At 68.0% G+C, this 46,320-nt stretch carries 29 protein-coding genes (1 of these 29 cut by a window edge); 22 read left to right on the forward strand and 7 right to left on the reverse strand.

What is annotated here, in order from left to right; all coding sequences use genetic code 11:
- The 13 genes from AC1DBX_RS12585 to AC1DBX_RS12645 all read left to right on the forward strand — a co-directional run.
- A protein-coding gene (locus AC1DBX_RS12585) for a 2,3-butanediol dehydrogenase (protein WP_476931876.1) crosses the window boundary here: on the forward strand, positions 1–143 show its 3' portion. The gene continues 913 nt to the left of window position 1, outside the view; 143 of the gene's 1,056 nt are visible here — the last part of the coding sequence; its start codon lies off the left edge, out of view; its stop codon occupies positions 141–143.
- A gap of 82 nt (positions 144–225) precedes the next feature.
- Positions 226–1,296, forward strand: coding sequence for an alkene reductase (locus tag AC1DBX_RS12590; RefSeq protein ID WP_476931877.1), 1,071 nt, complete (start codon positions 226–228; stop codon positions 1,294–1,296).
- Positions 1,297–1,890: 594 nt separating this feature from the next.
- The gene (locus tag AC1DBX_RS12595; protein WP_476872093.1) at positions 1,891–2,601 is read left to right on the forward strand and encodes a GntR family transcriptional regulator; all 711 of its coding nucleotides are present in this window, start codon (positions 1,891–1,893) and stop codon (positions 2,599–2,601) included.
- Positions 2,602–2,771: 170 nt separating this feature from the next.
- On the forward strand, positions 2,772–4,112 hold the full coding sequence (locus AC1DBX_RS12600; RefSeq protein ID WP_476857129.1) for an MFS transporter: 1,341 nt from the start codon (positions 2,772–2,774) through the stop codon (positions 4,110–4,112).
- Complete coding sequence (locus AC1DBX_RS12605) at positions 4,109–5,221, forward strand: 2-hydroxyacid dehydrogenase (protein ID WP_476887471.1); 1,113 nt, start codon at positions 4,109–4,111, stop codon at positions 5,219–5,221. Before AC1DBX_RS12600 ends, AC1DBX_RS12605 begins: the two co-directional genes overlap by 4 nt.
- A gap of 78 nt (positions 5,222–5,299) precedes the next feature.
- A complete protein-coding gene (locus AC1DBX_RS12610) occupies positions 5,300–6,304 on the forward strand; it encodes a sugar phosphate isomerase/epimerase family protein (protein ID WP_476887472.1) in 1,005 nt (334 codons plus the stop codon).
- 113 nt (positions 6,305–6,417) lie between these two features.
- A complete protein-coding gene (gene dhaL, locus AC1DBX_RS12615; protein WP_476931878.1) occupies positions 6,418–8,190 on the forward strand; it encodes a dihydroxyacetone kinase subunit DhaL in 1,773 nt (590 codons plus the stop codon).
- Positions 8,187–8,669, forward strand: a complete 483-nt coding sequence (locus AC1DBX_RS12620; RefSeq protein ID WP_018775886.1) for a ribose-5-phosphate isomerase — start codon at positions 8,187–8,189, stop codon at positions 8,667–8,669. The genes dhaL and AC1DBX_RS12620 overlap by 4 nt, the downstream gene beginning before the upstream one ends.
- Positions 8,670–8,671: 2 nt before the next feature.
- Positions 8,672–9,658 carry a 3-hydroxyacyl-CoA dehydrogenase family protein gene (locus AC1DBX_RS12625; protein ID WP_476851397.1) on the forward strand — a complete coding sequence of 329 codons (987 nt, stop codon included), beginning with the start codon at positions 8,672–8,674 and terminating at the stop codon, positions 9,656–9,658.
- A 31-nt stretch (positions 9,659–9,689) separates the two neighbouring features.
- Positions 9,690–10,457: an SDR family NAD(P)-dependent oxidoreductase gene (locus AC1DBX_RS12630; protein ID WP_476857133.1), complete on the forward strand. Its 768-nt coding sequence runs from the start codon at positions 9,690–9,692 to the stop codon at positions 10,455–10,457.
- A 12-nt stretch (positions 10,458–10,469) separates the two neighbouring features.
- Complete coding sequence (locus tag AC1DBX_RS12635; protein WP_476931879.1) at positions 10,470–10,595, forward strand: hypothetical protein; 126 nt, start codon at positions 10,470–10,472, stop codon at positions 10,593–10,595.
- 116 nt (positions 10,596–10,711) lie between these two features.
- Complete coding sequence (locus AC1DBX_RS12640) at positions 10,712–12,061, forward strand: MFS transporter (RefSeq protein ID WP_476851399.1); 1,350 nt, start codon at positions 10,712–10,714, stop codon at positions 12,059–12,061.
- A 70-nt stretch (positions 12,062–12,131) separates the two neighbouring features.
- The gene (locus AC1DBX_RS12645; protein ID WP_476931880.1) at positions 12,132–12,959 is read left to right on the forward strand and encodes a triose-phosphate isomerase family protein; all 828 of its coding nucleotides are present in this window, start codon (positions 12,132–12,134) and stop codon (positions 12,957–12,959) included.
- Positions 12,960–13,445: 486 nt separating this feature from the next.
- Here AC1DBX_RS12645 and AC1DBX_RS12650 read toward each other — a convergent pair whose 3' ends face one another.
- On the reverse strand, positions 13,446–17,075 hold the full coding sequence (locus tag AC1DBX_RS12650) for a TM0106 family RecB-like putative nuclease (RefSeq protein WP_476931881.1): 3,630 nt from the start codon (positions 17,073–17,075) through the stop codon (positions 13,446–13,448).
- Between the two features lie 139 nt (positions 17,076–17,214).
- Between AC1DBX_RS12650 and AC1DBX_RS12655 the strand changes: the two genes are divergently transcribed.
- The 5 genes from AC1DBX_RS12655 (at position 17,215) to AC1DBX_RS12675 (ending at position 23,987) form a co-directional block, all read left to right on the forward strand.
- Positions 17,215–17,820: an SOUL family heme-binding protein gene (locus AC1DBX_RS12655; protein WP_476931882.1), complete on the forward strand. Its 606-nt coding sequence runs from the start codon at positions 17,215–17,217 to the stop codon at positions 17,818–17,820.
- A 23-nt stretch (positions 17,821–17,843) separates the two neighbouring features.
- Entirely contained in the window at positions 17,844–20,402 is a 2,559-nt protein-coding gene (locus tag AC1DBX_RS12660; RefSeq protein ID WP_476931883.1) for a helix-hairpin-helix domain-containing protein, read from the forward strand.
- 199 nt (positions 20,403–20,601) lie between these two features.
- Positions 20,602–21,996, forward strand: coding sequence for an OFA family MFS transporter (locus AC1DBX_RS12665; protein ID WP_476931884.1), 1,395 nt, complete (start codon positions 20,602–20,604; stop codon positions 21,994–21,996).
- Between the two features lies 1 nt (position 21,997).
- Positions 21,998–22,126 (forward strand): MFS transporter small subunit, encoded by a 129-nt coding sequence (locus AC1DBX_RS12670; RefSeq protein WP_476931885.1) that lies wholly within the window; start codon positions 21,998–22,000, stop codon positions 22,124–22,126.
- 106 nt (positions 22,127–22,232) lie between these two features.
- On the forward strand, positions 22,233–23,987 hold the full coding sequence (locus AC1DBX_RS12675; RefSeq protein ID WP_476931894.1) for a gamma-glutamyltransferase family protein: 1,755 nt from the start codon (positions 22,233–22,235) through the stop codon (positions 23,985–23,987).
- Positions 23,988–24,030: 43 nt separating this feature from the next.
- On the opposite strand, the gene AC1DBX_RS12680 is transcribed toward AC1DBX_RS12675, so the two are convergent.
- From AC1DBX_RS12680 to AC1DBX_RS12705, 6 genes are all read right to left on the reverse strand, one after another.
- Positions 24,031–25,083: an alpha/beta hydrolase gene (locus AC1DBX_RS12680; protein ID WP_476931886.1), complete on the reverse strand. Its 1,053-nt coding sequence runs from the start codon at positions 25,081–25,083 to the stop codon at positions 24,031–24,033.
- A 71-nt stretch (positions 25,084–25,154) separates the two neighbouring features.
- Positions 25,155–26,864, reverse strand: coding sequence for an ABC1 kinase family protein (locus AC1DBX_RS12685; protein ID WP_476931895.1), 1,710 nt, complete (start codon positions 26,862–26,864; stop codon positions 25,155–25,157).
- A gap of 8 nt (positions 26,865–26,872) precedes the next feature.
- Positions 26,873–27,415 (reverse strand): PadR family transcriptional regulator, encoded by a 543-nt coding sequence (locus tag AC1DBX_RS12690; protein ID WP_223915556.1) that lies wholly within the window; start codon positions 27,413–27,415, stop codon positions 26,873–26,875.
- A 653-nt stretch (positions 27,416–28,068) separates the two neighbouring features.
- The gene (locus tag AC1DBX_RS12695; RefSeq protein WP_476931896.1) at positions 28,069–28,839 is read right to left on the reverse strand and encodes a hypothetical protein; all 771 of its coding nucleotides are present in this window, start codon (positions 28,837–28,839) and stop codon (positions 28,069–28,071) included.
- A 30-nt stretch (positions 28,840–28,869) separates the two neighbouring features.
- Complete coding sequence (locus AC1DBX_RS12700) at positions 28,870–34,473, reverse strand: DUF6531 domain-containing protein (RefSeq protein WP_476931887.1); 5,604 nt, start codon at positions 34,471–34,473, stop codon at positions 28,870–28,872.
- Positions 34,474–34,599: 126 nt separating this feature from the next.
- Positions 34,600–34,881 (reverse strand): hypothetical protein, encoded by a 282-nt coding sequence (locus tag AC1DBX_RS12705; protein WP_028275663.1) that lies wholly within the window; start codon positions 34,879–34,881, stop codon positions 34,600–34,602.
- Between the two features lie 231 nt (positions 34,882–35,112).
- Between AC1DBX_RS12705 and AC1DBX_RS12710 the strand changes: the two genes are divergently transcribed.
- The 4 genes from AC1DBX_RS12710 (at position 35,113) to AC1DBX_RS12725 (ending at position 45,752) form a co-directional block, all read left to right on the forward strand.
- Entirely contained in the window at positions 35,113–37,971 is a 2,859-nt protein-coding gene (locus AC1DBX_RS12710) for a hypothetical protein (protein WP_476931888.1), read from the forward strand.
- Positions 37,968–39,314, forward strand: coding sequence for a type 1 periplasmic-binding domain-containing protein (locus tag AC1DBX_RS12715; RefSeq protein WP_476931889.1), 1,347 nt, complete (start codon positions 37,968–37,970; stop codon positions 39,312–39,314). The genes AC1DBX_RS12710 and AC1DBX_RS12715 overlap by 4 nt, the downstream gene beginning before the upstream one ends.
- Before the next feature lie 62 nt (positions 39,315–39,376).
- Positions 39,377–43,696: an FtsK/SpoIIIE domain-containing protein gene (locus AC1DBX_RS12720; RefSeq protein ID WP_476931890.1), complete on the forward strand. Its 4,320-nt coding sequence runs from the start codon at positions 39,377–39,379 to the stop codon at positions 43,694–43,696.
- A gap of 82 nt (positions 43,697–43,778) precedes the next feature.
- A complete protein-coding gene (locus tag AC1DBX_RS12725; protein WP_476931891.1) occupies positions 43,779–45,752 on the forward strand; it encodes a serine/threonine-protein kinase in 1,974 nt (657 codons plus the stop codon).
- The last annotated feature ends 568 nt before the right edge of the window (positions 45,753–46,320 follow it).

Consider the following 46,320-nt stretch of genomic DNA (forward strand, 5'->3'; position numbering starts at 1 on the left):
CCATCAAGCTCGTCCAGGAAGGAAAAGTCGACCTGAAACCCTTCATCACGGGGCGGATCGCCTTGGACGACTTGGTGGACAAGGGGTTCGACACGCTGATCAACCACAACGACACCGCGGTGAAGATCATCGTCCACCCGTAGTGATCCGGGTCTCACGCGGGAATAGTTGCAGACGCCTCGCAGTTGCCGCCAGTGAACCAACCCCTTGCGAAAGGAACTGCGCATGCTGTTTTCCCCGATGACCCTCGGCGAGCTGGAACTACCCAACCGGCTCGTCATGGCGCCGCTTACCCGCGTCCGCTCCGGCAAAGAAGGAATCCCCGGCCCGTTGGTGGTCGAACACTACCGTCAGCGCGCCTCGCTCGGCCTGATCGTCAGTGAAGGCACATACCCCAGCCACACAGGCCGCGGCTTCCCGGGCCAGCCCGGCCTCGTGACCGACGAGCAGCTCGCGGGCTGGGCCAACGTCACAGCCGCCGTGCACGCCGAGGGCGGCCGCATTTTCGCCCAGGTCATGCACGCCGGCCGCGTCACTCACCAGGACACTACCGGTGGCTACGAAGTAGTCGCACCCAGCGCCGTTGCCATCGACGGCGAGACCCGCACGTACGAGGGCAAGCAGGCGTTCCCCGTCCCGCGCGCCCTGACCACAGAGGAACTGCCGGGCATTGTCGACGAATTCGTGACGGCATCCCGCAAGGCGGTTGAGGCAGGATTCGACGGCGTCGAACTTCACTCGGCCAACGGTTACCTGCTGCACGAGTTCCTCACTCCGGCCGCCAACCAGCGCGACGACGTCTACGGCGGCTCTCCGGAGAACCGGGCTCGTTTCGTGATTGAAGTTACCCAGGCAGTGGTGGACGCCGTCGGCGCGGACCGTGTTGGCATCCGCATCTCGCCGGAGCACAATGTCCAGGGTGCCCTCGAACTCGATGCGGCTGACGTCCGGGCCACCTACGCCCACCTCGTGGACGCGCTGGCTCCGCTGAAGCTGGCCTACCTCAGCATCCTGCACAAGGACCCCACCAGCGAGCTTGTCCAGGACCTGCGCGCACGGTTCAACGGGACATTCCTGATCAACACGGGCTTCGGCATCGTCACCACGCGCGACGAAGCCAAGGCGCTGGTCGCGGACGGCCACGCTGACGCCGTCGTCGTCGGACGCCCCGCCATCGCCAACCCGGACCTGGTCCGCCGCTGGCGCGAAGGCCTGCCGGTCAACGAGGCTAATCCGGCCACGTTCTACACCGACGGCGCCGAGGGCTACACCGACTACCCGGCCTACCAGAACTAGGGCCAACTGCGGGCGCGGTGACTCCCGCGGCGCCGCACGCGCCGCGCAGGACACGCTCGGTTGGACATGCTCAGCCGCAGCCACGATCAGTGGGCAGAATGCCATTCTGCCCACTGGTCGCATTTAACAATGAGCATGTCCCTCGCAGGGCAGGTCCGAGACTGAATGCGCGAGTCACAGGGCCGCACCCGCTGCCGGACATGTGCCGCGATGATCTGCACGAGAGAGCATGTTCCACGCGGCGCATCATGGCCATGGGACATGCCCAGCGGCCGCCACGACCAGTGAGCAGAATGCCATTCTGCCCACTGGTCGCATCTAACAATGAGCATGTCCCTCGTTGGTTGGGCCCAAGGCTGGACATGTCCCTCGCTGGAGTGTGCGGGTGGGCATGTCCCGTCCTGCACATCGGAGCCGCCGGGACATGTTCCCTCGACGAATTGGCCACTGGACATGTCCCGTGGCTGGCGCCGGGATTGGGCATGTCCCTCTTGGGCCCATGACGTGGAGCGAGGGGCATGTCCAGCGGTGGGGGCGGCAAATGGGCATGTCCCGGAGGGGGCCTCGCCGTGCCTAGTCCTATAGGATCTGAAGATGCAATTAGCTTCCACCGGCAGCCATTCTGAGGGGCGCCCCGCCGGCCGCGCAGTCAGCCGGCAGGTCCTGGCGGACCACGTTTATGAAGAACTTCTGGCGTCGCTGATGGATGGCCGGCTGGAACCCGGAACCGCGGTCAGCATCGACGGGACCGCCCGTGAACTCGACGTCTCGCCCACCCCCGTGCGGGAGGCGCTCGCCAGGCTGGAACACACCGGGATGGTGCGCCGCGTGGCCCTCAAGGGCTACCGGGTTGCTCCGGTGTTCACCCGGGAAGACTTCGCCGAGCTCATGGAAGCCCGGCTCGCGATCGAGCCCGTGAACGCCCGCCTGGCGTGTGCACGGCTGACGCCCGGCCACCTGGCCGAACTGGAACGGGCAGTCGCCGATCTCAAGGACGCGCCGCGCGGGCCTTCCTTCGCCGAGTTCCGCGGCTACCTCGAGGCCGACGAGCGGTTCCACCGGCTGATCGCGGAGCAGACAGGCAACCAGTTCATGGTGGCCGCTTATGCCGCCCTCGGCGGACAGATTCAGCGCTTCCGCCTGTTCGGGGGAGTGGGGATCACCGACGCCGATCACGCGATCGCCGAACATCAGGCCGTCCTGGATGCCTTGGCGACGGGCGACCCGGAGAAGGCCGCAGCCGCCATGGCCGAGCACGTGCAAAAGGTGCGCGGCCGCGCCATAGCGGACGCCCCCGCGGAATAAGGCTCACTTCCCAGGCTGACGCACGCGGGCCCAACACCACGTAACAGCGCGCCGCGCCCGGCTTCTGAGCCCTCTTTTTGTGACCCCCTTCACAGCTGATCGAAGACCCTATAGGATCTTCGATTGTGACGGCTACGGTGCCGGCATGGGGAGTCACAAGGGAGTGAAGAGTGCAAACAGAAACTTTGGCCGCAGGGCCCAAGGAGTCCGCAACACGCCGCACCATCAAGAATCTGCGGTGGTGGATTCTCGGCTGGGCGCTGGCCGCCGGCATCATCAACTACATGGACCGCAGTGCAATCTCCATCGCCGCGCCGCAACTGATCAAAGACTTCGGCATGACCCGGACGGACATTGGCCTCCTGGGCACCGTGTTCTCCTGGACCTACGCTTTTGCCCAGCTGCCCGCTGGCTGGCTCGTGGACAAGCTGGGCGCCCGACGGATGTACTTCCTCGCAATCGCGGGCTGGAGCATCGCGACCGCGCTGATGGCCGTCGGCACAAAGATGTGGCAATTCGTCACCTTCCGCTTCCTGCTCGGCATCACCGAGGCCCCCAACGGGCCGGCGTCGGCAAAGCTCACCGCCGACTGGTTCCCCCGGGCCGAGCGCGGACAGGCCACCGCCATCTGGGACAGCGGTTCCAAGTGGGGACCCGCCATCGCGCCGCCCGTCCTGACCGCCATCATGCTCGCGTTCGGCTGGCAGGCCATCTTCCTCTTCCTCGGCGTCGCAGGCATCGTGCTGGCATTGGCCTTCTTCCTTTACTACCGCGCTCCCGAAGAGCACAAGCGCATCAGCGCGAAGGAACTGGATTACATCGAAAGCCAGCGCACCACCCAGCTCCTGACTGCCAAGAAGGTATCGTGGCTCGGACTCTTTAAGCACCGCCAAATCTGGGGCATGATGGCCGGATTCTTCTGCGTCATCTGGATCTGGAACATCTTCATCGTCTTCCTGCCGCTCTACCTGCAGGAAGAACGCGGTGCCAGCATCGCCACCTCCGGCTGGCTTGCGGCTGTCCCGTACCTCGGCGCAGCCATCCTCGGCATCACCGGCGGCTGGGTCATGACGCGCTACGCGAAGAAGGCCGGCCGCGATCCGTTGCTGGCCAAGCGCCACGTGATGTCCATTGCAGCGATTGCCGCCGGCATCTTGATCTGCCTCATCCCGTTCGTAGATTCCCTCCCGCTCGCCATCGCTGTCATGACCGTGGCACTGGGCTTCGTCGCCACCATGCAGGCGGCCGCGTGGGCCATGCCCGGCGACATCGTGGACAACTCACAGGTTGCCTCCGTCGGTGCCATCCAGAACTTCGGCGGCTACTTCGGCGGCGCCTTTGCCCCTCTGCTGACCGGTGTGATCGCCGATGCCACCGGCTCCTACGCGCCGTCGTTCGTGATCGGCGGCGTCATCGCCGCCCTGGCCGCAGTGGCATACACCGTGCTGGTCCGCGAACCCATCAAGGACAAGGCCGCAGCAACGCAGACAGAAAGCCGAACCGACGCATGAGCACAGCAACAAATGCATTGACGACGACGGCGGCCGCCCCGGCGGCGGAAACCACCACTGCGGCGGGAACCTCCACTGCGGGCACCGCCCGCTCGCCGTTCACCGTGGCCGTCACCGCCGACGCCGCGCGGCCGGACGGAAGCTCCATTCACGGGGATCTGGGGCTGCAGCGGCTCAGCGAGCATGGCATCAGCTGGAGCGTCCTGCCCACTTACACAGACCCGGTTCCGCTGGCCGACCTCGCCGGGGTCCAGGCCGTGCTGTCCCTGGGGCACATCGCCTTCGATTCACGCACCGTGGACCACGCCCCGGACCTGAGGCTGATTGCCCGGTTCGGGGCCGGCTACGAAACCATCGACTTGGACGCCTGCACCCGCGCCGGCATCGTTGTCACCAACACCCCGGATGCCATCCGGCGGCCGTTGGCGGTGGCGGGACTGACGCTGCTCCTGGCGCTCTCGCACAAGCTCCTGGCCAAGGACAGGCTGACCCGGACCTCTGACTGGGCGCAGCGCGAGCATTACCGCGGCGCGCCGCTGGTGGGCCAGACGGTCGGCATCGTGGGCTTCGGCAGCGTGGGCGCTGAGCTCGCCCGCCTCCTGGCCCCGCTCGGGGTGAAGGTCGTGGGCAACAACCGCAGCGGCCGACACGCGGAGGCCGCCGGACTCGGCGTCAAGCTGCTGGGCCTGAACGAGCTCCTGGAGCGCTCGGATTACGTCGTGCTCTGCGCCGCGCTGACACCGGCGACCGAAAAACTGATCGGCGCGGCCGCGTTGGCGCGGATGAAGCCAAGCGCCTACTTGATCAATATCGGCCGCGGAAAGCTCGTGGACACGGATGCCCTCCGGGACGCCCTGCGGGACGCCCGGATCGCCGGCGCCGGCCTGGACGTCTTTGAGCCGGAACCCCTGCTTCCCGACGACGAGCTCCTGACCTTGGACAACGTGGTGCTTTCCCCGCATTCCCTGTGCTGGACCGAGGACTTCACGCGGGACGTCGCTGCCAGCGCCATTGGGTCAATCCTGGCGGTCGCGGCAGGGGAGCGCCCTGCCAACGTCCTGAATCCGGAGGTCTTCGCGACCGCGGCCTTCGCCGCGAAGCGCCCGTAACCCGGGGGTGTGACCTTGACAACATCCCTATAGATAGTAAATCCTATAGGAAACAGGATTCCACGAAGGAGTGAACCCATGGCCTATACAGCCGAAAACTGGCCCATCACCGCAGCGCTCCTGCAGTTCCCGGGGACCGACGCGCAGGGCAGCCACATCAACGACGCCGACGCCTCCGCCTGGGCCGAGGTCCTCAGCGAGGTCAAGGACGCCGGCTTTGCCAATGCCGACCTCACGGACAGCTGGGTCCGCCCCGGCGACCTGAGCTCTCCGCGGCTTGCCGAGTTCAAGCAGACCGCGGACAACGTCGGCATCGGCATCCCCGTCATCTCGGCCATCCGCCGCAGCGTGATCGAGGAAGGCAACTGGGAAGCCAACCTGGCGTACAGCCACCGCACCATCGACGCCGCCGCCGAGCTGGGCTGCGAGGTCGTCTCGTTCGGACTGCACCAGGCCATCACCGCTGAGCAGCAGAAGCAGCTCTGGTTCTGGACCGTCGAAGGGTACAAGGACCCTGCAGGGGACAAGGAAACGTGGGGCAAGGCTGTGAGCCGCCTGCGCGAACTCGGCCAGCACGCGGCCGAGGTCGGTGTCCTGCTCTCGCTCGAAATGTACGAGGACACGTACCTCGGCACCGCGGATTCCTCCGTTCAGCTGGTCCAGGACATCGGCCTGGCCAACGTCGGCATCAACCCGGACATCGGCAACCTCATCCGGCTGCACCGCCCGATCGAGGACTGGCGCGAGATGGTCGCCAAGACCCTCCCGTACTCCAACTACTGGCACATGAAGAACTACATCCGCGACGAGGACGTCGCCCGGGACACCTACGTGGCGATGCCGGCCCCGATGGAAAGCGGCCTCATCAACTACCGCGAGGCGTTCAAGACCGCGCTCTCCGTCGGCTTCCAGGGCATCCTGTGCACCGAGCACTACGGCGGCGACGGCCTCAGCGTCACGGCCAGCAACCAGGACTACCTCCGCCGCCAGGTCCTGCCGAAGACCGACGGCTACGCCCTCGGCAGGAGCCAGGTGGCCCAGGGCCGGCAGTTGCCGGCAGCCACGGCACTCGCCAGCGCCTGAACGGGCGCCGACACCGGGGCGTGGTGCGGCCGTCAAGCCACTTGGGGGCGGCCGCACCACCCCACCTCTCTACCCACAGCATTAGTTCTCCAACACGGATTCAATGAGGAACCATGACCCAGATCTTCGACAATCCCGCTGATTTCGCGGATGAGGCACTGGACGGCTTCGTTGCGGCCAACCGCGGCTACGTGGCCCGAGTCGACGGCGGCGTCGTCCGCTCCACCGAAGTCCCCTCCGGGCAGGTGGCCCTGGTGGTCGGCGGCGGCTCCGGGCACTACCCGGCCTTCGCCGGCCTCGTCGGGCCCGGACTGGCCACCGCCTCGGCCTGCGGCAACATGTTCGCCTCGCCCGCGGCCGGCCAGGTTTACCGCGTGGCCAAGACGGCCAACGCCGGCGGCGGCGTGCTGCTGAGCTACGGCAACTACGCCGGCGACGTCCTGCACTTCGGCCAGGCCCAGCTGCGCCTCAACGCCGAAGGCATCGAAACCCGCACTGTCCTGGTCACCGACGACATCGCCAGCGCCCCGCTGGAGCAGATCGAGAAGCGCCGCGGCATCGCCGGGGACCTGACGGTCTTCAAGATCGCCGGCGCCGCCGCAGAGGCGGGACTGAGCCTGGACGACGTCGAACGGCTGGCCATCCGGACCAACTACCGCACCCGGTCCCTCGGCGTGGCCTTCGACGGCTGCACGCTGCCCGGCGCGGAGGCCCCGCTGTTCTCTGTCCCCGCGGGGCACATGTCCCTGGGCCTGGGCATCCACGGCGAACCGGGCATCTCCGACCACCCCATGCCCACCGCCTCCGAACTGGCCGAACTCCTGGTCAGCCGGCTCCTGGCCGACAAACCGGACGACGCCGGCACCCGCGTGGTCGCAATCGTCAACGGCCTTGGCACGGTCAAGTACGACGAACTCTTCCTGCTGTTCGGCAAGATCGAGAAACTCCTCACCGCGGCCGGGCTCACCGTCGTCGAACCCGAATGCGGCGAGCTCGTCACGAGCCTGGACATGTCCGGGCTGTCCCTGACCCTGCTGTGGCTGGACGAGGAACTCGAACAGTACTGGGCCGCCCCGGCCGACACCCCGGCGTTCCGCAAGGGAAACCTGGCACCCCGTGCCCGCCGCGAACTCGCCGGTCCGGACGCCGAAGAGACCGCCGACGTCGAACGGCCCACCGCCGCGGCGGCAGCCCTCGGCCGGCTGGCCGCCGACTTCCTCGGCCAGGCGCGGGACGTGGTGGTCGAGCACGAGGAAGAACTGGGCCGTCTGGACGCCGTCGCCGGCGACGGCGACCACGGGATCGGCATGCGCCGCGGCGTGGACGCGGCAGTCACCGCGGCCGAACAGGCTGCCGCGAACGACGGGGGCGCCTCGCCGTCGCGGGTCCTGACCGCTGCGGGGGAGGCCTGGAGCGAACGCGCCGGCGGCACCTCGGGTGCGCTCTGGGGCTCGGCGATCATCGCCGCCGGACAGGCCCTGGGCAACCAGGACAGCTACAGCGGCGAGGACGCGGCCGCCGCGGTCACGGCCTTCGTGGATGCCATCACCGCGCTCGGCAAGGCCGAGCCGGGGGACAAGACCATGGTGGACGCCCTCTTGCCGTTCCAGGACGCTTTCCTCACCGCATTCGACGCCGGCACACCAGTGGCCGGTTCCCTCGCGGCGGCGGCGGCCGCCGCCACAGCCGCCGCAGAGCGGACCGCCGGGCTGCGTCCGCTCAAAGGCCGGGCCCGCCCGCTCGCCGAGAAGAGCCTCGGCCACCCCGACCCCGGAGCGGTGTCCTTCGCCCTCATCGCGACCCGGATATCCACCCACACCGACACCGCAGACACAGGATCCCGGCCCGGCACCCCCGAGCCGGCGGAACAAGGAGCACAAGCATGAGCACAGCAACAGGCTGGCGCGTGGTCATCGGCAACGATGAGGCCGGCGTCGAATACAAGAACGCGCTGAAGGCGCTCCTCGAAGCCGACCCCCGCGTGGCGTCCGTGCAGGACGTGGGAGTCGGCGCCAATGACTCCACCGCCTATCCGCACGTCGCCGTCGACGCGGCCCGCAAGATCGCCGACGGCGACGCCGACCGGGCGCTGCTGATCTGCGGCACCGGCCTGGGCGTGGCGATCGCGGCCAACAAGGTCCCCGGCATCCGCGCCGTCACGGCCCACGACAGCTACTCCGTGGAGCGGTCCGTCCTGAGCAACAACGCCCAGGTGCTCACGCTGGGGCAGCGCGTCATCGGGCTGGAACTGGCCAAGAAGCTCGTGGGCGAATGGCTGAGCCACCGCTTCGACGAAAACTCCTCCTCCGCCGCGAAGGTGGACGCCATCTGCTCGTACGAACCCGAATACACGAAGGCAGTCTGAACATGACCGAATCAACAGCAACCGCAGCCGCCATCAACGCCGCCCGCAAGATCGCCGTCGTCGGCTCCGGCTACATGGGTGGCGGGATCGCACAGGTCCTGGCACTCGGTGGCGCCCGGGTGGCGCTCGCGGATGTGTCCGCGGAAGTAGCCCAGAAGAATTACGAGCGGCTCCTGGCCGAATCCGACGAATTCGTTGCCGCCGGGCTCTTCCCGGAAGGCGCCACCGCAATCCTGAAGGAAAACCTCTGGCCCGCCAAGGACATCGAGGAGGCCGTGGCGGACGCCGACTTCATCGAAGAAGCCGTCCCCGAGGTCATCGAGATCAAGCACCAGACTCTCGCCCGCATCAGCGCGGCCGCCCGCCCGGACGCCATCATCGGGTCCAACACGTCCACGATTTCCATCGCGGACCTGTCCGAGCCGGTCACCAACCCGGAACGCTTCCTGGGCGTGCACTTCTCCAACCCGTCCCCGTTCATCCCGGGCGTGGAAATCATCCCCCATGCCGGCACCTCGGCCGCGACGGTCGGCACCGTCCGCGACCTCGTGCACGCGGCCAACAAGCAGACCGCCGTCGTCAAGGACGTCACCGGCTTCGTGCTCAACCGGCTCCAGTACGCGCTGTTCCACGAGGCCGCCCAGCTGGTGGAACAGGAGATCGCGACCGCGGAGGACGTCGACACCCTGGTCCGCACCACCTTCGGCTTCCGGCTGCCGTTCTTCGGGCCCTTCGCCATAGCCGACATGGCCGGGCTGGACGTCTACAACTTCTGCTACAAGTCCCTCCAGACCGATTTCCCGGAACGGTTCGCGACGCCGAAGATCCTCACCGACCTGGTGGAGGCCGGAAAGCTGGGCACCAAGACCGGCGCGGGCTTCCTGAACGTCCCGGCGGAGCGCACGCCGGAACTGATCGCCTACCGGAACAAGGCGTACGTGGCCATGCAGAAGCTCATCGACGAGCTCGGCCCCGCCCCCATCAGCTGATTCCCGTTCCCGTCTTCATCAAGGAGTACCCATGAGCACTTTTCCCACAGAACGCACCGCCATCATCACCGGCGCCGTGTCCGAGCGCGGCATCGGCCGCGCCACCGCCAGCTACCTGGCCGCACAGGGCTGGAACATCGGCATCATCGACCTCGATGACGCACTCTGCAAGGCGGCGGCCAAGGAACTGGCAGCCGAGCACGGCGTCAAGGCCTTCGGCGCCGGCGCCAACGTTTCCGACGAAGGCTCGGTCCGCGCGGCAATCGACGCCATCGAGGCGGAACTGCCGCAGATCGTTGCGCTCGCCAACGTGGCCGGCGTCAGCTCTCCGGTGCCCTACCTGGAACTCGACGCCGCCGAATGGGACCGGGTGCTGAACATCAACCTCAACGGCGTCCACTACGCCACCCGCCGCGTCGCGGAATCCATGGTGAACAACAGGATCGGGCGCATCGTGAACATCTCCTCTGTCTCCGCGCAGCGTGGCGGCGGCACCTTCTCCAAGACGCCGTACTCCGTGGCGAAAGCCGGCGTGATCGGCCTGACCCGGGCCACGGCCCGTGAACTGGGCGAATACGACATCACGGTCAACGCCATCTCACCCGGGCCCATCGACACCGACATCATGGGTGGCACCCTTAGCGAGGAACGCAAAGACGAACTCACCAAAGACCTCGTGGTCAACCGGGTCGGCTCCACCCGGGACATTGCAGCAGCCATCGCCTTCCTCATCAGCGAGGACGCCGGCTACATCTCCGGCCAGACGCTGAATGTGGATGGCGGACTCTACATGCACTAAGGAAGAAGCCTCGTGGCACAACACACCCAAACCCGCGCGTCCGGATTCGCAGCCTGGAGCAAAGGACGGAAGATCTACCTCGCCGTCGGGATCCTGGCCTGCGTGGCCGGCGTCCTGATGATGGTTTTTTCGCGCTAGTTTTCTCCGGCCGGAGCCGACCTGGCCTGCCTTGGCTCGGCCTCATCCGGCCACTTTCATGCAACTGATTCACCCCCCTGAGTTACACCACTGATTGCTCGACGAGGAGTTTTTTGATGACCGTAACAACAACGTCCACCCGGGACCTACTGGAGACACCGGTCCTAAAATCGGCCATCTCCAAGGCCTCCCGCCGGCTGATGCCCATGCTGGTGATCCTGTATGTGGTCGCCTTCCTGGACCGCACCAACGTCGGCTTCTCCGAAGCTGCCCTGGGCGTGGACAAGGGCATTAGCGCCGGCGCCTTCGCCCTGGGCGCCGGGATCTTCTTCATCGGCTACGCCCTGTTCGAGATCCCGAGCAACCTGCTCCTGACCAAGTTCGGCGCCAAGGTATGGCTGGCCCGCATCGCCATCACGTGGGGCATCGTCTCGGCCTGCTTCGCGTTCGTGCAGGGTGAGACGTCCTTCATCATCCTGCGGTTCCTGCTGGGTGTCACCGAAGCCGGGCTGTTCCCCGGCGTCATCATGTTCCTGGCCGCGTGGTTCCCCAACAAGGTCCGCGTCAAAATGTTCGCCATCTTCTACCTGGCCCAGCCGTTCTCCCAGATGCTGGGCGCCCCGCTCTCCGGCTGGCTGATCAACATCGGCGACCAGGTGCCCGGCGTCCAGGGCTGGCAGGTCATGTTCTTCGTCGAGGGAATGCTGGCGGTCGTCGCCGGCGTCGCCGCGTACTTCTTCCTGATCAACAGCCCGCAGGACGCCAAGTTCCTGGACAAGGACGAGAAGAACGCGCTCCTGGAGGTCATGGCGCTCGAGGACACCGTCAAGGAAGAGTCCGGGCCGCGCGGCGTCCTGGCGGCCATGAAGAACGGCAAGGTCTGGTACTTCACCGTCATCTACTTCTGCCTGCAGATCGCCGTCTACGGCGTCACCTTCTACCTCCCGCAGCAGGTCGCCCAGCTGACCGGCCAGAAGGTGGGCATCGCCGTCGGCCTGATGGCAGCCATCCCGTGGTTCTTCGGCATCTTCGCCTGCTACTTCATCGGCAAGGCCGCGAACACCGTGATCCGCCGCCGGGTCTGGGGCACCGGGCTGTTCATCTCCACCGGACTCTGCATCTTCGGCTCCGCGTGGGCCGGCGCCAACCACATTCCGGCGCTCGGCATCATCTTCATCACCCTCGCCGTGTGCTCGTTCCTCTCCATCGGCCCCATCGCGTGGTCCTACCCGACGGCGTTCCTCACCGGAACCGCCGCGGCCGCGGGGATCGGCCTGATCAACTCGCTCGGAAACCTCGGCGGCTTCGTCGCGCCGATCCTGCGCACCTCGGTCAACCAGATGACCGCCTCGGAGACCGGGACCATGGGCGTCTATGCCCTCGGCGTGCTCCCGTTCCTGGCAGCGGCCATGATGTTCGCGACCCGCCGCTTCAAGAACAAGGCCGACGAGCTGCTGGAGCAGTAAAGTCTCCCGGCCTCACTTCCAGCGCGACGTCCAGCGCCCATCCACTGGATCCAGCAGAAAGCACCAACACATGCAGCAGAACCCCGGCAGCCAGACCTCCAACACCCGCATCCTGGTGGGGGTCAGCACGAAGATGTACCTCGGCTACCGGGACAGCCTGGACTGGCTCGAGCGGCTGCAGCACGAAGTGGACACCCGCCCGGCCCTCGCGGCCGGGCGGGTTGTCCCGTTTGTCATCCCGTCCTTCCCCGTCCTGCCCGCGGCGGCCCGGCTCCTGGCGGGTTCGCCGCTGCTGCTCGGTGCGCAGAACTGCGGCTGGGCGGACGGGCCCTGGACCGGGGAAGTGGCCCCGTCCATGCTGGCGGAACTCGGCGTCCGGCTCGTGGAGATCGGCCATGCCGAACGCCGGCAGCACTTCGGCGAGGACGACGCCATGGTGGCCCTCAAGGTCCGGGCCGCGGACGACGCCGGGATCACCCCGCTGCTGTGCGTGGGGGAGCGCGACGGCGGGCAGCCGGCGGCCGCGGCGGACTTTGTGTTCCGCCAGATCGAGTCGGCCGTCGACGGCGACTGGGACCTCGCCGGCCGTCTGGTGGTGGCCTACGAACCGGTTTGGGCCATCGGCGCGGCCGAGCCGGCCGCCGCCGCGTACGTGTCCGACGTCGTCAGCCGGCTCCGGGACCAGCTCACCGCCGCCGGCGTGCCAGGGTTGCCGGTCATTTACGGCGGATCGGCGAAGCCCGGACTGCTGCCCACGCTTGAGGGTCTCTCGGGCCTGTTCCTGGGCCGGATTGCACACGACCCCGTGAATTTCGGCGCCGTGCTGGATGAGGCACTCCTGCTGGCCGAGGGCTTCACTGCACCGGAACCAACCCCCGTGGGACATGTCCAGCCTTGACCGCGTGCGACGGGCATGATGCCTAGATGTCCCTTGGTCGAGGGCAAGAATGAGCATGTCCCGTGGGGTGGCTGGCGAGGAATGGACATGTTCCGTTGGGTGGGTGGCGAAGAGTGGACATGTCCGGCCCTGGCCGCGTGCGACGGGCATGATGCCTAGATGTCCCTTGGTCGAGGGCAAGAATGAGCATGTTCCGTGGAGTGGTCAGCGAAGAGTGGACATGTCCGGCCTTGGCCGCGTGCGACGGGCATGATGTCTAGATGTCCCTTGGTCGAAGGCAAGAATGAGCATGTCCCATGCTGTGGCCATCGAAGAATGGGCATGTTCCGTGGAGTGGGCAGTGAAGAGTGGACATGTCCGGCCTTGGCCGCGTGCGATGGGCATGATGCCTAGATGTCCCTTGGTCGAGGGCAAGAATGAGCATGTCCCAGGCTGAGGCCACCGAAGAATGAGCATGTCCCTCGTCGGACGGTGCGGCAAAGACAGTTAGGCGCGGACTGACCTCTGGCACAGGCCGATGAAGCCGCCCAGCTGCTCCAGACCTTCGGGGTGGGCGGGGAGGTAGTTGGTTAGTTCGGGCGCGCGGACGATCACGGCACGCCGTTGGCCGCGGGACACCGCCACATTGATCCGGTTCCGCGAGAGCAGGAACTCCATGCCCCGCGGAGCCTCGGCCACCGCAGAACATGCCATGGACACAATCACGACCGCGGCCTCCTGGCCCTGGAACTTATCCACGGTCCCCACCCGCACGCCGGCGAGATTCGCGGCGTCCAGGGCATCGCGGATGACGTTGACCTGCGCGTTGTAGGCAGCCACCACCAGAATGTCGGCCGCCTCCAATGGCCGGGCTCCGTCTGCGGTGTGCCAGGAAAGGCCCAAATGGCGGCGCACCTGCGCGAGGACCTCGGCAGCCTCCTCGGCCGACGACGTCGTGTTCCCGCTGTGCGGCACCATCACCGTCTCAATCCCCGCGGGCACACCTTCCAGAAGGCGCAGATCCGCGGGCGGGGCGGAACGTAACCGGCCTTCGTAGGACAACTCCGAGACGGCCAGGCACAGCTCTGAGTTCATCCGCCACGAGTCGGCCAAGAAGTAGCCAAGCTCGGGCGGCAGCGTGGCGTGGCCTGCGGAAATCCAGCCCAGGGCAGACTCGTCGACCGGCTCGGGGTGCCTGCCCTGGCTGACCTGCGGCAGCTGCTGCGGGTCGCCGAGCAAGAGCAGCCGGCTGCTGGCCTGGGCCACGGCAAGGGTGTTGGCCAGCGAGAACTGGCCGGCCTCGTCAATCACCAAGAGGTTCAGGGAGCCGGCCGGGACGGTGGCGCCGGTCATGGTCCACGCCGTGCCACCGACGAGGGCGCCTCCAGGCGCACCCAACAGCTCCGCAACGTCCTTGCCGGTGCGCCGGGCCCACGGCAGGGCGTCGTTGTGCTTCACGTCTTTTGCCACCAGCGCCGGGTCGACCCCGGCCTTCGTGACGGCGGTCTTCAGCAGGTTCTCCACCACCGCATGCGACTGGCCGACGACGCCGACTTTCCAGCCACGGGCCACGAGCCGGGCGATGACGTGGGACCCCACATGGGTCTTGCCCGTTCCGGGCGGACCCTGCACCGCCAGGTAGGAGTGGTCAAGGGCCAGCACGGCCGCCGTGATGGCTTCAATGAAGCGGTCCGGTCCGGCACCAGGCTGCGGCAGTGAAGCTCCGGCGGCCAGCCTCGGCGGCTGACGCCGGACGAGGTCAAGCGCAGGATGGCGGGGGAAGGAGCCGGACCCCAGGCCGGCGACCACCGTGTCAGCAAGGGCTGCCAGTGCTTGCTCGAGGCTCTTGGTGGCGAGGGGTTGGTCTTCCGTCAGCGCAATGGGGAGGTCATTGTAGGGCGGTATCTTCCGGTGCAGCCGGTCCCGGATGATGACGGTGTCCTTGCCGTCCTCATGCCCCAGCTCCAGGACCTCCGTGCCGAACCATCCGCTCCGCCCGGTTCCGTTCTTGCCGGTACCCTCCAGCCCGACGGGAAGAGGCAGCTCGTACATGCGGAACCATTTGCTGCCCTCGCGGAGGTCCGACCCGGGACTCACGGAGCCGGACAGCTTGACCCGCCGCTCCGGAAGTTTGGTCCCCGCCTGTTGCCAGTCGTCGAGGAGTTCCGCGGATTCGACGAGGAAAACGTTCCGGTCCCGTTCGTGCGTGTCCGGACCGTGCTCACACCGGTCGAAGTGCGCCCACCAAAACGACTTGCGCTCCCGGCGGTGATAGCTCACGGCCGCGGCCAGCATGGCGACGGCCTTACGGTCGTCCTCGGACAAGCCGCCGCCCGGCTCAGCAAATTCCATCAGTGCCAGCTCAGCCGGGGCCAGCGCGGCATCGGCTCGTGCCGAGCCGACGTCGTCGGGGCCGTCCTCCGCGCCGGACGCCGCGCCCGCCTCCGCACCGGACGCCGCGCCCGCCTCCGCGCCGTGCTGCTCCAGCCGGCGTTCCTTGGCCAGCCCGAGCAGCCAGTTCCGGAGCTCCAGCGTGGAGAGGCAGTCGTATTCGTTGTAGTCGGAGATCCCGGCGAGGATTTTGGCCGCCTCGTCGGGCCGCTCATTGTCTCTCGCGTCGCAGAACCGTGCATAGGCAATCACGGAGGCGCCGGCGTCCTTCACTTCGCCAGTTCGAAGGTTCGCCCCCATGTAGAGCGGCTCGAGCTTCTTGATGCTGTAAGAGTTCTCGGAGATCCTGATGCTGTTCCGGACCGTTTGGTACAGGTCCACCAGCAGGCCTTCGCGGAGCCACTCGTCCACGATGTCCTCCCCGGCAACGTGCATCACCGAGAGTTTCCGAAGCGCCGTTTTTTCATACGGTGCGTAGTGGTAGACGTGCATGTCCGGGTGGTCCCGCCGGCGTTTCTCGACATAGTCAAGGAAATCGAGGAACGCCTGCTTCTCCGCCTCCCGGCTGTGGGCCCAGAATGGCCGGAAAATCCCCGGACTGCCGGGCTCGGTGGGCGCCTCAATCACGCCGAACAGGTACTCGAGCCCCCACACTCCCGTGGCGCGGTCCTGCCACAGCGGATCGCCTTCGAAGTCGAAGAAAATATCGCCCCGGCTCGGTGGGGGCAGCTCGGCCAAGGTGTTCCCGGGCAGGACGCCGTAGCGGATGGTGTGCTCTTCGCCGTCCTTGCGGTAGCAGACTTCGCCGTCGGCAGGGCCAACGCCGCTCTGCATCCGCGCCTGTTCCTGCAGGCGCAGGAGCGTAGGTGTGGGCTTGGTGAGGGTCGCTTGCGCCAGGTCAGTGACTGAACTAATCCCACGTTCGTGGAGGTTCTTGCGCTGCACGGAGTTCATCCGGGCCACGAGGAGGAGATCGTCGGTGGCTTTGACTTGCTCCTGGCAGTAATCGCAGCGGCCACAGGCGGTGAGCCCGGGCGCGCCCCAGCCCACTGTTCCCGGCTGTGCGATGTGCGCGGCGGTCAGCGCGAGGAAACGCTCGCGGCGCTCGCGGAAAACCGGCAGGATCTCGGAGAGTTTGTGGTGGCTTCGCACGTAGTCGAATCCGCCACCGGGCAGCTGCACCGTCGAGCCAAGGACGAGTGTCACCGCCGGGTCCACCGGGATCCCGGCCTTCAGCAGCTGGTCGCCGTAGGCGGCCAGCTGGAGCAGAGCCGTCACCTTTGCGTGGCGGGCGAGCTTGGTGTCGAACACGGCGTAGCTGCCGTCGGACTGCCGCACGAGGAAGTCGGAGCGGCCGTGGAACTGGCCGTCGAAGAAGGCGGCCTGGAAGACGACGTCGGCTCCCGCGCGCAGCGCCCCAATGGACTCGGCGTGCTTGGCCGCCAGCGTGGCGCGGTCCATGGCCTCGGCCGGGACGACGTCGTACACTCCGTGCCCGGTGGCCGGATCCCAGTCGCCAAACTTCGCCACGAAACCGCCGAGGACCTTGCGCTCGTGGAGGTCACCCAACACCGCTGCATGCTTGAGCATCTCGTCGTCTTCGAACGTAGCCCTGGGGGACCGGCCCAGCTTCTCGTCCAGTTTCCGCAGCAGCTGATACTCGCAACTCGCTGCCACCACGAGGTCGCTCGCGGAGTAGACCAGATCCGGTGATGTGCCCGGTACCTCAGGTTCAAGAAAAAACACTGTGCCCCCGTTGCTGGTGCCCCGTTGTTGGTGCCTCCGCTATTCAAGCTATCAAAGCCCTCTGACAGTCAAACACGGGACCGGAACCAGGCAATGTCCTCTGGTTCCTGTCGCAGGACCGGCGTAGGGTCTGAGGACTATGACCGAACAGCAACCGTATGAGCTGGTCCGGCGCTACGCGCACTTCGAGCTGCGCCGCTATCCCGCGTACGCCGTAGCGGAAATAGAGGTCAAAGCGACCTTCGACCGCGCCGGGAATGCCGCTTTCCGGCACCTGTTCAACTACATCAGCGGCAGCAACACGGCGCAACGGAAGCTGGCGATGACGGCCCCGGTGATCCAGGGGCCCGGGCCGTCGCAAAAGCTGGCGATGACCGCGCCGGTATTGCAAAGCGGCCCGCTGCCGGGAAGCGCAGAGCCCGCTGATTTCATCGTGGCCTTTGTGCTCCCCGCTGGGGTGACGGCGGAGACGGCGCCGGTCCCGGCGAACCCAGACGTTAGAGTCCGGGCCCAGCCAGGTTCCCTGGCAGCCGCCCTTCGGTTCTCCGGCAGCGGGTCGGAGGCGGCCTTTGTACGGCGAAACGATGGCCTCCAGGAGGCACTGAAGCTAGCCGGGCTGAAGCCTGTGGGGCCGCCACGATTCGCCCGTTTTGATCCGCCGTTCAAGCCGTGGTTCCTGCGCCGCAACGAGGTTGTTCAGGACGTGCAGGAGCCCTTTACTCCTCCGGGCGAGCCCGGCCGCTGACCGGGGTAAGGCAAAATGGTTTGGTGACCCAACACCCGCAGCGCCCCGCCTCACCCGCCTCGCCCGCCTCCGGCCCGTCCGCGAAGACCGGCTCACCACAGACCGGCACGCCGCACACCCAGGAGTCCGGCATCGCCGCCCAGATCGCCGGCGAGCTCGGCGTTCTGCCGTGGCAGGTCAAGGCCGCCGTGGATCTGCTCGACGCCGGGTCCACAGTGCCCTTCATCGCCCGCTACCGGAAGGAAGCGACCGGCACCCTGGACGATACCCAGCTCCGCGAGCTGGAGGAGCGGCTGCGCTACCTGCGCGAGCTTGAGGACCGCCGCCGGAGTATCCTCGAGGCGATTGCCGCCCAGGGCGCGCTGACCCCGGAACTGCAGGCCGCCGTCGTCGGCGCCGACACTAAGTCGCGGCTGGAGGACATCTACCTCCCGTTCAAAACCAAGCGGCGCACCAAGGCGCAGATCGCCCGCGAAGCCGGACTGGAGCCGCTCGCCGACGCCCTGCTCAAGCGCCCCGAACTGGACCCGGAGCGCGAGGCGGCCAAGTACCTCAACGCCGAACACTCGATCGGGGACCCGGCCGCGGCGCTCGCCGGTGCCCGCTCCATCCTGGTGGAACGCGTAGCGCAGGACGCTGACCTGGCCGCCACGCTCCGGGAACGGCTGTGGACCCAGGGCCGGATGGTGTCCCGGGTGAAGAAGGGCAAGGAATCCGAGGGCCAGAAATTCAAGGACTACTTCGAGTTCTCCCAGCAGCCGGCCGGAATGCCCTCGCACCGTGTCCTGGCGCTGCTGCGCGGAGAAAAGGACGGCGCGCTGGAGCTGGACCTCGCCGAGGCTGATCCGAACGACGACGCCGCCCTCACTGCCGCGCGCGGCCGGTACGAGGCGGCCGTGGCCAGGTTCCTCGGGGTTGCCGACCGCGGCCGGCCCGCCGATGCCTGGCTGCTGCAGACCGCGCAGCTGGCCTGGCGCTCGCGCGTCTTGGCGCGGCTGACGGCAGACCTGCGCAGCCGGATGTTCGCCGCCGCCGAGGACGAGGCCGTGCGTGTGTTCGCCGCGAACCTGCGCGATGTGCTGCTCGCCGCGCCGGCCGGGAACCGCGCCACCCTGGGCCTGGACCCGGGACTGCGCACCGGCGTCAAGGTCGCCGTGGTGTATGGCACCGGCAAGGTGGTCGCGACGGACACCGTCTACCCGCACGCCCCGGCCCGGAAATGGGACGAGGCGCTGCGGACCCTCGTGGGCCTCGCCACGAATCACGGGGTCGAACTCGTCGCGATCGGCAACGGCACCGCGTCGAGGGAGACGGACAAGCTAGCCGCCGAACTGCTCAAGCAGCTCTCCTCCGGGCCGGAAAACAAGCCGCAGAAAATTGTGGTGTCCGAGGCCGGGGCGTCCGTGTATTCGGCGTCGGCGCTCGCCGCGGCGGAGCTGCCCGGCATGGATGTGTCCCTGCGCGGCGCCGTCTCGATCGCCCGGCGGCTGCAGGACCCGCTCGCGGAGCTGGTGAAGATTGAGCCGAAGTCGATCGGCGTCGGGCAGTACCAGCACGACGTCACGGCCGCGAAGCTGGACCGCAGCCTGGACGCGGTGGTCGAGGACTGCGTGAACGCGGTGGGCGTGGACGTCAACACCGCCTCGCCCGCACTGTTGAGCCGGGTGGCCGGGGTCGGGCCGCTGCTGAGCGAGAACATTGTGGCGTATCGGAACGAGCACGGGCCCTTCGCCAAGCGCAGCGAGCTGAAGAAGGTCCCGCGGCTGGGCGCCAAGGCGTTTGAGCAGTGCGCCGGCTTCCTGCGGATCACCGGGGGAGCGGAGCCGCTGGACGCCTCCAGCGTGCATCCGGAGGCCTACCCCGTGGCCCGGAAAATCAAGGCGACTGCCGGTAAAGCGCCTGCTGCGGGAAGCTTTGCGGCGCTGAATCCGCAGGACTTCGTGGACGGCTCCTTCGGCCTGCCCACCGTGCAGGACATCATCGCCGAGCTCGAGAAGCCCGGCCGTGACCCGCGTCCGGCCTTCGCGGCGGCAGCGTTTTCTGAAGGCATCGAGAAGATCTCGGACCTCAGGCCCGGCATGGTGCTGGAGGGAACGGTGACCAACGTGGCCGCGTTCGGCGCGTTCGTCGACGTCGGGGTGCACCAGGACGGGCTTGTGCACGTCTCGGCCCTGGCCAACCGCTTTGTCTCCGATCCCCGTGAAGTGGTGAAGTCCGGGCAGGTGGTCCGGGTCAAGGTGCTGGAGGCGGATCCGGAGCGGAAGCGCATCTCGCTCACCCTCAGGCTCGACGACGAACCGGCCTCCGGCGGTCGTGCGGCGGGCGGCCGCAGTGCCGGAGATCGCCCGGCCGGCGGTCGTGCGGACTCGCGGCCGGAACGTCCGCGGCAGCCGGCGGCGCAGGCGCAGTCGACCCAGTCGTCGACCCAGCCGTCGAATCAACCGTCCGGAAGGCAGCCGTCCGGGAAACCGGCAGCCGACCGGCGGACGCCGGGCAGGCAACCGCAGAAGCCGGCCCCCACGCCGTCGCCGGTCAACACCGCGATGGCCGAGGCACTCCGGAAGGCCGGCCTGGGCAAGTAGCGCCCGGTGCGGCTGCCGCACCACCGTTCGTCGCGGATTCCCTACCGCTTGGCGCATAAGTAGTACGTTTGCTGACGATCTGCACCATGATTGCCGGAGGCAACGGCCCTCTACCGGAAGCTCGGTCAGAGGCCCTGGCAGAGGGCCGTTTCCGCAATGTGCTGGACACCGATGTCCGTTGACGAGCAGGGGAGTACTTATGGGTTTGCTGGACCGCGAACGAACCATCGCCCCGCCGGGATTTAACCGGTGGCTCGTCCCCCCGGCAGCCCTCGCGGTGCACCTGTGCATCGGCCAGGCCTACGCGACGAGCGTCTACAAGACCGCGCTGGTGAAGCACTTCGGCGCGAGCCTGACCGAGATCGGCGTGATCTTCTCCGTTGCGATCGTGATGCTGGGCCTCTCGGCCGCCATCATGGGCACCTGGGTGGACAGGAACGGGCCCCGCAAGGCGATGTTCACCTCCGCCGCGTTCTGGGCGAGCGGCTTCCTGATCGGCTCCCTGGGCATCTTCAGCCACCAGCTCTGGCTCGTCTACCTCGGCTACGGCGTCGTCGGCGGCATCGGACTGGGGATCGGTTACATCTCCCCGGTCTCCACCCTGATCAAATGGTTCCCGGACCGGCCCGGACTGGCCACGGGCATGGCGATCATGGGGTTCGGCGGCGGCGCCCTGATCGCCAGCCCGGTCTCCACGGCCCTGCTCAAAATGTACGATCCCAACTCCGGGGCCAAAGGCTGGGTGGCCAGTGGTGAGTCGGTGGGCAAGCTCTTCCTGACCCTCGCCGTCGTCTATCTGGCCTACATGATGTTCGGCGCGTTCACCATCAGAGTTCCGGCCGAGGGCTGGAAACTGGCAGGTTTCGACCCCGCAAAGGTCAAGGCCGCCTCGCTGGTCACCACGGACAACGTCTCCGCCCGGAACGCGGTCAAGACCAGGCAGTTCTGGCTCGTCTGGATCGCCCTGTTCTGCAATGTCACGGCAGGGATCGGCATCCTTGAGCAGGCCGCTCCGATGATCCAGGACTTCTTCCGCCAGCCCGACGGCACGTCCCTGGCCAGCGCCGCAGTGGCCGCGGGCTTCGTGGGGCTGCTCTCGATCGGCAACATGTCCGGCCGCTTTGCCTGGTCCGCCACCTCCGATGTCACAGGCCGCAAGCGCATCTACATGGTCTACCTCGGCGTCGGCGCCGTGCTCTACACCGTGCTGGCGCTGGCCGGCTCTACGTCCACCGTCCTCTACGTGGCCCTCGCGTTCGTCATCATCTCCTTCTACGGCGGCGGGTTCGCGACGGCCCCCGCCTACCTGCGCGACCTCTTCGGCACGTTCCAGGTCGGAGCCATCCACGGCCGGCTCCTGACGGCCTGGTCCGCGGCGGGCATCGCCGGGCCGCTGATCGTCAACGCTTTCCTGGACGCGCAGGGCAAGCCCGGCGCGCTCAACGCCGCGTCCTACCAGCCCGCCTTGCTGACCATGGTGGGGCTGCTGGTGATCGGTTTCGTGGCGAACCTCTTGGTCACGCCGGTGGACGCACGATTCCACGAACCACGTCCTGGCCGCGTCCGGGCCGAAGAACCTGCCTTGGAGGGCTGAAATGAGTACTGCACAGAATTCGGTCACACCGTCCACCGGGAGGTTGGTCATCGCTTGGGGGCTTGTCGGCGTGCCGCTCGCGTATGGCGTCTATGAGACCCTCACCCGCGTGGCGGCCCTGTTTGGCTGACACCGTGGTGGCAGAAGTCTTCGGTGGTAGTTCGCGCGCGGTGAGTGTGCCGTTCACACGCCCGGAGGCGTTCACCACCCGCCCCACGCTGCAGGGCACGTTTGGGATGAGCGCGTCCACGCATTGGCTTGCGACGGCGGCGGCCCAGTCCGTGTTGGAGCGCGGCGGGAACGCCTTCGATGCCGCGGTGGCGGGAGCGTTCGTGCTCCACGTGGTGGAACCGCACCTCAACGGGCCCGGCGGAGACATGACCGGGATCTTCGTCACCGCGGACCGGCCGGAGCAGCCCATAGTCCTGATGGGGCAGGGCCCGGCGCCGGCCGGGGCCACCGTGCAGCACTACGTGGCCGAAGGCCTGGACCTCGTTCCGGGATCGGGTGCCCTGGCCGCCGCGGTGCCTGCCGCCGTCGACGCCTGGCTCCTGCTGCTGCGTGACCACGGGACGTGGGAGCTGGACGCGGTCCTGGACTTCGCGATCGGCTACGCGCGGGACGGGCACCCGATGCTCGGCCGGGTCGGAACCACCATCGCGGCCGTGTCCGCGCTGTTCGAGGCGCACTGGCCCACGTCCGCTGAGCTGTGGATGCCGGGCGGCCGAATCCCGGTTGAGGGCGAGCTGGTGTGGAACCCGGCCTATGCCCGCACCCTGGAACGGCTCGTGCAGGCCGGAGTCAGGGAATCCACCCGCGAGGCGGGAATTGATGCGGCCCGCCGCGAGTGGCGGGAGGGGTTCGTGGCCCGCGCCATGGTGGCGTCGGTTCAGTCCCCGCACCGGCATTCCTCGGGCACGGATCACCGCGGAGTGCTCGCCCTGGACGATCTCGCGGGATTCGAAGCCGGGTATGAGGCGGCCGCCACCGTCGAGTTCCGCGGCCACACGATCGCCAAGACCGGGCCGTGGGGCCAGGGGCCGGCGCTGCTGCAGACCCTGGCCATCCTGTCCGGCTTCGAGGACCGGTTCCTTGATCCGTCCACCGAGCTCGGGGCGCACACCATACTGGAAGCGCAGAAGCTCGCGCTCGCGGACCGGGAAGCTTACTACGGCGACACAGACGTGCCGCTCGATTACCTCCTGTCGGAGGACTACTGTGCCGGCCGCCGGGCCCTGATCACGGAACGGGCGTCCCACGAATTCCGGCCTGGCACCGTGCCCGGGCTGGAGCCGTACCGGCCACCACTGCGCACCAATTACACGCCGCCGGCGCTCGCGGGCCATGCCTCCGCGGCCGGACTCGGCGTCGGCGAGCCCACCGTGACACCCGCGGGGGAGACCCGCGGCGATACCTGCCATATCGACGTCGTGGACCGCTGGGGCAACATGGTCTCCGCCACGCCGTCCGGCGGCTGGCTGCAGTCCTCCCCGGCGATCCCGGAGCTGGGCTTCTGTTTGGGCACCCGGCTGCAGATGACCTGGCTGGAGCCCGGCACGCCGTCCACTCTGACGCCCGGCAAACGCCCGCGCACCACCTTGACGCCCACGCTCGTGCTGCGGCACGGCCACGCCGTGACCGCGCTGGGGTCGCCCGGCGGCGACCAGCAGGACCAGTGGCAGCTGCCGTACCTGCTGCGGACCATCGTGGGCGGGTATTCGCCGCAGCAGGCCATCGACGCACCGACGTTCCATACGACGTCGGTGCCCGGGTCCTTCTGGCCGCGCACCTGGGAGCCCGGTGGCGCCGTCGTCGAGGACCGGCTCGGTGAGGACGTCATCGCGGGGCTGGAACGCCGCGGGCATGTGGTCAGCCGGGCTGGTGACTGGGCGCTGGGGCGGTTGTCCGCCGTCGTGCGGGATCCTGAGACCGGGATCCTGCAGGCTGCCGCAAATCCGCGCGGTGCGCAAGGGTACGCCGCGGGCCGGTAGCGGTTGGCGGTGCGTAGCGGTGGAGCTGAGGAATGCTCGCTTCCTAGCCGGAAGCCTTGAGCCGGTCCATGAAGCGGAGCGACTCGGCAACTATCTGCTGCTGCGCCTCGTTGCGGCTGATGCCCGGCTCGCCGTCCCCGGGCTGCCCACCGTAGTCACCGAAGAACGCGTGCACGCCGCCCACAACCGTTGCGTAGGTGGTGGTTGGCGGGAGCAGGGACCTTGACGCCGCGATCTTGTCCGGCGTGCTCAGGCCATCGTTTGAGCCGGAGATGGAGAGCACCGAGAGGCCCTGCGCGTCCGCCATGTTCTCTGCGGGGTACGAAGCAAAGAGCAGCAGCCCGGCGACGTCGTGATTCGCCGCCGCGAAGGATGATGCGCTCACGCCGCCCAACGAATGACCACCGACGGCCCAGGAAGTGATTTCGGGATGCCGGTCCATGGCTGCACGGGCCTGGGTGGTGTCCAGCAGGGAGACGCCAAGGGGTGGTTTCAGGATGACGACTAGATGACCCGCGTCCGCGAGCGGCTGCAGCAGCTCCTGATAGGCGTGCGCGTCGACCCTGGCGCCGGGGTAGAAGACGAGACCCGTGGTGGCTTTGCCCGCCGGGGCAAGGGTGATCGAAGTGGCGTCTTCTGCAGCCTTTGGCCCGGCTGGCGCGGTCGCGGTGGGTCCATTGGCCGGGACCGCCTTCTCCCGGTCGGGTTGGTGGGGGAACGGGCTAAGCCACATCAGCGCCGCCACGAAACCGAGGACCGTGAGCCTGCCTGCGATCCCGCGGACCAACTGCCAGGTGGAAATGTCACCGCTACGCTGCTGTTTGCCGCCGAACCACCAGCGTCTGACCAGAATCAGCGCCCAAAGAATCCCCAGTGCGACGGCGGTCACCAGGAGAGTTGGCAGGGCGGGGTGGCCGCCGAGGACGGCCGGGTTGCTGAGCAGCATCCAGAGCGGGACCACTATCAGGGCGGCCGCCGCGAGAGCGCCGCTCCCGTTCAGGGTCGAGGACTTCCAGGAAGTGGGGTTGGGCCCTGTGGGGCCGGGGCCGGGGGTTTCGGTGTGGTTCGCAGGACGAAAAGGCTGGCCTTCCTTCACGGTTTGATGATATCCCCCGGCAGCGGAACCCAAAGGGGTCCGGGCGCGACAAAACCCCGTCACCGGCTCGATCAGCGGCCGCTGCGCCCCACCCACAGCCCATGCAGCAGCGGAAGCACCGACGCGATCATCAGGACATTGCCGAGCACCATGTCATCCGCGCGGACCACGGAGCCGGAAACCAGCAGGGCGCCGAAGATCAGCGCCGATGCCGATCGCTGCGCCGTGCGGTCAAGCCGTCCCAGCTGCCGCTCAAGGCGCGGATTTGCTACCGACAGTGAACCGTCCTCGAGCCGGGTTAGCAGCCCATCCAGACGTTTCGGCAGACCCAGCGCCATCCCGGCGGCATCGAGCGCCTGCTGGGCAACGTCCTGCACGATGTTGCCGCGCTCGTCGCGCAGCAGCTGCGCCGCATAGGGTTCGACCGAGTCCCACAGATTGAACCGGGCGTCCAGCGAGCTGCACACACCCGACGTCAGTGACATCGCCCGGATAATGAGCAGGAAGTTCTCCGGCATCTGGAACGGCAACGAGCGGACCACGTCACCGAACTCCACCGCAAAATCACGGAACTCCCGGGGGTCAACCTCGCGAAGCTCGGCGAAGCCCATCCCGCCAAAGCGGGCAAAGAGGTGCGTCATCGCCCGCTCAAGCTCGACCGTGTCGGCTGAGGGCACCAACACCCCCACGTCGCTGATCGCGGTCATCAACCCTTTGCCGTCACGCGAAGCGGCGGCGATGAGCAGCTTCCGCAGACCGCTGCGTGTGCTCGCCGGAACCTCGCCCATCATGCCGAAGTCGATGAATGTCAGCTTCCATGGGCGCTCCGTGGATGGATCGGCAACCGGCGTGACAAAGATGTTCCCCGGGTGCGGATCGGCGTGAAAAAATCCGCTCGTAAAAATCTGGTCGAACATGACCGAGGCAAAAACAGGGGCGACCTGGGCCGGATCGATGCCCGCCGCCAGCAGTGCCTCCGAGTCCGTGATCTTGATCGCCGTGACGTCTTCGAGGGTGAGCACGCGGCGGGTGCTCCGTTCCCAGACGACGTCGGGCACCTCCACCCGGCCGTCGTCGGCGAAATCGGCAGCGAACCGCCCCGAATTCGCCGCCTCATTCAGGTAGTCGATCTCCTCAAGACTGGTCTGCGCAAACTCCTCGACCAGGGCGGGCATGTCGGCACGATCGGACACCAGGCGCACGTGGCTGAGCCAGCCGCCCACTTTGCGCAGTGCCGCCAGGTCGACGTCGACAATGGCCTTGATGCCCGGCCGCTGCACCTTCAGCACCACGCGGTCGAGCCCGGTGTCGGCGGCGTCGCCCGGGCCAAGCCTCGCCCGGTGCGCCTGCCCGAGGGACGCTGCTGCGATCGGTGTCTCCTCGACCGAGGCGAACAACTGCTCCAGCGGCGCGCCCAGCTCAGCTTCGGCGAGGGCGCGGATCGCGGGGAACGAAACCGGAGGCACCTCGTCCTGCAGCCCCTCGAGTTCCTTGGTGATCTCGGGCGGCAGCACGTCGAGCCTGGAGGACAGGAACTGTCCGACTTTGATCATGAGGCCGCCGAGGTCCACCGCCAGCGCATGGAAGCGTTGCGCGAAGCGCCGCATCCTCTTCGCCCTGGTGCGCTCGGCAATCCGCACCAGCCCGATGCGGGGGAGGAACAGCTCGAACCACCAGGTCACCGCGAGATGCCATGCGGCGAAGCGCAGGATGCGGCGGTAACGGGCCCGGTGGCCCCGGGCGCCGGGTCCCGGAGCTGCCCGGTCCCGGCGAACCGACATCACCCCGGTCAGCCCTGGGCGAGGATCGCGTACAGCCGGCGGCGCGCGTCATCGAGCACCGCCACGGCTTCCTGCACCTGCTCCGGTGTGCCGGTGCGTCCCACCTGGGAGGCGGCCTGCGCGAGCTCGACGCCCGCCTTGGGCAGCGCCGCGAATCCCGAGCCCGACGCCGGACCCGTCGACTCCCAGGGCGCTGACGTACCGGCACCCGCCATCTCCTCGCGGCCCGCGTCCGTCAGGGAATAGATCTTGCGGCCGTTGGATTCCTCAGCACGGATAAGGCCCTCGTCGGCCAGCAGCTGGAGGGTCGGATAGACGGAGCCGGCGCTGGGCTTCCAGGTGCCGCCGCTGCGCTCCTCGATTTCACGAATAATCTGATAGCCGTGCATCGGCCGCTCGGCGAGCAGTGCCAGCACAGCCGAGCGCACCTCGCCACGCCCCGCCCGGGAACCCGAGCGCTTCTCGAACCTCGAACGCAACTCCTCTACGGCCTGCCACATGCCGTCGACATTGTTGCCGCGAAATCCGCCTGCCGGGTAAGAACTGCGCATCATGCTCTCCTCTGGACGACCGTGAACGATATACAACGATAGCCAACGATACACGCGCAAATTTGCGAAACCAAGAGCGCCGGCGATCCACATCTTGCATCGTGATCCGACAGCCGTCAGCGTTCCTTTTTTGCGGTTTCCCGGGCCTGCTGAGCGGGCTCACGGCGCTTACTTGCATGCTGCCAGGCCAGTCCTGCCTGAGTGCCCAAAATAAATCCACCGAACCATACGCTTTTCCTACTTCAGAATTGGTCGCCACGGTCGATCTGGAGATTTCGCGACGTGCAAATCACTAGCGCCGTTGAGCGCGGCGGCCGGCCTTTTGTCCTCGAAGCATTGCTGAGTATTCCCCCAACGCCTAACCCGGCACGACGATGGCCGTTGAGTACTCAACCCAATCCTCCCTCCGGCCCTCCCGAAAAAGGCGATCGGCAATCCGCTGACACTCCTGCAAGTCGCTCCAGGGGCTCCACTGATTCAGCATTGTGGTCAAAGGCCCATGTGGTTCAGAACGACTCCAACTTATGTCTGTAACTCGGAATCGCTGATTACTAATCCAGTGGGATACTCGACCCGTTTTTCCAACTCGCCGTCTCGGAACAAGCGGGCCGCGACGATCTCACATTCCTGCCAATCGCGACACCATTTAGTGGTTAGAAAGTGGTTAGGCGAGTGGCTTCTGCGTCGTTACCCGTCATCCATTCCGGGCCCAACGACGCTGATCCCGGGTTCCCGAGGAAATCTGCCAGAGCCGCCTCGACAGGTCCGAGGTCGTTAACGAACCGAGAAGGAATGAAGCCCGTCGCATCACCCATCGGCACATCCACCGATTCATCCTTCGCTTGTCCGGGCCGCAACAACACCGCCCAGGAACTCTCCTGGTCAGCATCAGCATTCCGGTGACAGACCATCCCCAGCCCAACACCACCGGCCACCTCAAAACGTGCCGACCCATGCTCAACAGCCAGCCGTCCACGCAACTTCCCGTCCAAGGAATGCAGCGCAGCACCAGCCGCCTCACGTGCCTCCGCGACGGTGCTAAGGCCCCGCCCATCAACAAGCCACTCCGCCTTATTTGTGGTTTCCCGGCTCGGCTTAGCGGGCTGACGGCTCCGCTTATTCGCATGCTGCCAGGCCAGTCCTGCCTGAGTGCCCGAAATAAACCCACCGAACCACGCGATTCCGGCTGGGCCCAACACCAAACAGAGAACGAGGGAAAGCACCAAAACCAACATGGCTAGCCATCGCCAGGGCGGCGAGAAACGCAGCAACCACACACCCACGGCCAGGCCGGCGAGTAGTGCCACGACCTCCTGTGACACGTGGTCCTGAGGTCCTACCAGGATCACCGCGACCGTTGCGCTCAATAACACGCCACTAAGGATCAGAGCATTCCTTACCGGATGCTCAGCTTTTCTTCCCACAACAACCAACCCTTTCTAGGCCTGATTTGCTCACCATCCGAGTGCGCTCTGGAGTTGGTCGCCACCGAAGCCGACAGTGCCACCTCCAAAGGCGCCTCCCCACAGTCCCACGGTATTCGTCTGGTTGTAGTTAAACATGCCGTTCACAGTCCGAGGCGCAAAGTACGGCATCTGCCTTAGCGTGCTAACGCCGGTCTGGTTGAACGCCGGTATGCGCCCCACAGGTATCGCGGCAGCACCCGCTCCAAACAGGCCTGTTGCCCCGGCCTTCGCGGGGTCAATGGGATCCCCGGCGACGACGTTCTCCAGCATCGAACCTGTTCCCGCACCAACGCCACTGATGGCCATCGTTCCGGCCTTGGCAACCACGCCGGTCGACGACAATGACATCCCTCTGGCGAGGCTGCCGCCGGCCGGCCCCGCGAGGCCGCCTACGGCACCGGCGAAGCCACCACCAGCGATCTTGCCCGCAAAGTCCCAGCCGTTATTGATGCGCCCGCCTTTCTGATAAAGGTAGCTCGCGGCGCTTGCACCCGCACCGACGACCCCGTTGGCGCCAGCACTTACTCCGAGCGCTGCTGCAGCCTGTCCGGCCGGCGCACCCGCGAGGACGCCCCTAGTCCACATGGCCGCGCCGCCACCTGCAGCACCGGTAGCCGCGCCTATCGCGGTGTTGCCGAGGACCGACCACCAGTCGACCGAACCCTTCTGCGATTTCTGGGAAAAGACCGAGAGGCCACCCGAGCTCAATGCCCCGGCGATAGCTCCTGCCGCGATGATGTTGAGCCCCGGCACGAACAATGCAGCAACGCCAGCGGCCACGGCGAGTCCCGCAACGACGTACTCCCAGTGGCTCCCGGCCGATTTGTCGTAGGCCTTCAGCTCCTCATCAGTGAGCGGACGCAGCCCGGAGGGGTCGGTGGTGTTGAGGGGGTTATTGCCGGCGTAGGCGTAGGGGTTGCCGTCCCAGCCCGCGCCGAGGACGGGGGAGAGAGGATCGGTGGAGAGGAAACCACGAGTAGCGGGGTCGTACGCACGTGCCCCGAGCCACTCCAGGCCAGCGATGTCCAGGCCGCCGTTGCCGGTCAGAGTGATCCCGGCGGACAGCACACCGGCCAGCCCGGACACCGAACCCAAACCAGCGGCACCACCAACGGCAGTGCCACCCGGACCCGGGCCAGGGACTGCCGGCGCGCCGATGACGGCCCAGGGGTCGGACTGGTCGGTGGGGCGGGCGGCCCGCCAGCCCGGCGCGATCCAGGCGTCCTCGATACCGGTGACACCACCAGGCAACGAAAGGACCTGTTCACCGCCGAAGCCGGCCAGGGTGGGGATGGGGGTGGCGGTGTCCCACCACAGCTCCGACCCATCAACGGCCGCCAGCTCGCCGAGGGCGTCCACCCACAGCTCATGCCGGGAAGTTTCCATGCCGTCGGGCGTGCGGTCGGCAACGCTCTTCAGCTGGCCGCTCTGACCCCACGAGTACTCGGTCCAGGACCCGTCCGGGTGGATGAGCCGGGTGCGGCGGCCCAGGCCGTCATGAACATACTCAGTCCGTGAATCGTCAGCGTCCGTGACGGCGAGGAGCTGTCCAGCGGCGTCGTACTCATAGACCCGGGAGCCACCCGGCGTGGATTCCCGGATAAGGCGCCCGCCGGCGTCGTACATCCACTCGGAGACCGCAGAGGGAAGGCCCGGCTCCCCGTTCCGGGTGGTGGCGGCCGAGACCATTTGGCCGGCCCCGTCATACCCGTACTGGGTCACGGTACCGGCGCGGGTCAGGGCCGTGATCCGGCCGTCCTCGTCACGGCCGATCAGGGTGACGTCGGTCGAGAGCGGGTCAGAACGGTCCGTGCGGCTGTGCTCGGACAGGCTCCCGTAGCGGTAGGCCCATTCCTGGACCAGGTTCCCGGCAGTGGCTGCGGTGATACGCCCCGACGCGTCGTGGGAGAACACGGCCTCCCCGAGCCGGGGGTTGCTGACAGCGGTCACCCGGCCCGCGGCATCCCGGACATAAGTGGTGGTGGTTCCGTGCGCGTCGGTGAAACCGGTGCGGTTCCCGTCAGCGTCGTACTTCCACGACATTCCCCGGCCGCCGCGGGTGCGGGACGCCAGCCGCCCGCAGCGGTCATACGCGAGCTCGTGCTCGACGGCCAGCCCGTCAGCGCCCATGTAATCGGTAATGATTACGCGGCGGCGTATCAGGTCGCGTTCGACGCCGGCAATGAGCTTCCCGTCGAACGAGGTGGAGGATTCCCGGCCGGCCCGGTCATACGTCCAGGTTGTGGTGTGTCCGTCCGGGTCGGTCTGGGACAGTTGCCGCCCGGCGGGATCGTAGATGGCGGTGCTCATCCGCCCGAGCGGATCGGTGACGGAATCAACCTGGTCCGTGGCCGTGTAGGTGCGGGTGGTCACCCCGCCCAGGGGATCGGTGATCCGGACCAGGCGCCCGCGAACGTCGTACTCGAACCGGGTCCGGCCGCCCACGCCGTTGACGGTCTCGGTCAGTTCGCCGGCGGTGTTGTATTTGAACCGGCGCGTGCCGTACCAGGAGTCCTGGCTGAACGTCAGCCGCCCGGCCTTGTCGTAGCCGTACCGGGAAACGCCCTGGCCGGGGGTGCGGCGCAGCACAAGCCGTCCGCACGGGTCGTACTCGAAGGTCTCGACCTCGCCCGTGGGCAGCGTCCGGGAAATGACGCGCTGATCGGCGTCGTAGGCCAGTTCCGTGACCGCGCCGAGCGGGTCCGTGGTTTTCCAAGGCCGCCCGCACAGGTCATACTCGTACCGGGTAACGGCACCGCTGGGGGAGGTTATCGACGTGATCTTCCCGGCCACGTCCCGGCCCAGGACCGTCAGGCCGCCGTCGCCGTCGACGAGCTCCACCGGGTTGCCCGCCGCGTCATAGGAGATGAGCTCCGCGGAGCCGTCCACCCCCTGGACCTGTCTGGGGCGCCCGTACTCGTCAAAGCTGTACGTCGAGGATGCGAACGCGTCCGTCAGCGTCGCCGTCCCGGCCTTGCGGTCCGCGGTAGCGTCTGTGCGGACCCCGGTGGGGTCGACGACGGCGGTCAGGGCGCCGATCTTGTCGTACTCCCGTACCCAGTCATGGCCGGCGGGGTCCGTGATCCCGACCAGCCGGGAAAGCGTGTCATGGACGAAGCCCCAGCGGGCACCGTCGGGCAGCACCGCGGCGGTGACGTTGCCGAGCTCATCGAAGACCCGCTCAATGGCCCGGCCCAACGGATCGATTGTCCGGACCAGTTCACCGTTGACGGCGTATTCGAGTTCGGTCCGCCCGCCGTCCGGGGCGACGAACGCCGTCGTCCGCCCCGCCGAATCGTGTTCGAAGGCCCAGGCGGCGCCGTCCGGATCCTCGCGCCGCACCAGCAGGCCCGCGGCGTCGTAGCTGAAACGGGTCTCAGCGCCCGACGGGCTGATGGCCGTGACCGGGCGGCCCGCATGGTCACGGACGATCCTTGCGATGTCTCCTACAGCGTTCCGGGTCGCGACCAGGTCCCCGAACCCGTCGTACTCAAAGCCGACCGTCACTCCGGCCGGATCCACTACTTGGGCCAGTTGCCCGTTCCGCCACTGAAGCTCGGTGCGCCCGCCCAGCGGGTCCAGGATCACCGAGGGATCCCGCGACACCTCATCGGCATACTCATACGAGACGACCGACCCGGACTCCGTCACCAGCGTGGTGATGCGGTCTTGCTCATCCCAGCCGTAGGTGAGGTCCGAGCCTTCCGGGGTCACGGTCCGGGTCTTCCGGCCCCGCCCGTCGTAGGCGTGCACCGTGACCGTCCCGTCGCGCTCCGTGAACGACACCAGATTTCCGTGGCCGTCATACGCCATGGACTGACGCTGGTCATGGGAATCAAGCACCCCGACCAGGCGGCCCTTCGCATCGGCGATCCACGAGTTTGAGCGGGTACCGTCCTCATCCGAAACCACCGTGACCCGGCCCGGCAGATACGCGAACCTGGTCCGGCGCCCATGCTGGGAGGTCTGCAGGACAACCCTGCCGTGTTCGTCGTAGGTGTTCTCTGCCTCGAGAACGCCCGCAGCCGAGACCACGGCCTCGATCAGGCCCTGCTCATTCCACCGGTAGGTGCGCGTCCCCAGCCCGGTCTCCACACGCGTCAGCCTGCCAGCGGCGTCGTACGCGTACTCCACCCGGCGCCCGTCCGAGGCCCTCACCACGGCAACAAGCCCGTCCACGTACTCGACGTCGAGGAAACGGCCCCGCACATGCGCCAGCCGGGTCACCAGTCCGGCACTGCCGGCGTCAGCTGGCCCTTCCCGGAGAACGGACGCCGTCCGGCCAGGCCCGGACCCGGCACCGAGCCACACGCCGGCCAGGCTGTAAGCCCACCACGCGCCCTGGTTGTCCCGGACCACCAGGGCCTCGGACGTGCCCTCCGGAAGGGAACCCAGCTCCGCCAAGTCAGCTGTTATTGCGGGCTCCCGGGTGAGCCAGTAATTCTCTCCCACACCCCTGCCCCAGCCGGTGCCCTCCCGGGGGAAGTCCACGGCCCGGCCGTCGGCCATCACCCACCGGCAGCCCTCATCCGAGACCGCGAGGTACTGATCCAGAACCGAGGCCCACCCAGGACCAAACACCCCGGGCATCTCCAAACCTGACGCCAGCGAGTTGTACATCCGAGACAGCACCACGTTTGAGGCAACCCCGGCGAACCCCAGATCCGTTTCCGGCTCGATGAAGTTTCCCGTTGAGGTGTTCACGGGATCATTGGCGTACCCGCTGGTCGGCATCGCACCGGCCGCCGTGGGCGGATCAATCGCCAACGAGGACCGGGTCGCACTCACCCCCGCCGCAGCGAGCGCCTCGTTCACCGCCGCGTCTGAAACACTCGACACGGCCCCCTCGCCGCCGGCGGCGGCAAATGCATCCGCAACCGTCACCGCCCATTTCGCGTCGTTCTCGTTCGCCTGCAAGTACCGCCGGTATGCGGTGATCACTCCGGACGCGTCTATTGAACCCCAGTAGCAAGCAGACGCGAACGAGGACATTTGCCCGTGCAACGAGCCCGGCTCGGCCGCCAAACCGTCGTCCAGGCCCCGCGACCCTGCCGCGAAGGACCGCAGATCAGCCGGCCGCGCCGAGGACGTCCCGCCTCCATACCCGCCACCGGGCGCCGGGGTTTCCCGTGAGCCCAGGGCCGCCGAGGCCGGAGCAAACGACGGGGCCGGACCCGGATCCGCGTTCGGCCGCTCCGACTCACCAAAAAACCAGTCCCTGGCCTGTTCGAAGCCGTTCCGGTCGTTGTGCTCCCGGACCCACTCGTTGTTCCGCCGGCGCCGATCATCCTCATCACGCCCGGCCTCGATCATCTGCCCCACATAGCCGGCGACCGTCCGCAATGCTGAGACCAGGGCCTCCGCGTCGCCCGCAGCCGTTACTGCGTTCGCCGCGAACAGGTCCGAGAAATGGCCCTGGAAGTCCGTCTTCGCCGTGGAAACATACGAAGCCCGCGACCCCGCCTGCCCCTCAACCCGCGACGCCGCCGATTCAAATACCGACTGCACCGCCTCGGCCACGGCATAACTGAACCGCCCGCCATGAGAAGCATCCGACGCCGGCAACAGCGGCACCTCAACGAAATCGGTCACAACCAAAGCCCCCCACAGAACAAGAACTGAAACAGAAAGACAAACCACCAAACGTGCATCGGCCAGGTAACCGCCCGCTCACCAGAGCGGCGCGACTACCTGGCCCTCACGCAATCACATACAGGCTCAGGCGCCGCCGCCAGCAGAGAAGATGTCCTGCGAAATCTTCTGCAGCTGCCCCCGCAACTGCTCGAGTTCCTCCTTGGCCTTGTCCAAAGCAGCCTTCGTCTCCGGCCACGTAGAACCTCGGAACTGCGCAGCCAGGGGACCATCCCAAATATTCGGATCTGACAAAACTCGTCCCTGCGCATCCAGCGCCGAGATCTGATCCGTGAAACCACCGTTAATGATCGACTGCACCTGCCCGATCGCAGCCTTCGCTTGCTCAGTAGACAACACACGCGACATAGAAATTCCTCCCAAGAGACAAGCGCTTCTCCGCCGGACACGTAACCGCCGACGACCAGACGGTGCCGACGCTACCAACACACGTCAATAAATCCAACAAAAAGAAAAACTAGAACGGCGGGACATGACCGCCCAAGTCATGCGCATGACACAGGCAAACCGCGATTAGTCCATTCGTGAGTGAAACCCCGTATCATGCTGAAGGCACCATGAACGGAAGAGGGGACGATCATGTCCAGACGGACTACCACGCACCAGCACATCCCGGGGCGCCGCATCGCGCCCGGCCGGGCGCTGGGCGCCTTCCTTGCCGGCCTGGGGCTGATCGCGACGACGTCGTGCGGCCCGGCCCCCGAGCCGGAGTCGGTGTCCAATCCGGTCAAGCTCCTGCAGAGCGTGCGCGTGGGCATGTCCCCGGCCGCCGGGGTCGAGACGATCGAAGGCACCACCATCTCTGTGTCCGCGGCCGGCGACTCTTCCGCAGCGGACACGAAGTACGACGCCGCCCAGGCGGTGGGCGAACTGCCGGTGCGAGTGAGCCTGCAGTACCGGGCCGGCGACAAGTCCGGCTCCGACCTCACCGAGCTTCAAGGCCACACCGGGCCGGTCGAGATCGACCTGACTCTGGAGAACCTCACGGTTAAGCCGCGGGTCATCGAGTACGATGCCGCGGGCCAAACCCGCTCCGATACCGCCCTCGTGGGCGCCCCGCTGACTATCGCCGCCTCAACGAAGCTCACCGGTGTACGGGCCGACGACGTCACCGCCGGCTCTGCGGACGGCGGAACAGGCACCAACGGCGTCCTGAGCAGCACCGAGGACGGTGCCACCGTAGTGCAGTGGGCCACCGTGCTGGCCCCACCCCGTTCGGGTGCGAGCACCACGCTGCGCCTCGTTGCTGAGGTCAAGGACTTTCAGGTCCCTGCTTTCGACGTGGCGGTCCAGCCGGGCCTCAACACCGACCTCAGCGCGGACGGCGTGCTCGCCGGCGCGTTCTCCTCCGGCACGGGCTCCGAGATGGGGCTGCAACGCCGCACCATCTCGCTGGTCTCGGACGTCAACACCGTGTTGACCAAGGCCGGATCCACCATCACCGAGGTCCGGCAGAACCTGCAGGAGACCTCTCAGACCCTGGGTGCGAAGACCGCGGGCGAGCTGCGCGATAACTCCACGGCCCTGGCCGCAACCATGGTGGACCTGAAGGAGCAACTGAAGACTCTCGGCGCGGACCTGGAGGCCGCGACGAAGTCAACGCAGTCCACCACCGCGTCCCAGCTGAAGCTGACCGTCGCCGCCGTGGACGCGATGCTGGGCGACACCTCGGCCGTGCCCGCGACGGCTCCCATCAACGGTGACGGCTGCACCGCGGAGGTGCCCAAATCGGGGAAGGCGGCCACGGTCTATTCCAGCATCCAGACCATGGCCTCGCAGCTCGACGCCTACGCGAAGGTGAGTGCGGGCTGCCGGGATATCGTGGCGGGCGCCATCAAGGCCACCATGGGCCCCGAGGACCCCACCGCGGAGGAATGCGCGGAGCAGGGCTCGATGACATGCTCCCTTTACGGCTCTGCCGTGACCGTCACCGGCGCGTTGCTGGGCCTGGTGAAGAAGGGCGACGAGCTCGTGGCGGACCTGCAGCCGCAGATGGTCGAGGGCGCGATCAAGGATCAGGAGGCTGCCGCCGTCACGCTGGAGAAGGTGCGCGCCGATTTCGCTGCGGTCCTCGACGGCGCCGAGACCACGGAAGACTACAACACTGCCCTCGCAAACGTGGAAGAAGCGATCAAGTCCGCCCGGGGCTCCGTCGCCGCGACCCGGGACGCGGCCGCTGCGGTCCGCGGCAGCATCGACGGCCTGCGGCAGAAGCTGGGCGACATCAAGAAGACTGCGCAGGACGCCCGGGGCGAGTTGGGTGACCGCTCGCTGCTGAACGGCTCGATGACGCAGCAAACGCAGCGGCTCGCCGACGAGTTGTGCAAGATGGCCGACGGCGCCTCGCCCCGCGAGGGCCGACTGTCCGCCGAGCAAGCGGAGCGGCTGCGTTCCTACCTGACGTCCGCACCGTGCGAGCCCACGGATGAAAGCGGAAACCCCGCGCAGGAACTGCGCCCGCCGCTGGGGTTCAAGGACCCGCTGGACGATCGGATCCAGGCCCAGACGGCCGCCTGGGACGCGGTCCTGGCGGCCACCGACACCACCGCCCCGGACGAGGAGATCGGCCAGGCGTTCACCACTTTGGGGACGACGATCGACGACATCGAGGCCAAGCTGGACGCCATCAAAGAAGCCACGAAGGCTCTCGACGGCGCCGCCACGGGCGACGTCAACAGCAACAGGCGCGAACTCGCTGCCCTGGACGCCGCGCTTGGTAAGGCGATCGACTCCTCCGGCCGGGTCGGCTCGACGCTCGCGAAGCTCAAGGAGCAGCAGGACGGGCTCGGCGACAAGATCAAGAAGTCCATGCGCGAGGTCTCGGCCGAGACCGCCGCCGAGGTCTACAAGACCGTGGACGAGCAAGTGCGCCGGGTCGCCGAGATCGGCGACGCGGGCTCCGACGCCGTGATCACTGCCTTCAACCGCTCCATCTCCGGTTTGAAGTCCACCTCGGACGAGGTGGTGAACGACGCCGAGGGCACGGTCAATAAGCAGCGGGACGAACTGCGCGGGCAGAGCGACGCGCTGGCCGCGTCCCTGGACAAGGGCACGCAGTCCTCGCTCGCGAACATCGCCTCCAGCACGTCCGGCTCAACACGTGACGTCGAGGGCGCCAGCGCCCTCCTGTCCTCAAGCCTCACCAAGGTGATGCTCGACCTGGGCGACCGCTCGGTGAACGGATCCGGCCTGCTCGGCTCCATGGCCACAAGCGCCGCCAAAGCCGACACCGCTGACTATCAGCTGGCACTGGCATCGCAGAACGCTGAGGGCTATGCCAATATCCGCTCCAGGGACGTGGCGGGGCTGCTCCTGCGCCAGGCGCAGTTCAAGGCCTCACTCACCGCGGTCGACGAACTGCCACCGTTCCACCTCGAGGTGCCGGCCGGCGCCACGTCGCAGACCCTGTACACACTGAAGATCGGCGGCACCGCATGAGCTCCCGCACCGGGCTCACGACCCTGATCGTCGCGGGCATCACTGTCGTCCTCGCGGCTGCGATCGCCCTGACGACCGTGGCGCTGAGCCGTCCCAAGGAGGCCTCACGGCCCGATCCGGTAGCCGCGACGGTTCCCGTTGCGCTAAAAGCCGAGGGCCTGCCGAAGGACTTCTCCATCGGCGTCGTCCTCACCCTGGGCCAGTCCGGCGAGCCCGGCTCCGAGTACAACCGGGCGGCACAGGGCGCGATCGTCGCCGCACAGCGCTTTGCCAAGGGCGGCGCAACCGTCGCCCTCGTAGCCCAGAACGACCGCGGCACGGAGGATGGCGCCCGCGCTGCCGTCCACGCGCTCGCCGAACAGGGAGCATCGGGTGTCGTCGTGGCGACCACGGGTGCGCCGGCCCGGGCCGCGGCAAAGACCGCCGAGGGGCTCGGCCTCCCGGCGATCCTGCCCTACGCCGAACCGTCGGACCCCGCGCAGACCACTTGGACCACGAGGCCGTCGGGCGCATCCGTCGCGGCCGCCCTTCGCACCGCGCTGAACGGCAAAAACAGGGTGCTGCTCGTCGGGGACGGCGGCGAGGTCCCTGCCTCGGTCGGGATCTCACAGACGCTGAACCTCGATGGCTTCGACGCGGTGACGGACCTGGCCCAGGAGGCCGCCATCCGAACAGGGGACCAGCTGCGCCCTCCTGCCGAGGACGCCCCAGCAGGCGCCGGGTCCACGAGGGTCGCCGAGCCCGCGGACGCCGTGGTTGTCTCGGCCGCCACCCCGCAGCGGCTGGCCCGGCTGGTCCAGGCCCTGCAGGCCCGCGACGTGTCCGTCCCCGTCGTCATACCGGACGGCGCCACCGCCCCGGTCTTCGCCTCCACGCTCGCCGAACTCGACGGCGCCGCCTCCGGGCAGCTGGTCAGCGTTGCCCCGGCCGGCGGCGATGCCACGGCGCTCCAGCAGGACGCCCAGGGGCGCGGGATGTCCGCATTCCTGTCCGCCGTGCGCCTGGCCTCCGGCGACCCGAAGGTCAAGAACCTGACGGGCGATGCCGCGTTTTCCGCCGACGCATGGGCGGCGGACTCACGAAGCCACGACGCCGTCGTCGCCCTCGTACGGGCGGCCGCGTCGGCTGGAAGCGGCGAGCCGTCCAAGGTCGGCTCGGCGTTGCGCACCATGTCCTTCGGTCCTGGAGACGGCCTCGCCGGGCCGGCGCTGGATTTCTCGCGCTCCGCGGCGCTGACCGCGGAGGCAATCCCGGTCTACGCTTCCCCTCAGGACCTGGGCCTGCGCCCGCCGGATGAGGCCGCTCCGCGGCTCGTCTGGGTGCCGGCGCCGGCAAACCCCTGACCGCCTGCCCCCGGCTCGCCCCTGAGCGGGCGGGAACCATCCACCACTGAAGGAGCGCCCCGGTGCGTGTGCTGATCGACCTGGACGAGCGTCGCTTTGAGTGCGACGTGGCTCACGCCGCGCCTGTCACGACGCTGACAGACCTCGTGGAGGCCGCCGGTGGCCCGCGCCTGGCACCCGATGAGGCGGTGTTCGCGAACGAGGCCGAGGTGCGTGGTTCCACCCCCGTCTCAGAGCTGATCTTCCTTGAGGGCAGCCGCATCTCGCGGGCGCCGTGGCAGATTCCGCAGCGCGTGCGCGGCTGGAGCGTAACGCTCGCTGGCGGCCAGAGCACCGGCGGCGTGACTGACGTTCCGCACGGGCGAGAGATGCTCATCGGCCGGTCCCCTCACGCCGATCTGAGCCTTCCTACCGAAAGCGCGTCATGGGACCACTGCCGCCTGCGCCGGGAGGAGGACGGGCTGCGGGTGTTCGATGGCGGGTCCACGAACGGCACCCTCGTCAATGGCGAGCCGGTGGGGGAGGACGGGATCCTGGTGACCGAAACCGCCACGATCACGGCGGGCGGCGCGGTGCTCCTCCTGCGCCGGTCCCTGGACGAGACGCCCGCCCCGGCGCCTGGCAGCCTGCACAACCTCACGCCGGCGGCGACAGCGCCCTTCAACCGGCCTCCCCGCCCCGGGCAGGCCCCGGCGGGCGAGCCCCTGGTCCCGCCGGGCCGCAAGGACGTGCCGCCGGCCAGCAAATTCAGCTACATCACGGTGCTCGCGCCCCTCGTGATGGCGGCGGCGATGGTCTTGATCCTGCGGGACTTGCGCTTCGCGATGTTCGCCATGCTCAGCCCGGTCATGGCCGTGGGCATGTGGTTCGAACAAAAGCGCCGTCACGCCCGGGGCCTCAAAGAAGAGGACGAGCGCTTCGCCGGGGCGCTCCAGGGATTCGAGCGGCAGATCCGCAAAGCCGCAGCGACGGAGACCGCACGACGCCATCGGATGATCCCCGATCCCGCGACCGTAGTCCGGCGCCCCGCACTCCCCGCCACGTCCTTGTGGCAGCGCCGCGCCGACGCGGACGACTTCCTGGCCCTGCACGCCGGCACAGGTGACGTCCCCTGGAAGCCCGAGGTGGACCGCACCGCCGGGTCGCGGCTGGATGAGAAGGTGAAGGACTCCCTCGCGGCCGCGCGCCTTCAGGCCGCGCCCGTGCTCGTGGACCTGACCGACGCCGGTGTGGTGGGTATCGTCGGGCCGCGGGAGGGGACTCTGGCGCTCGCGCGATCCCTCCTGGCCCAGGCCGCGGTGCACGTCGGCCCAGCCGACCTGACCATCGGCGTCTTCTGCGACGCCGGACGCGCTGACGAGTGGGAGTGGGCTTCATGGCTGCCGCACACGCGCCAGGCCGGCAGCAGCACGGGCGAGCGGTGGATGTCCGCGGACCGCGAGGCGAGCCTGGCCATGCTGCGCACGCTCAAGGACGCTGTGCAGGAGCTGCCCACACCAGCGATGCTGGTGGTCCTGGACTCCGAGGTCCTCACGGAGGGCAGGGACTCACCGGCACGCGCGCTGCTCGGCACGGGCCGCTCCGTGCCCGGGGCCCATGGGAGCCCGCAGCAGCGCCCGTCCCGGGTGGCGGGCATCGTCATCGCGACTTCGGAGGAACAGTTGCCGGCCTCCTGCACCACGATCATCAGGGTCGGTTCGGACGCAGCGGCCACTGTGGACCAGCCGGAGGACCTGACCCGCGTGGAGGACGTCATCCTGGCGGGCCTGGACCAGGAGGAGGCCCTTCGCTGCGCAATGCGCGTGGCGCACTTCGACGATCCGGAGCTGAGCGTGCCCGGGGCCTCGCTGCCCCCGCTTGTGCGGCTGCCCGGGCTCCTCGGCTACGACCGCCCGGACTCGACCACGATCCGTCGCATGTGGCAGGCTCCCACCGGAGTCTCCACGCCGATCGGCACAGGGGAGAACGGTACCCTGACCCTGGACCTGGTCAAGGACGGCCCGCACGGCCTGGTGGGCGGCACCACCGGCTCCGGCAAGTCCGAGTTCCTCCGCTCGCTTGTGGCCGGCCTCGCGGCACGCAACGATCCGACGCGCCTGAACTTTATCCTCGTCGACTTCAAAGGCGGGGCCGCCTTCAAGGCATGCGAACGCCTTCCGCACACCATCGGCACGATCTCCAATCTGGACGAGCAGCTCGCCGACCGGGCCCTCCGCGCCCTGGAGGCGGAGATGGAACGCCGCCAGCGGGTCTTCGCGGAGGCCGGCGAGGGCATCGACAACCTGAACGCCTACCTGGCCACGAACCCGGCCGAGCCCATGCCCCGGCTGCTGCTCGTGATCGACGAGTTCGCCATGCTGGCCAAGGACTTCCCGGACGTGCTCAAAGCTCTCGTCAGCGTGGGGGCAGTGGGCCGCACCCTTGGTGTGCACATGATCCTGGCAACGCAGCGCCCGGCGGGCGTTGTCAGCGACGACATCCTCGCGAACACCAACCTTCGGGTGGCCCTTCGGGTGCAGAGCCGCGACGACTCCAACAACGTCATCGGTGTGCCCGCCGCCTCGGCGATCGGCCGGGCTCAGATGGGCCGGGCATTCGTGAAACTGGGCCAGGACGACATCACCCCCGTGCAGACAGCCCTCGTGACCGGACGGGCGCAGCTCGGCGCCGGGCCCGCCGTGGACGTGCGCGAGATACGCCAGTTCGGCGTCCCCGTGCCCGCGGCGGCGCCGCCACGGTCTGCGGGCGTGGACGAGAACGACCTCGAACTGCTCATCGACGCGGTTGTCGAAGCCAACGCCGAGGCAGGGTACGCCCAGCCGCGGCAGGTCTGGCCGGAGGCCCTGGGCGAGCGTGTGGAGCTGGAGGGTTACCTTCCTCAGCCGGACGGCGGCCGTCGAGCCGCACCGTCCGACACTCCCACCGATCCCGCACGCCGGCCGCTGCCGATGGTGGGCGCCATCCGAGGCTCCACGGTCCAGGTGGCAATCGTCGACGAGCCGGAGCTGCAGCGCCAGTCCGCGGCGGGATGGGACATGTCCGTGGGGAACCTGATGCTCATGGGCGTGGCCGGCTCCGGCACGAGCACCACACTGGCCTCGATCGCGCTGACGCTGGCGAAGGACGCCGATCCGGCCGAACTGGACCTGATGATCCTCGACATGGGCTCCCGTGAACTCGAAGCCCTGGAACGCCTGCCGCACACCGTGGCGTATGTGGGAACCGGGGCCGGTGCCAAGGAGCAGCAGGCCCGTTTCCTGCGGCACCTGCACACGGAGCTCGAGAGCCGCCGCGCCGAGCCTGGCAGGCACCGCCGCACCGTGGTGCTGCTGGACGGCCTGGCCTCACTGCGGGACGAGTTCCAGGATTTCGAGGGGCAGCAGCTGCTGGCGCTGCTGTATCGGGCGTACGCGGACGGCCCGGCGCTGGGACTGTCCTTCGCGGTCTCCACCACACGCGCCAAGGCGGTGCCCTCGGCCATGAACGAGGTGACGCTGCAGAAGTGGCTCTTCCGGCTGGCGGACGACTACGACTACTCCTCGCTCGGCGTCCGGGGCAAGGAAATCCCCGCTGCGCTTCCTGGGCGCTGCGTGGATCCCCGCACCTCGCTCCAGATGCATGTGGCCACGCCCGGTATCGGGGTCGAGGCTGCGGTGGATCGCGCGCGGCAAAGCTGGGCACACGCACCCGCGAAGACCCCGGCGATCCGGCGCCTGCCCTCCAACGTCACCATGCTGGAGCTAGGGGTGGAACCCCGGCTGGAGGCCGAGCCCTGGCTCATCCCGGTAGGAATAAAGGAGGCTGACCTCTCGCCGGCTTTCCTGGAAATCTACGAGGGCGAGCACGCGCTTGTAGCCGGGCCTGCCCGGTCGGGAAAGTCCACGCTGCTGCTGGCCCTGGCCGCAGCCCTGCGTGGCGCGGCCACCTCACGCGGGCCGGCTCAGGTGTGGGGCATCTGCGATCGCCGCTCGCCCCTGGCCCTCGCCGATCTGGATCGCGTGGCCGTCGGCACGGATGAAGTGCCGGCCCTGCTGGCCTCCCTGCGCCTCGAGCGCGGCCCAGTGTTCCTGCTCATCGACGACGCAGAGCGCTTCGAGGACACCGATCAATCCATCGCGGGGGCTGTGACATCCGGGCAGCCGGGGCTGTGCGTCATCGCGGCCGGACGGGCCACGGATCTCCGCGGGCTGTACAGTCACTGGACCAAGACGCTCCGCAAATCCCGCCTGGGCGTGCTGCTGCAACCGGATGTAGATTACGACGGCGAACTGCTGGGCACCGCACTCCCGCGCAGGGCGCCCGTGGCGCTGAGCGCGGGGCGTGGATATATCGGCGTCGGCGGGCAATTGGCACTGATCCAGTCGATGAGCGCCGAGGGCTGAGCCCGGCTACGAGCGCATACGACGAACGAGTGGACGGCCGGGGGCCTTGAAGAATCAGATCGATAGCGTTGGGGAGTACGGTATGAAATTCGCACAGACGGGTCAGGCTCTGGGAGCGTCCTACCGCTTCGGCGAACGGGTGGGCTCCGGCGCCGTCGGCGAGGTCTGGACCGTCACCTCTGCCGACGGCCGGACGCTTGCCGCCAAAGTCCTGCGCCCGGAGCACGCCGACGATCCCTCGCTCGTTGAGCGGTTCGTCCGCGAGCGATCCGTCCTGCTTGGCCTGCAGGACTCGCACATCGTCACGGTTCGCGACATGGTGGTGGAGGGCGCGCGGTTGGCCATCGTCATGGACTACGTCGCGGGAGGCTCGCTGCGCGACGCGCTCAAGGAGGCGGGACCGCTGCGTCCTCTGGACGCGTTCAACGTCGCCGCCGAAGTGTTCGACGCACTGGCTTTCGCGCACTCACGAGGCGTGACCCATCGCGACATTAAGCCGGACAACGTTCTCCTCGCCCGCCCCTGGCCCGAGTGCGGCGCGGGCGACGTACGGGTCTCCGACTTCGGCATCTCCGACGTCGTGGGCGAGAAGATCCGCCAGACGACCGGTCTCATCGGCACCCCGCACTACATGCCTCCCGAGCTCATCAGCCAGGGCCGGTCCGGCCCGCCGGGCGATGTGTACTCAACGGGTGTCCTGCTCTACGAGCTCCTCGCCGGGCGCACTCCTTTTGCCGGGCCGGGGACGGACTTCAGCGTCGCGTACCGACATGTTTCCTCGCGCCCGCCACGGATCCCCGTGGACGACGCGGTATGGAACGTACTCGACTCGCTGCTGTCCAAAGACCCCGCCCAACGCCCGACGGCGAGTGAGGCCGCGGCGACGCTCCGGCGTCTCGCACCCCGCCTTGCCGGCAGCAGCCCGATCACGCGTACCGAGGCCCCGGAGGACTTCGACGCCGTCGAACGCTCGGCCACCGTCGTCCGGGGCGCCTTCACGGACGAGGACCTCGCGGCCTTCGCGTCAGGCTCGCCAGATGACCACGCCGGGAAGGCTCCCGAGCTCGGGGAGGCCGACAGCGCCACCATCGCCCGGCCAATCCCGCGTCGCGAAGTGCGGCCCCGTGCGGAGGCCCGGCTCGAGGAACAGGTCTCCACCCCGTTCTGGCGCACTCGCAAAGCGTTACTGCTCGCGGGCGCCGCCACCCTGCTCGTCGTCGCGATGGTCGTGGGGTTCGTTGTCCTCGCCCCTGCAGGTCAGCAAATGCGGCCCACCGCGGAAGGCCAGGTGTCCAAGCAACTTCAGGACGCGGCGCTGCCAACCGGCCTGACAATCTCGCGGGAGGCCTCCTATGAGCCGTCCTCCGGTCAGGTCCGCTTGACTGTCGCGTACGCGGCGCAGAAGGCGCCGTTGTCCGGTGATTTCCTTGAGGTGATCCCGGGCCTGGCCGATGGGGAAGCGTGCCCTGCGGTCACATGGGACGGGGCTTCGGTGAGCAGGAATCGGGCCTCGATCACCGGCCTTGACGTCGAATGCGGCTGGAAGGTCTCGGGGTTGGAGGTCCCGGCCGGAGGGGCAGCCCAGGTCACCGCCAAGGTGTCAGTGTCGCCCGCGGACCAGCAGGCCCTCGACGCATGGCTGCGGGCTGGGTCCGAGGCGACGACGGCCGCGACGCAGGACCCTGCCGTCAAGGGCACCGCCTATACCGTCCAGCGCCTGAAGGGCGTGGAGGTGCGTACTCCGGCGCGCGTCGTGACGCCCAGCCCGCTAAAGATCACCCTCGTGCCAGTCTGGGCCGGCGGCGCCGACGAGCTGAACCCGCTCTACGTCAGTCCCGCGTCGGGCAAGCCCTCGCAGATGCTCGCCGCAGTGAGTGGCGGCGAGAAAGGAGTACGGTTCTCCGACGGCTGCGGCGGGGCGCTCGCGGTGGACAGCGCGGGGCTTACCGTGACGGCCCTGCAGATCACGCCCCAGTGCACCGTGCGTGCCAGCGTCGGGAACTTCACCGAGCTGCAGTCTCCGAGCTTTGGTATCACGTCCCGGGAAAACTCGTAAGACGGAGGGCTCCCGGGGCTCCCAGGACTGAGGACTCGGGGTTGGCCCCCGCGCGGCCATGACCTTGGCCTGGACGTGCGAGCCTCACGGCCCGCCCGGCAGTCCGGTCCGCTGTTCACGGGGCGGCCAGCCCGCCGTCCGTCCGGGCCGCTGTTCACGGGGCGGCCAGCCCGCTGCCGTCCGAACCGCACGGCTCGCCTCCGTCCAAGCTTCTGTCACGCGGCCACCCGGCCGCCGTCCGAACCGCATGGCTCGCCTCCGTCCAAGCTTCTGTCACGCGGCCACTCGGCCGTCCGGGCCGCTGCCCGGGGCGGCCAGCCCGCTGACGTCCGACGCGCACGGCTCGCCTCCGTCCGGGCTTCTGTCACCCGGCCACCCGGCCGTCCGGGCCGCTGCCGTTCGAGCCACGCGGTCACCCTGCCGTCAGGGCGTCTGTCACGCGGCGGCCACGGGGTCACTCCAGGCGGAAGTAGGTGTTCCGGCGGGGTGTCTGGGCTGGGTCGAGGTGGGGTGGCGGGATGAACCAGGGTATGCCGGTGCGCATCTGGATGCTCCAGTGTTCCTTGTG

The sequence above is a fragment of the Arthrobacter sp. 10N44_2 genome (assembly GCF_056394385.1).

What these genes read in the sequence shown, in the direction of transcription:
- AC1DBX_RS12645 (WP_476931880.1), top strand. Translation starts at nt 12,132, where the DNA reads ATGCAGCAGAACCCCGGCAGCCAGACCTCCAACACCCGCATCCTGGTG.
- AC1DBX_RS12705 (WP_028275663.1), bottom strand. Translation starts at nt 34,881, where the DNA reads ATGTCGCGTGTGTTGTCTACTGAGCAAGCGAAGGCTGCGATCGGGCAG.
- AC1DBX_RS12690 (WP_223915556.1), bottom strand. Translation starts at nt 27,415, where the DNA reads ATGCGCAGTTCTTACCCGGCAGGCGGATTTCGCGGCAACAATGTCGAC.
- AC1DBX_RS12610 (WP_476887472.1), top strand. Translation starts at nt 5,300, where the DNA reads ATGGCCTATACAGCCGAAAACTGGCCCATCACCGCAGCGCTCCTGCAG.
- AC1DBX_RS12685 (WP_476931895.1), bottom strand. Translation starts at nt 26,864, where the DNA reads ATGTCGGTTCGCCGGGACCGGGCAGCTCCGGGACCCGGCGCCCGGGGC.
- AC1DBX_RS12710 (WP_476931888.1), top strand. Translation starts at nt 35,113, where the DNA reads ATGTCCAGACGGACTACCACGCACCAGCACATCCCGGGGCGCCGCATC.
- AC1DBX_RS12640 (WP_476851399.1), top strand. Translation starts at nt 10,712, where the DNA reads ATGACCGTAACAACAACGTCCACCCGGGACCTACTGGAGACACCGGTC.
- AC1DBX_RS12605 (WP_476887471.1), top strand. Translation starts at nt 4,109, where the DNA reads ATGAGCACAGCAACAAATGCATTGACGACGACGGCGGCCGCCCCGGCG.
- AC1DBX_RS12670 (WP_476931885.1), top strand. Translation starts at nt 21,998, where the DNA reads ATGAGTACTGCACAGAATTCGGTCACACCGTCCACCGGGAGGTTGGTC.
- AC1DBX_RS12590 (WP_476931877.1), top strand. Translation starts at nt 226, where the DNA reads ATGCTGTTTTCCCCGATGACCCTCGGCGAGCTGGAACTACCCAACCGG.
- AC1DBX_RS12655 (WP_476931882.1), top strand. Translation starts at nt 17,215, where the DNA reads ATGACCGAACAGCAACCGTATGAGCTGGTCCGGCGCTACGCGCACTTC.
- AC1DBX_RS12620 (WP_018775886.1), top strand. Translation starts at nt 8,187, where the DNA reads ATGAGCACAGCAACAGGCTGGCGCGTGGTCATCGGCAACGATGAGGCC.
- AC1DBX_RS12630 (WP_476857133.1), top strand. Translation starts at nt 9,690, where the DNA reads ATGAGCACTTTTCCCACAGAACGCACCGCCATCATCACCGGCGCCGTG.
- dhaL (WP_476931878.1), top strand. Translation starts at nt 6,418, where the DNA reads ATGACCCAGATCTTCGACAATCCCGCTGATTTCGCGGATGAGGCACTG.
- AC1DBX_RS12665 (WP_476931884.1), top strand. Translation starts at nt 20,602, where the DNA reads ATGGGTTTGCTGGACCGCGAACGAACCATCGCCCCGCCGGGATTTAAC.
- AC1DBX_RS12715 (WP_476931889.1), top strand. Translation starts at nt 37,968, where the DNA reads ATGAGCTCCCGCACCGGGCTCACGACCCTGATCGTCGCGGGCATCACT.
- AC1DBX_RS12725 (WP_476931891.1), top strand. Translation starts at nt 43,779, where the DNA reads ATGAAATTCGCACAGACGGGTCAGGCTCTGGGAGCGTCCTACCGCTTC.
- AC1DBX_RS12675 (WP_476931894.1), top strand. Translation starts at nt 22,233, where the DNA reads ATGAGCGCGTCCACGCATTGGCTTGCGACGGCGGCGGCCCAGTCCGTG.
- AC1DBX_RS12595 (WP_476872093.1), top strand. Translation starts at nt 1,891, where the DNA reads ATGCAATTAGCTTCCACCGGCAGCCATTCTGAGGGGCGCCCCGCCGGC.
- AC1DBX_RS12625 (WP_476851397.1), top strand. Translation starts at nt 8,672, where the DNA reads ATGACCGAATCAACAGCAACCGCAGCCGCCATCAACGCCGCCCGCAAG.